Origin of the sequence: Chlorogloea sp. CCALA 695, from assembly GCF_003003885.1 — a bacterium.
In the GTDB taxonomy this organism is placed as follows: domain Bacteria; phylum Cyanobacteriota; class Cyanobacteriia; order Cyanobacteriales; family Chroococcidiopsidaceae; genus Aliterella.
Genome location: NZ_PVWN01000028.1, coordinates 1 through 51,274, shown reverse-complemented (window position 1 = coordinate 51,274; position 51,274 = coordinate 1). Strand labels below are relative to the sequence as shown.

The following is a 51,274-nucleotide window of genomic DNA, read 5'->3' as shown; positions in this document are numbered from 1 at the left end:
AGCTAGACTTGGGAGTCTTGGCTGGAATAGTTATGTACGGGCTTTCACCGTGATTCACTATTCAACGAATCGCACCTCTGCTAGCCATTGACTAAGTTGGGTAAGAATTTCTAGTTTGTTTTTGACCCAACTGTGGATCTTTGTTTTGATTGCACTTTGGCCTTTGCTGCCAACGGATGCCTGAAAGCGCAAATAATTCATAGTAACTCTGTCGGGATTTGAACTTGAGGCGGTAGGTGTCACTGATGTGCTGTGGCAATTGTGCCAGATTCCAATAGTTCTTTTGCTGTAACCAGTTAATTTCCGCTTGCCGTTGCCCTGCTCTTAAATAGCCCTTGCTGCCTTGAGCGCTGCGGTTTTAATCCCATGACCCCTTCGGACTCAAACCCTAGCCAGCATTTGCGCTATGAAGCTGTCCCAAACCTGAAGGATTTCCTCGATTTGACGCTCCAAATAGCCTTTCAATCCCCTTTGCACTGCTAAGGCTCCTTTGAGTTCCCTGGAGTCAGGATTACTCTCAATCATCTTGACCAGTTCATCCATCCTTCAATTAGTTCTAAAATGCTACATCCATCATTTACAATAGTTAAATACTTACTTTTCTTCAACTCATCTAGGATTGCTATAACCCTCTTCTGTCATTTTCCTGATGAAGTTTTGCTGTGAGAGAGTTGTAGCCATTTCTTCAGGGGGCTAATTGTTATTTATTAAAAAATCGAGCTATTGCTCTCTCTAGAAAGCTTCTAGGATTCAGAAATGACCAAAGTTTTCGGAGTCTGACAAAAGAGGGATAAGACCCAGGAGAAGTCAGCTTTCCTTTCGGTCAGAGGCAAATGCGCGAACCCCTATCCAACCCGTTACAGGCTGGTATTCGCTTTTTATCCCATCCTCTGCCCTCCAGAGAGTTCAGTCTCCGTTACCTCGGACATACTAGAAGTATTCGACCACTCCTTGACTCTGTAGGGTTTACCCTGTTGTGTCGTTTAGTTGTCTGTTCTCTTTTAGGTGCTGTCTTTTCTGCGGTGGATATTGTGTTCACACGATTAGTGGAAGCCCGAACCACTAATCCGTCAACCTCCCTTGTTGGGTAGAGCCTATCAGCCTGATTTAGCTCTTTGGTAAATCAGGCAGTTTTATCGACAGTTCACATTTGTTCACCATTGGAGAACTCCCCTTAGCCTCTGAACTACTTTAGGCTAGTAGCCCTGGGTACTTACGCGAGCCTGCACTCCGGTTGTTTCATTGCTTACTTGACCGTGACCGGACTCCTAGTAGAGTCTTTTACATAGGGGTAGAGGGTGTGAATCCTCTAGGGAAGTAGGCTTCCCTAACTAAACGACCATTTCAGGTCGCGCCGGACTGATTACCGCGATTCAGCATTCAACGAATCGCACTTTCTCTCTTAATACTTTCTGCACTCGTTCTATTTCTAAATCGTGCAGATAATCTACTGTCCAATTTGCTTGGCGCTGAAGCATATGGAAGGGATAGGTATTAGCTACGCCTACTACGGCAATTCCGGCACTTTTGGCGGCTTGAATGCCTACAGGGGTATCTTCAATTGCTAAACAGTTCCTTGGTTGTAAATTAGTATTGGGGTAGAGGGCGTTGAGACGTTCTACAGCCAAAAGATAGCCATCGGGGGCAGGTTTGCTTGTAGGTATATCGTCTCCAGCAACGATCGCATTAAAGTATTTAGCTAAATTTGTACTATTTAGGACGAGTTCTACTTCTGTACGAATAGCGCCTGTAACTACAGCTAACTTGATGTTGCGCGACGTTAGTTGATATATCAAAGCTTCCAAACCTGGATAGATTGGCAACTGATCGGATTTCTCGCACCACAGTTTTTGATAAGCTTGGGCTTTGCGCTCGATTAATTCAGTTAAATAGCTTTCGCTAACTACTCTACCGCGATTAGTGAGTAATTCTTTTAAACAAACGCGATCGCTTCTTCCCAAACAAATTTTTCTAAATTCCCCTGGTTGGGGGCGCAAATTTTCTCCTAGCAAAATTTGCTCTATTAGTTGCTCGTGTAGGGGTTCATCATTAATAATGACACCGTTAAAATCAAATAAAACTGCCTTCAAACTCATAGCTTTTTAGTAACCGGGTGCGGGTATCCAAGCCGCATCAACAGCATACTCTTTTGTCTGTGCTAATGGTTTGACGGCGCGCGTTACTTGGTGAATAAACCACCAGTCTTGAGTTTGCACGGCGGCAAATCCGGCTCTATTCATCCAATTATCTAAGCTGGCGGCGGCATAATCGCGAATATACGGTTCTTCAAAGATGTTACTTAACCACTCTAAATTGCGTATGGTTTGCTGGTTGCCATCTAGTATTGCTACTTCTCCTCCCGATGGTAATAAACGGAAGCATTCATGCAGAATTGTTTGAGATACCGCCGTTGGCGTTTCATGAAATAGCAAGGAAGCTGTAACTAAATCGAAACTGGCATCTTTAAACCCCGTTTTCTCAGCGTTGCCTTGTATCCACTCAATTTCTAAGCCAGCAAGTTTTGCTTTATGGTTTGCCCGAACTAGCATATAAGGAGATAAGTCTAAGCCTATGACTTCCGCTTGGGGAAAGGCTTGTTTGAGCATTAAAGTTGTTGAACCCGTACCGCAACCCAAGTCTAAAATTCGCCTCGGTTTGGATTGAAGGGAATCTATAAGAAATTGGCGTACTAGGGTTTCGCCGGGAGGTAAAACATATTGAGTAATAGGATCGTAGGAAACGGCGGCTCCAGCAGTTAGATAACCGCCCTCAATGCCGTGAAAGTTTTGGCTGCTGTAGTAATCGGGAATTGTGACATTGGCTGATTGAAAAGCTGCGCCTTCAGACTCCCAATCAATACTTTTGTAGTAGCGCTGCAATTCTTCTTCATTAATAAAGGAGCGAACTATAGGAGATAAAAAGCGTTCCCAAATGGTATCTTGACGTGCCATAGAGTTTAGTTGCGCGTACAGGTGTAGAGCCGGAGATTTCGCTCCTTTTACAAATTTTAATACATTGCTAGGGTTTAGGGAGCCTCGGGCGAAGTCTTCTGTAGTTGCACTCATCCCTTCGCCAATAAATGTATCACTTTAAAGGAGTTAAAACTTGAGGCGGCAAATAGTCCTGACAAAACAGGCAGCGAAAGAAAGATGCACAGCATTTAGTCAGCATTAGACTTTGGGAGAATGCGAGAAGGTTACTAGAAGTATTAGAAATCAATCTTTTGCAGAACCCGCAATCTTAGCAAAAATTATTAGGTAATTTAGCTAAGTATCACTCGCGACGAAGTAATATTTAACATCGATTGGTTTATAAAGACATCAAGATCATTAAAGTGCCACTAATGTGGATTCATTAAAAGCAGCTACGTTCAGTTTTCAAGAGCAGTGAAGTACAGATGGCTGTAGTAGCCTAGAATTGTTAAAATAAAAGTAATTAATCCATAGGCTCTTCATTGTTTTCAATGAAAGGTTGAATTTAGCAATTGTCTTTATTCTTAATGATAATTAATATCAAACTATCTTTATAGCTGTAGTTAACTGAAATTAAAATCACTTATACTCTATTTTTTATTAATAATTATTTTATATAAGTTTCCGAAAAACTCCCGTAATGTCTTTATGAAATTTAAACCGCTTAGTGTTTTACTAGCAATAATGACTTGTTCAATCTGTGTCTTTGTTTTGAATCTATTACCCTCCACGGGATTAACACAAACAGAAGTTCCCAGCTATGGCTACATAGACAAAACAGGAAAATCGGTCATCAAACCACAATTTAAGTTGGCATACAAGTTTTCTGAAGGACTAGCACGAGTCAAAATTGGCGATAAATGGGGTTATGTTAACAAAACTGGTAAACAAGTAATCCGACCGCAATTTGCTACCGATGCTGATGACGTTTATGGAAAGCCAGGTTCTTTTTTCAACGGTTTAGCCGCAGTCAAAGTTGGCAACAAGTGGGGATATATTAATAAACAGGGTCAGCTTGCTATCAAACCCAAATTTAGTACAGCAGAAAACTTTTCCGAAGGTTTAGCAGTAGTTACTTTTGGCAACAAGCTGGGCTACATTAATCAATGAGGTCAGTTTGTTATTAGACCCAAGTTTGGTACAGCAGAAAATTTTTCCGAAGGTATAGCAGCAGTTACTCTTGTCAACAAGTCCAGAGCTTTTAGCGTGGGATACATTGACAAAAGAGGTCAATTTGCGCTCAAACTAAAGTTTTCTGGAGCAGGCAAATTTTCCGAAGGTTTAGCCGTAGTCGAAAATGGGGGAGCCTGTGGTTGTCGTTTCGCTTACTGTTCTTACGGTTATATCGAACGAACAGGAAAAGTCGTTATCAAACCACAATTTTTTGTAGCTAATGACTTTTCTGAAGGACTGGCATCTGTAGCGACCTATGCTGTTTCAGATATAGGGGGAGATATTGTTGATAAGTGGGGCTATGTTGATAAACTGGGTCAGTTTGTTACTAAGCCAGAATTTAGTGAAGCAAGCAACTTTTCGGAAGGATTAGCAGCAGTCAAGATTGGTAACAAGTGGGGTTATATTGACAGGACTGGCAAACAAGTTATTGCTGCCCAGTTCGATCTAGCCGATCGCTTTTCCCAAGGGCTGGCAGCAGTTAAAGTTGGCGATAAGTGTGGTTATCTTGATCGCGTAGGAAAAGTAGTTGTAAAACCCCGGTTTTCCTTCTGTGATACCTTTTCCCAAGGGCTTGCAGTAGTTGCGATCGCACGAAGTTGATCGATAAGACTTATGGACAATGAATAGCCTAATCAATACGGTAACGGTTGGAATAACTACTTTCGCAGCTACTAATATTGATGACATTATTATCTTGATGCTCTTTTTTTCTCAAGTAAGCGATCGCTTTCGTCCTCGTCATATTGTGATTGGGCAATATCTGGGTTTTGCCGTGTTGATTGCCGCAAGTTTACCGGGATTTTTTGGCGGAATGCTGCTGCCGAAAGCTTGGATTGGTTTACTGGGACTAATACCGATTACTATTGGGCTTAGACAATTCTGGCAGGGAAAAGAGCAAGAGGATCAAGTGCAAACCGTGTCCTTATCTTTTAGCACAGGAAAGTCTCGTTCTGTTCTGTTTAGCTTGTGTAAGCCGCAAATTTATCATGTTGCTGCCGTTACAATTGCTAACGGCGGAGATAATATTAGTATTTACGTTCCACTGTTTGCTAACAGTAGTTTGTTTAGCTTGAGTGTGATTTTGATTGTTTTTTTGGGGTTAGTTAGCGTTTGGTGCTACGTTGCCTCCTGGTTAAGCAACCATCGGGCGATCGCTCCTAGGTTGACTCAGTATGGTCATCGGATAATTCCTTTTGTGTTAATTGGGTTAGGAATTTATATTTTGATTGAGAGTGAAGCTTATCGTCTACTGCCTTACTTTTAGCAAGGTCTCAAAGAGCTTTTACTTGAGGATAATCTAACTATTTGATATGTAAGGGCGATCGCACATTATTTGACTAACTAAAACAAAACCGGACTGATTCGGCGTAATACTTCTGCAAATAACTCCTGCGGACACTCGCTGATAAACTCCGCACCTCTAGCCCGATAATCTAGGGATCTGAGTTGATCTGCCATAATTATCCCGATTACGGTTTCTCCTTCAGGAATTTGAACATAAAACGGATTGCGCCGTTGGGTATTACTAATAGGACAGACAAAAACAAAGCCCATCTTACGGTTGAATTTAGTCTGACTCATTACTAACGCGGGTCGTTTTCCCTTTTGATTATGACCAGATTGGGGATCAAAATTGAGGTAAATGAAACATCCTCGCTCTGGAATATAATCTACCAAACTTCCTTACCCTTTGATTTGCCCCAGGAAATTTCTTCACTTTCATCAATCTCAAAGTCTAAAAGCTCGTCCAATGTGTACTCTTTGACTTTTGGAATTGGCTTTAAAACTAGCTTTCCGTCTTCAATGCTACATTGAACGGCATCGTTAGATTTTAAATTCAAGTGTTTAGCGAAGTTTTTGGGGATGCGAAAGGCTAAGGAGTTCCCCCACTGACCAATCTGCAATTTCATGGGTTTGTTTTTTCGTTGGATACACAAAGTATATCCTAAGTTTAAGCCTGTTAAACTTGATTATTCGTACTTGTCCCCTAGCTAATATCGGCGCGAACCTCAAAGACGTGCGATCGCATTTCTACCCAATCAGCAAAAGATAATTTGACGAGCGGTTAAATAGTCAGCTTGTTTCGTCTGATTCGATTATTGCGTTTAATTCGTTTATACAATAGAGTGGTATGACAAAAACTGGCATAGCTTGATTTTGCGAAAGTAAGATTAGGCCTTCCTCAGTCATGGGAAAAATTTTAATGACGAGTAATACACTTTACCGCAATCTATTCATTCCTACAGAGGGTGAAGCCCAACTTGCTCAAGAGAGCAGCCGCATTTTAGCTTCTCATAGTCCTCACCATCGTTCTACTATTGAGCTTAAAGTTGCCCGTGATGACAATAGCGAACAAAAAGTTGTCATTCCTGCGGCTGCTTTTCATCTACTTGTAGATATCTTGTCTCAAATGGCTCAGGGAAACGCTGTTACTCTCATTCCCATTCATGCAGAATTAACTACCCAAGAAGCCGCAGAGATCCTTAATGTTTCGCGCCCTTTCCTCATAAAACTAATAGAGACAGGTGAAATTATTTGTCGGAAAGTAGGACGACATCGCCGTATCCGCTTTGAAGACTTGATGAACTATAAACAACAGATTGATAGCGATCGCATCCAAGCTTTGGATGAGTTGGCATCTCAAGCTCAACAGCTAAATATGGGTTATGACGAGAGTTAAGGCAATTGAGTATTCAGGACAAAGCGATCGCGCATTATTTGACCGACTGCTGAAGTGCAAAGTCTTTACTAATTAAAAAAGCGCACATCCCTAAGAATGTGCGCTTTAACCTGGTATTGCTACCAAGGTTTAAAGTTTTATGAGATAGAAGCAAGTACCAATTCTGGTTTTTCAGATTTAGTTACTTTCACTTCACCGCCAATGACATCAACGATCGCATTGTCGCCAAGTTTGATTTGTCCAGTTAGCATTGCTTCCGCTAAGGAATCTTCCAACAAGCTCATAATTGCTCGGCGCAATGGTCTAGCACCGTAGCTAGGACTGTAGCCTTGCTCTACTACCAATTCCTTAAAACTGTCAGTTACTTCTAGAGTCATTCCTTGTTCAGCTAACCGATTAGCAACTTCAAGTAGCAAAATGTCAGCGATTTGCTTGATTTCTGTTTTCTTCAGTTGTGTAAAGACAATAGTTTCGTCTAAACGATTGAGAAACTCAGGACGGAAATAGTTTTTGAGTTCTTCATTGACTAACAACTTGATGCGGTTATACTGAGTCTCTGCGCCATTTTCGGCAAACTCAAAGCCAATTCCACCGCCACCTTTTTCGATGACTTTAGAGCCGATATTAGAAGTCATGATAATCAGTGTGTTTTTAAAGTCCACTGTCCGACCTTGGGCATCGGTAAGTCTACCATCATCTAATAGTTGCAACAGCAGATTGAATACATCAGAGTGAGCTTTTTCAATCTCGTCAAACAAGATGACGCTATAAGGCTTGCGTCTTACGGCTTCAGTCAACTGTCCGCCTTCGTCATAGCCGACGTAACCTGGAGGCGAACCAATCAGCTTAGAAACTGTATGGCGCTCCATGTATTCCGACATATCTAAGCGAATCATCGCTTCTTCCGAACCAAAGAAGTAAGCAGCTAAAGATTTTGCAAGCTCGGTTTTACCAACTCCTGTAGGTCCAGAAAAGATAAAACTAGCAATTGGTCTATCAGGACTTTTTAAGCCGACTCTAGCTCTACGAATTGCCCGTGAAACTGCTGTAACTGCTTCCTCTTGACCAATTAAACGTTGGTGCAGAGTGTCTTCTAAGTGTAGTAAAACTGTAGACTCAGACTCGGTTAGTTTGTTAACAGGTACGCCTGTCCAAGAAGCAACGATATGGGCGATCGCTTCTTCATCAACCGTAGTTAATACAGCTTGCTTATTTTCTGAAGCTGCTTTTATTTTCTCCGTTACCTCAATTTCGCGATCGCGCAGTTGTCCGGCGACTTCAAAATCTTGGTCTTTAACAGCTTTTTCTTTATCTTTGGTGATAGTGTCGAGTTCTTGCTTTAACTCTTTGACTTCTGGAGAAGTATTACTACTAGCCAAGTGAGCGCGAGAACCTGCTTCATCAATCAAGTCTATGGCTTTGTCGGGTAAAAAGCGATCGCTTATATAACGATCCGAAAGCTTGGCGGCGGCAAAAATTGCCTCGTCAGAAATCTTGACTTTGTGGTGCTGTTCGTAAACCGAGCGCAAACCATACAAAATCTCAATGGTTTCTTCTACCGAAGGTTCGCCTACCATAATTGGCTGAAAACGGCGCTCTAAAGCTGCATCACGTTCAATGTGCTGGCGGTATTCGTTAAGAGTAGTTGCACCCAAACACTGAAGTTCGCCTCGTGCTAAAGCTGGCTTGAGAATATTCGCCGCGTCCATTCCACCTTGAACCGATCCCGCACCTACTAAGTTATGTACTTCGTCGATCACTAAGATGATATTTCCCGCCGCGCGGATCTCCTCCATAATTGCTTTGATACGTTCTTCAAAGTCTCCGCGATGGCGAGTTCCAGCGACTAACGAACCAACGTCAAGGCTAAATACTTGCTTATCCTCTAAAATGTCAGGAATATTTTTGTCAACAATACGCTGCGCTAGTCCTTCGGCGATCGCAGTTTTACCAACTCCCGGTTCGCCAATTAGTACGGGGTTATTCTTCGTGCGCCGTCCTAATATCTGTACTGCACGTTCGATTTCTTTATCTCGTCCTACTACGGGGTCAAGTTTGCCCTCGGCGGCTAGTTTGGTTAAATTTGTCCCAAACTCCTCTAAAGTAGTAGTCTTGCCTGCACCACCTCGGTTTGTAGAGCCTTGAACGTTACCTCTATTAGCGCCAACGGGCTGCTTTTCTAATTCACTCAAAACGGCGCTACGAGCTTGTGCGGTGTCAACGCCCAAGTTTTCAATTACTTTTATGGCTACGCCTTCGCCATCTTCAATTAGTCCTAAAAATAGGTGTTCAGGAGCAATAAAGTCGTCTCCTAGTTGACGCGCTGCTTCAAAGGATTTATCAAATACGCGCTTCATTTTGGGAGTAAAAGGAATCTCTGCACTGACGAAGCGCGAACCTCGACCAATAATTTTTTCTACTTCTACTCTGGCATTTTTGATGTTGATGCCCAAATCGTTCAATACTTTGGCTGCAACGCTCGTATTTTCGCCAATCAATCCTAAAAGCACTTGCTCGCTCCCCACGAGATTATGTCCCAAGCGTCGTGCTTCTTCTTGGGCTAGCATTATTACCTTAATAGCTTCTTTACTGAAGTGTTCAAACATCGTGGGTTGCCCTCTTTTGGCTGAATAGAGCGGATGAGATACTCTCACCCATTAAATAAACTTTTGTGTACTTTCTTGCTTTAATGTATCTATCTCCAACTACTTTTGGCAGTAGTGAGAGCCGTATTTGCTTAGGTGTACTTGCCGTCAAAGCTAGGGGCGGTAAGCAGTAACGCCCCTATTCGTTTATCAAACTAAGTCAAACAGTAAGATTTCTGCATCGGTATTGGTACTGATATTGAGCGATTCAGAATCACTAACAGCGATCGCATCTCCAGCAATAAGGGCGCGATCATTTACCTGTATTTCTCCACTTGCTACTTGCAACCAGGCGTGACGATGGGGTTGGAGATTGTGAACAATGCGATCGCCATTCCTTAAAACTGAGGTATACAAATCTACATTTTGATTAATTTTTACCGCACCTTCACGTCCATCTTTTGCCGCAATTAACCGCAACTTGCCTAGCTTTTCGTCTATTGGAAAGTTGCGTTGCTCGTAACTTGGCTCAATTCCCGTTGTATCGGGCAAAATCCAAATTTGCAATAAATGAACAGCCTCGGTTGTAGAGTTATTAAACTCGCTATGAGTAATTCCTGTACCCGCACTCATTCTTTGAGCATCTCCGGGTTTAATTACTGCTCCCGTACCTAAACTATCTTTGTGTTCTAGCGCTCCTTCTAAAACATAGGTGATAATTTCCATATCACGGTGACTGTGAGCGCCAAACCCTCCGCTTGGAGCAATCCAATCTTCATTAATTACCCGCAAATCACGAAAGCCCATATTTTTGGGGTCGTAATAATTGGCAAAGGAAAATGTATGGTAACTGTCTAACCAGCCATGATTAGCATGACCTCTTTGATTGCCTGGTCGTAGAGTAATCATATTATGTCTGCTCTGTTCAACTATATTTAGTTTAACATTAAATTATTTAATGTTAGAGTGATAAAAGCCGTCAAAAAGCATCGGTAAATACTACATAATGCAGGCGATAAGTTGATACGAGATCAACAGGATTGAATTATATTCAGGAGTAAAAGTTTGATGAACGATAAGTTAGCCAACACTCAATACACAATCGAAGATTCTTTGCGTAAACGTTGGAGTCCTTTAGCTTTTAGCGATCGCCCAGTGGAAACAGAAAAGTTACTAAGTGTGCTGGAAGCAGCACAATGGGCGGCTTCTTCTTACAACGAACAACCTTGGAGCTTTATTATTGCGACGAAAGAAAACCCTGTTGAATTTGAGCGTTTACTTAGCGTGCTTGCGGAAGGAAACCAAGAATGGGCGCGGAATGCTCCAGTATTGATGCTTACCGTTGCCAAACTACATTTTGAACGCAATGGTAAAGAAAATCGTCATGCTTTTCATGATGTGGGCGCATCTTCTGCGAATTTGGCGATTCAAGCTGCGGCATTAGACTTATTTGTACATCAAATGGCAGGCTTTGACGTACTAAAAGCAAAAGAGATTTACAAGATTCCTACTGATTATGAACCTGCAAGTGCGATCGCTCTTGGCTATCTTGGCAATGCTCAAACTCTATCAGAATCATTGCAACAAAGAGAACAAAATCCGCGCACACGCAAGCCTTTAGACAAGTTTGTTTTCTCTAACAGTTGGAATCAACCAGCACCAGAAGTTACAAATTAATAGAGAGCTAAAAAAGTAATGAATGCAGCCAACTCGCCAAAAAATATTCTCGAAGCAAGAGCGCGGTTAGGAGAAATCCCCTTTTGGCATCCTGACGAGCAATTGTTGTATTGGGGTGATATTTACAACCATCGCGTCCACCAGTTTAATCCAACTACGGGGGCGACTCAATTTTTTGATGTAGGTGAAGTTGTCGGCAGCATAGCACCCGCCGGAATCAATCGCCTAATTATCGGTCAACGCCACCGGATTGCTTTTTTGGATACTATTAGCGGTAAAGTCACGCCGATTTTGGATATAGAAAATAATCCTGATATTCGTTTTAATGATGGTAAGTGCGATCGCGCTGGGCGTTTTTGGTTTGGTTCAATGAGTAGTAGTGGTAAGCCTCAAGGTAGTTTATATCGTTACGATCTTGACGGTTTACACATATTACAAACAGGACTAACAATATCTAACGGTTTGGGGTGGAGTCCAGACGACAAGACTTTTTATCTGACAGATTCGCCGCTTAAAACTATCTATGCTTACGATTTTGACTCGCAAAGCGGTAGTCTTAGCGATCGCCGGGTATTGATAAATTTACAAGCTGAATCATTTTTCCCCGATGGTTTGACGGTAGATAAAGATGGTTGTATTTGGTCAGCAATGTGGGACGGGTGGTGTATTATCCGGTTTGACCCCCAAGGTAAAGAGATGATGCGGGTAATGATGCCTGTACAGCGTCCGACTTCCTGCACTTTTGGTAATCAAGACTTGGGGACGCTTTATATTACAACTGCTTCAGTGGGTTTGAGTGAAATAGAAATTGACAAAAGTTTTTATTCTGGAGACTTATTTAGCCTGCAAACTAATACTTCGGGTTTGCCTGCAAGTCATTTTAAAGAGTGACAAAGTTTTATTCTTGTTTACCTAACTTCTTGCACAAGCGCCCTAGTTCGGCTTGCTCTTCTAAGCTCAAAATACTCATTTGCTGCAAAATTGCCTCTACATGAGCCGGGAATAAGTCGCTAATTAGCTGTTTGCCTGCGGGGGTAAGGGATACAGATATACATCGGCGATCGCCTACTTCGCGATCGCGCTTTACCAACTGCCGTTTTTCTAAGTTATCTATTACTAAAGTAATATTCCCGCCACTTTTAAGCAATTTTTCTGCTAAGTCGCGTTGGTGCATTGCCCCTAAGTGAAACAATGCTTCTAACACGCCAAATTGAGTAACCGTCAGCTTGGAACTTTCTAAATGACGATGGAGGCGATGGGACACGGATTCTGTTGCTCTAACGAGCTTGATGTAAGCATTTAAAGCTGTAACTTCCTCCGTTGTACCTAAATATCGAGTTCCCATTAAATATTTTTACATTGAATAATTCAATGTTAATTTAAAACTTTGCTTTCTGTTGATTCAATCGGGCTAGGGTATTTATTCCAGATAGTCACCACCGTACCTGTACCTTGTTTATTCGGTGCTAAAGCTAAATAGAGAATAGGAGAATTATCTTTAGGAATTAGTTTGTAAAGTCCACCACCTGCGGCATAAGTACCGGAAGGTTCAACATTAAAATTGGCGATCGCTAATTTCAACCGAAAAAACTCATCAAACACTGTATCGGGGCTTTTATTAGGAATTTGAGCAACTTTACCCACAATATCAGGGTGTAGCTTACCATTAGGCTGCGTAAACATTTCAGCCTCCGCTATGATTTCGCTGGGTTGTTCTACAACTTGCCAACTAGGATCGACGGGTATGCCATTAATTGACTTGGTTGCTATGGTTACGGGGCTAGGAGACACCAAAGGAATAGCTTGAGGTGGCGGGAGTAATTCTTGATTTTTTGTGTCTAGTTCAATATCCGTCGCTGGCGGTAAAGAATTGACGGAGACAGGTGTTACAGGCTTTTGAGGAGTGGGCGCAACAACGGGGCGAGGAGATTTTGTAACGATTCGCGGTGTTGGTTTTGTGGCTACTACTCTTTGCTGTGATACTAGGGGGCGACTAGCTACAGGTGTTGGTTTTGTTTTAGCGATTGTACTTACAGGTGTTGGTCTTGGTGTTACCGGAGTTAGCTTAACTAATTGGGGCTTTTTCGTTGGTTTAGGTGTATCTGTTGCAGGAATTGGCATCACCAGTAGCAAGCCATGCAAGCCTAACGAGGCTAACCACATTGGTTTCCACATCTTATTTAAGGGTGGCAGATTTTTAAGGTAAGTCATGTAATTAATTCTTCCCTACTTGTACTACACCAAGCTTTGAACTCGCTTGCAACCAAGTTTTCCTAACAGCAACAGGCTAATTGTAAAGCTTAGTCATAATTATTTGCAATAACATTCAGCTAAAGATTGTTTTTAATCACGGCAAATTAAGCACTTAACAATATTTTGCCTTACTTTATAATTAAAATGATTTGCAAAAACTTCTTAAATAAGTTGTCTAATTAATGGTATTTTTTTGAAAGCAAAGCTAACGTCTGTCGGGAAAAGCTGGTAGTAAGAATTGCTTAGCCAAATCCGCTCGAAAAGATGTTTAGTTACATATATGAGGATAAAGTTGGTGGTTAGTTCGTTAGGGAAAATTTCTGCCCTCATAGCTTTGGTAGTTGTAGGTGGGGGTATAGCTTTTAGTAGTCAAGCAGCACAACAAAAAACGCTGACTATTTACTCTGGTAGAGACGAAAAATTGATTGGGCCCTTAATTGCCAAAGCTGAGAAAGATTTAGGGATGGATATTGAGGTACGATACGGCGACACAGCAGAACTTGCGATCGCATTATTAGAAGAAGGCAAAAACAGTCGCGCGGATGTATTTTTTGGTCAAGATGCGGGGGCTTTAGGTGCTTTAGCCAAAGAAAAACGCACATTACCGATTTCTAATACCTTACTTGCAAAAGTAGAGCCACAGTTTCGCTCCTCGGCGGGACAATGGATCGGCATTTCAGGACGGGCGCGAGTAATTGATTACAATACAAAGCTAGTCAAACCCAGTGAGTTACCGACATCTGTAGCCCAATTAACTAATCCTAAATGGCGCGGTAAAATAGGTTGGGTCCCTTCAAATGGTTCTTTTCAATCCTTTGTTACTGCTATGCGCTTGCTAGAAGGCAACCAAAAGACTTTGGCATGGTTAAAGGCAATGAAAGCTAACGGGACAAAAGATTATGCCAAAAATGCCGCGATCGTCGAAGCAGTAGGGAAAGGCGAAATTTCTTTAGGATTAGTAAACAACTACTATCTCTATCGGTTTACCAAAGACAACCCCAAGTTTCCTGTAGCCCATCACTATACCCGCAGAGATGCTGGGGCAATGGTAAATGTAGCAGGTTTAGCAGTATTAAATACTACCGATCAAAAGAGCGACGCTGACAAGTTTGTAGCTTATATGCTTACTCCCAAAGCTCAAACTTATTTTGCCCAAGAAACTAACGAATATCCGTTGGTAAAAGGCATCCAAGCATCGCAAAAACAAATTCCTCTCAGTCAGCTTAAGCCACCCAAAGTTGATTTGAGCAACTTGTCTGACTTACAAGGGACTCTAGCATTACTTCAAGAAGCAGGGGTACTTTGAGGCGTAATGCTTCTAGTCCACCGTTATTTTTAGTTGCGATCGCTACAATTACAGCGATCGCAATTATTTCGCCTTTGACTTATTTAGTAATTAGGACGGCGGGTGTAGGTACAGAAAAGCTAATTAACTTAGTATCTCGCCCCCGTACCTTAACTGTATTGTTCAATAGTGCAGGGATGGCAGCAGCCGTAACCTTATTTAGCGCCTTAATTGCCGTACCTCTAGCTTTTTTGACTTTACAAACCGATCTACCTGGGCGAAAGTTTTGGTTAATTGCAACTACCTTACCTCTAGCTGTACCTAGCTATGTAGGTAGTTTTGCCTTAATTGCGGCTTTTGGGCCCAAAGGTAGCTTGTTGCAAGTATGGTTAGAACCTCTAGGAGTAACCGAATTACCGGAGATTTACGGCTGGTTTGGGACTATTTTGGCACTGACGCTGTTTACCTATCCTTATCTGCTTTTAAGTGTCCGGGCGGGGTTAATGTTAATCGATCCGGCGACAGTAGAAGCGGGGAGGAGTTTGGGTTTAAATCAATTCAATACCTTTTTCCGCGTTGTATTACCACAGTTACGCCCATCGATAATAGCTGGCGGTTTGCTGGTGGCTTTGTATGCTTTAAGAGATTTTGGTACGCCTTCATTGATGCGGTTTGATGCTTTTACGCGGGTAATTTTCCTACAATACAAGTCAAGTTTCAATCGAAACCAAGCGGCGGCGCTGGCTTTATTATTGGTTGCTTTGGTGTTGGGGATTTTGTGGCTAGAGTATAAAGTGCGATCGCGCGCTGCTTATTACAGTCGCAATTTATCAATAGTGCAGTCACCTGTAATTGTAAAACTGGGCGCAAGTAAAGTAGTTGCTTTATTATTTTGCGCGATCGTTGTTAGTCTCAGCTTAGTTTTACCAGTTGGGGTGACAGTGTTTTGGTTATGGCGAGGCTTGACAAGTAGCAATACAGCCTACGGTGCAGTTTCATGGAATGCGATCGCGCAGCCAGCCCTTAATTCAGTTGCGGCGGCGGGTTTTACAGCAGTAATTGCGACTATTTGCGCCATCCCTGTAGCAATATTAGCGGTAAGGTTTCCTAGTCGTGTAACTACAGCTATAGAACGGTGTAGTTATATTGGTTTTGGTTTACCAGGAATTGTAGTAGCCATATCTTTAGTATTTCTAGGCTCTCAATATTTGCCTTGGTTGTACCAAACTTTGCCGATGCTAGTATTTGCTTATTTAGTGCTATTTTTACCTCAATCTGTAGGCACAATTAGAAGTTCACTGTTACAGTTGCATCCACAGTTAGAAGAATCAGCAAGGCTTTTGGGGCGTACTCCTTGGCAGACATTGAAAGAAATTACTTTCCCTTTGGTGCGTCCTGGGGTGTTGAATGGGGCGGTTTTGGTATTTTTGACCGCAATTAAAGAATTACCCGCAACGTTGCTCTTAGCCCCGATTGGCTTTGATACTTTGGCAACAGAGATTTGGAAAGCTACAGAAAATGTATCTTTTAGCGATGCGGCGGTGGGATCATTGGCAATGCTTGTAGTTTCTATGGGTTCAACTTTGCCTGTGTTGTTGCACGAGCAGAAAACGAGCCAAAGATAGGAGACAAAATTATGGAGAAAATTTTACAGCTTGATGGGGTGAGTAAGTGGTTTGGCGAAAGTCAAGCAGTAGCAGACGTAAGTTTGAACTTACCTCAAGGAATACTGGCTTTACTTGGTTCTTCTGGTTGCGGAAAAACTACTTTACTAAGGTTAATTGCTGGATTTGAGCAGCCGCAAATGGGAAGTATTGAAATTGCTGGGCGCAAAGTTGCCAGTAATAATTGTTGGATTCCGCCAGAACAGCGCCGTTTAGGGATGGTATTTCAAGATTATGCTTTGTTTCCACATCTAACCGTCGCCGAGAATGTGGCTTTTGGGTTAAAAAGGCAGGATAAAGAAGCGGCTAAACGGTTAATTGAATTAGTAGGGCTAACTGGGCTAGAAAAACGATATCCTTATCAGTTATCGGGAGGACAGCAGCAAAGAGTAGCTCTTGCTCGTGCTTTAGCGCCTCAGCCGCCGTTAGTGCTGCTAGATGAACCTTTGAGCAATTTGGACGTGCAGGTAAGGCTGCGATTGCGAGAAGAAATTAGAGATATTTTGAAAGCGACGGGAACATCGGCGGTGTTTGTCACTCATGACCAAGAAGAAGCCTTAGCGATCGCTGACCTCGTAGCCGTCATGAGCAAAGGTAAACTAGAACAAATAGGTACGCCGCAAGAAGTCTATACGCAGCCCTCCTCCCGGTTTGTAGCAGAATTTGTCACCGGAGCTAACTTTATCCCCGCCGAGCGTCAGGGGCAGTTGTGGGCTACGGAAGTAGGCTGTTTTGCGGCGGCGGATGCTGGGCAAAAAAAAGTAGAATTAATGATTCGTGAAGAAGATTTGCTGATAGAACCGACAGAATCGGAGGCGGTGGCAGTGGTTCACAATCGGCGCTTTTTGGGGAGGGAGTATCGCTACTGTCTGCTTACGCCTTCAGGAAAAGAACTACACGCCCGAACAGCTATTAGCCAAGTGGTTCCGGTAGGTGCGAAAGTAAAGTTAAATGTAGCAAGTACAATAAAAATATTTCCTGCTTAATTGCTTAAATATGAGCAAATCTCTAGACATAAATCTCTCTACACAAATCGCCGAACAGATTGGTAGTAAGGCGCATAAATGCTTCGATAATGCTTATCAAGCAGCCTTACTAGATAATAATTATTTGTACGTTCAAGGCTTTTTAGTTGTAGGAATTGAGCCTTATTCGATTATGGAATATGGCTGGATTGAGCTTGACGACGAAATTATCGATCCTACTTTTGTTTCATTGAGTTTAGATGCTCAAAATCTCTACTATTTTCCGGCACAAAGCTTGAAAGTTAAACATCTTAAAGCCATCGTTGATGAATCGAAAGAAGATTATCCCGAAGATGACCCTTTGCCTATTTATGGCAATGCGCCTTACGAATACTACGGCGAAATTATGCTAGGTGGTAAAGAATACTTAGCCGCTTACCAAGCTGCCGAAGTAAAGTGTAGAGAATTATCGCAGCTTGACAGTAACTAGATAATGGAGGTTAGCGGACTCGAACCGCTGACATCCTGCTTGCAAAGCAGGCGCTCTACCAACTGAGCCAAACCCCCCTGTGGCAGATTGTATTATAGTTGATAGCGATCTTTTATTCAATGCTGCTAAAAATATCTCAATTTGCGCCTAGAAATGACTCATATTATTGCTTCCTTTTATAAATTCGTACCTTTGCCAGACTTTGCAGACAAGAAACAACCCCTCTTGTCTTACTGTCAAGTTCAAAATGTTAAAGGTTCAATTCTTCTAGCCGCCGAAGGAATTAACGGCACAATTGCTAGTGTCTCCAGAGCAAGCATTGATGGAGTTGTGTCTTTTTTACGTTCTGACTTGCGCCTAAAAGACTTAGAGTATAAATTATCTTCGGCTCAAACTCCGCCTTTCGAGCGAATGAAAGTGCGCTTAAAGCGGGAAATTGTCACCCTGGGATTACCAGTAAATCCAATTCAGCAAGTAGGTACTTATGTGACTCCTACTGAATGGAATGCGTTAATTAACGATCCTGAAGTCACAATCATTGATACCCGCAACGACTACGAAGTAGATATTGGTACGTTTAAAGGAGCGCAAAACCCTAATACTAGCTCCTTTAATCAATTTCCTGATTATATCGAGCAACATCTAGACCCCGCCAAACATAAAAAGGTTGCCTTATTTTGCACGGGTGGGATTCGCTGCGAAAAAGCTTCTTCATTATTGTTATCAAAGGGTTTCGAGGAAGTGTACCATCTAAAAGGCGGTATTCTCAAATATCTCGAAGAAGTCCCCACTGAGGAGAGTTTATGGCAAGGGGAATGTTTTGTGTTTGACGAGCGAGTAGCCTTGCAGCATGGTTTACAGCCGGGGAATTATCGATTGTGTCGCAGTTGTGGAAATCCCGTCGCGCGATCGCCTAATAATGAAACTATAGCCTGTCATCATTGCTCAACTAAGGAAGTTTCCTAGCCAAAGTCAAACCATCGGCGATCGGTACTAAGCTAAGATTGATGCGTTTGTCTTGATGCAGTTTTTGATTAAAGTCCCGAATTTTATTAGTCCGATTATCTTGGATATTTGGGTCTGCAACCCTTCCTGACCATAGTACATTATCAATTGCAATCAATCCCCCAGGGCAAACTAATTGCAAAGCTTGCTCGTAATAAGTATCGTAATTACTTTTATCTGCGTCAATAAAGGCAAAATCAAAGCTGTCAACTTCCCCATTAGCTATTAACAACGCCAGAGTATCTTGGGCGGGAGCGAGATGCAGGTCAATTTTATCTATTACCCCCGCTTTTTGCCACCAATGACGAGCAAATTCTGCATATTCTTGGTTTATTTCACACGCCACCACTTTACCGCCCTGGGGCAATGCCAAGGCGACCACCAGCGCACTATAACCCGTAAACACTCCTATATCTAAAGTTTTTTTAGCGCCAATTAACTGAATTAACAACGCCATAAACTGCCCTTGCTCCGGTGCAATCTGCATTTGAGCCATAGATTGACTGGTGGCGGTAGCTTGCCTAAGTTGAGCTAATACCTCGGTTTCTCGTAAAGAAACAGCAAGCAAGTAATTATAAAGCTGCGACTCTATCCCTAAAGTTTGATTAGCCATTAATCTTTGCGGACTTTAAAAGCACCCACCGAAGTTTGCAACTGCTGCGCCACCTCTACCGTGCGTTTAAGAGACTTCGATACTTTGTGCGAAGAGGCGGCCGTTTCCTCGGAATTAGTAGCCAACGCTTGCATTAACTGAGTTACAGCTTGAGCGGTTTTCGCTTGCGACACTGTAGAGTGAGAAATTACTTGGACTAATTCATCAATTTGGCGCGATACCTGTAAAATTTCCCCTAAACTTTGCTTAGTATTTTCTACAAGATGAGTCCCTTCATTTACTTGGGTACTACCTAGTTGCATGGCTCTAACTACTTCGCTAGTTTGCTGTTGGATATTTTCTAGCACTTGCTCAATTTCTTTAGTTGCGGCGGCGGCTTTAGTTGCAAGTTCCCCAACTTCCTCGGCTACAACTGCAAAACCTCTCCCTTCTTCCCCCGCACGAGAAGCTTCAATGCTGGCATTAATGGCGAGGACATTAGTTTGTAAAGCTATCTGGTTAATTAAAGTTGTAACTTTAGAAATTTGCTGAGATGCTTGACCTAGATTTTTAACTTTTTTAGCAGTTTGGGCGATCGTATCGCGCAAATTTATAATACTAAATACTGTGCGCTCCATTGCCATTTCTCCAGCTTGGGCGCTAGTTGACGCTTTATGGGCTACTTGTGCTGCAAGTTCGGCGCTATCTGCTACTGATTGGATAGATAATGTCATTTGCTGCACCGAATCAAGGGTACTAACAATTTCTGTATTTTGTTTCACCGCTTCGTCCGCAAGCTGACGAATTGCGCCTTCGTTTTCATTAATAGAAATATTAACTTTATCGGTTGCGTGTTTTACTGAAGTAACAATTTCTCGCAAGCTTTCAATGATCGCATTGAAAAAATCAGCCACAGTCCCAATTTCTCCTGTCGTAACTTCCGCCCTTACTGTCAAGTCGCCTCTAACGGCTCCTTCTACCTCACTAAGCAAATTTAATAATTGATTTTCTAGTAATTCTTTTTGTTCTCGCTGCTCCACAGACATTACTTCGGCAGAAGTTCGAGCTTTTTCTACTTGCTCTAATAAATTTGCTTGATCTAAAGCAAAGCCAATTTGCGCCGCCAATTGTGCAAATAAATTAATTTCTGACTCTTGCCAGTTGCGAGGTTCTGAGCAATGATGAGCAATTAATAAACCAAGCAATTGCTGATCTTTAAGTATTGGTGCAACTAAATTTGCTTTAACTTTAAATCTTTCTAAAGTATTAATATGGCACTCGGTAAGTCCAGCATGGTAAATATCATTAATTCCCCGCACCCGACCATTTTGATAATTTTTTATATGTTGTTCTTTAAAACAAGGATCGTCAATAGTTTCTTTTAAGGCTTCCGGCCAACCAGGTACAACCGATTCTGCTACTACTGTACCGCTCAAGTCAGAGTTAAAACGGTAAATAACCACGCGCTCAGTGTGCATAATTTTTCTCACCTCCCGCACTGCCGTTTTCAAAATATCGTCTAAGTTCAAAGAGCGGCGAATGCGTAAAGTAGTATCTGTAAAGGTTTCCGCCGCTTCTGTTGCTAGTTGTTGTCTGGTTAAAAGATTTTGCAGTTGTTCTGCCATGCCATTGATATTAGCGCCCAAAACTGCTAATTCATCCGAGCCTTTAACCGCCAAGCGCGTATCTAATTGTCCTTCCCCTAGCTGACGCACGGCTTTTGAGGCTGCCATTACTGGGCGCAATGTTCTACTTACTAGCTTTGTGGCGATCGCGGCTACAATAAGTGCGATCACACCTGTGGCTACGGCTAAGGTTATTATTGAAACATCACGAGTGCGGCTGGCAAATAAGGCATCTTCATCTTGAGTAACTAAGACACTCCAGTTTAGTTGGGATGCTCCGGCAAACTTGCCTACAGGAGTATAAGATATTAAATACCATTTCTGCTCTAATAAATTTTCCTCTACAACGCTACTAACACCTTTTACTTGTTGTAATTGAGCCGCTACCTGGGGGAAAATGCCTTTAACATCTTTACCTATATAGTCAGTACGATTTGTAGGTGCAACTACAATTTTACCATTGTCATTAACTGCAAAATATTCTTCTGATACATAGCCATTAATGCTTTGCGTTATTTCTTTGCTTTCAGCTTGAATAATATTATTAAAATATTTTAAAGGAGTACGCGATCGCACCACAGCAATTGTCTCTCCTGTGCGCGTATTGATGACGGGCGCGGCTACAAATATTGAATATTCCCCAGTTGCTAACGATCTTCTAGGGGGAGTAATTACCGGGCGGTTAGTTCTTTTAACTTCTTGAAAATAATTAATCTCTTGATAATTAACTATAACTGCCCCTGCCGACTGCAATATAACATTTCCGTCTAAATCGATAACTGCAACACTGTCATAGGCAGGATTATCTTTAATATAACGTTCTAATATTGCTTGCTTTGCTCTAGTGGAAGTTGTGGCTCTAGTTGTCGAATTATTAAGAATACTTAGTTGCGATAGAGTTTGAATATCTTGGTATTGTTGAACTATAAATCGATTTATTTGGTTAGATAAAGTAATCGCTCTAGCTTTTTGTTGCTGGTGTAAGTTTTCGCTAATTTTTTCTGTCGTCACATAGGTTGCTATCCCCCCGATTAAAATAACTGGCAATACACTTAAGGCAATTGCTAAGGCTGTTGCTTTTGTTTTTAAACTTAATTTTTGCCGGAATTTTGAGCGATTTGTTTGCGGTATTTTAGCTTTCCATAACGTCGAAGGATTATTTAAACTTGGGCTATTTTTCTCCGGAGATTGCTCAACTAATGATTTAGGCTCAAATTTTGTACTCATGATATCCTCAAATTAATATTTTTTGACCCCGCTACTAGGGTTCTAAATTAGGCGAATTAACGATTTTTTCTGCATCCAAAACTATTAAGGTTTCATTCTCTTGAGCAATACAGCCACTTATATAAGGAGCAAGGGTGGCAAATATTTCTGTTGATGCTTGGCTGTTTTGGTGGGGAAAATACTTTACACCTTCAACCGATTGTACAGCTAGCGCCAGCTTAACTTGTTTGACATGAATAATTATTATTTGGTACTGGCGATCGCTAGATTCACTTGCTGGTAATTCTAGTAGCTGAGCTAAATTTACTACCCACAGTACCCGACTGCGCCGATTCAACAATCCTAATACGCATTCTGGCATATTGGGCATTGGTGAAAGGCGACTCGTAGGAACAATTATTACTTCCTGTGCATACTCCATTAACAATAAGGCGGGGGTTTGTCGATTCAAGTAAAAACTTAAATAGCGATCGCCTATCGGCTTTGTTGACGGCGCAATTTGAGAACTATTCATTAATTAACCCACCACCGATTTAATTACCAGTAGCAATTGTTCTTTTGTAAATGGCTTTGTTACATAAGCATCTGCACCTTGCTTTTTTCCCCACAATTGGTCTATTTTGCCAGATTTTGAACTGCAAATAATAATTGGCACTTGCTCGGTAGCTGGATTACTTTTAAGTTGACGACATAATTCAAACCCACTCATTCCTGGCATGACTACGTCAGTTATAATTGCATCAGGCTGTTGTTTTATTGCCTCAAATAAAGCATCTTTAGCATTATCTGTCATGATTACTGTGTGACCGCCATCGCGCAAGTATCCAGCTATCAAATCTAATAGACTTCGCGTATCTTCCACTAATAAAACTGTACTCAAAATTCTTGTCGCCCTCTTAATCGTTTTATTAAGATAAATGCCTAAATACAATTTTTAATAAGTCGGCTTGAGCAAAGGGTTTAGTTAAATAGCCTGATGCTCCTACCATTTTAGCTTTAACTCTATCTATAATCCCGGTATTTCCCGTTACCATAATAATTGGTGTAGTTTTAAAAAATGAGTGATTTCTTAATAAGCGACATAGCTCATAGCCATCTATTCCTGCCATTTTTACATCTAACAATATCAAGTCTGGCTTAAGTCTAACTATCTGCATCAAAGCTTTAATTGGATCGCTAATTGTAGAGACAGCAAAACTTTCATCATCTAGAAAATAGCTAATTTCTCTTAACATTGCTGGGCTATCATCTACGCAAACAATTTTATAGGTTTTTTTATTTGTTTGTGTTTCTGGTAGATTGTTAATTGGTTCTACCACAATGTTTACCCTTGGAGGATTTGGCGGCGAAATTTCTGGTAACTCAGGAGATGATGGAGCTAAAATAGCAGTAACGCTTTTATTAGCAGTAATTTCTAATGGTAATAAATAATTTTTTGTTGGTTCCTTTGCAGACTTAACAAAACTTGGTAAACAATCAAAAGGTGCAGAGGGAGGTTGTAGTAGTATGTTTCCTGCCTTAATATAGGGATACAAGCTTTGGGCTAAACGAAGTTCGTCTTGATTGAGTAAAATCGCTAAATGACGAAAACTAAATCCTTTTAAAATTGCTGTTAGTTTTTGGCGTAATTCTGAAGTCAACTTTTGATTTAGAGAAGAAGAAGCTAAGTAAGGACATTGATATGGTGAGCTTAATTCCGGTGCTAGAGATTGCCAAGCTTGCAACTGCTTTTGAGCATATTTAACTAAGCTTGATAAGTCAAGCTTAGTTAAATAGGAAGTTGTTTCTGGAAAACTATGTAACTCATAGCTACCTTGTTCAACTAATAAAAATGATTCTATTACTTCTTTAACTAACCCTTCAATTAAAATTTTTGCTTGATCTTCTGTTAAATGCTGACGCTCAATTAACCAGCAAATAGCTTGATACTCAGAGTTTATATTTAATTGCTCTCCGCTTAAATCGTTTTCAAACATTAACCTCAGCTTGGCACGAGTTTCACTGCTTAAAGAGGGCATTCTAGAAGCTAGGCGACGCAAATGACAATCAAGACGATCAAAAGGTTCTACCGAATGAGAAGCATAAGTTATTTTACCGTTTTCTAGATAGATTGACCAAGCAACTGAATTGCTCACTACTTTTAGGTGCGCGCTATCGTAAGAATTAGATAAATGAGTTAACAAACTGAGCGGGCGTAGTTTTTGAAAGGTTCCACAGCTAGTCATTTAGCACTTGTTCCTTAAGCAAATTTTAATAAGATCAAATTTTATGAAATCCCAAAAGTTCATTAAATTAAACTATAAGTTTAACTATCTCAATAAGCTTAAACTTATTTCAACCCCATCGATCTTATTATTAACACTTTTAGTCAAAGCTACAAATAATTAAGAATAATCCATTATACAAATAATTTTAGAACGAGATTTGCTAAGTGCAACATCCAGCAGAAACTTCGATATTTTTGTTGTCACCTTTGACAGCTTATTTGTATAAAAATATACAAGCTACTGGTTAATATAGCGGAGATCGCCGCTAGGAACACGGCAATAGATAGTTAAAGCAGCAAAAAAACAGACTTATTTATCTTAAACTTAGCGTTTGAAGGAAAATTGTTTCTATTCGGCGATTAAATATATGGTGTAAAGTGAAAGTAGTCCGTTCACTCAATACAATTGTCTGTACAACTAGATAGCAGAGCAACTTGTAGACTCACTAACGCTAAATATAGTTAGAATCGGTAAAGAAGATAATCTCAACATTGTCAGCTAAAAACTATCGTGGCTACCCCCTGCTACTAAATGCAAGTGGATACTAAGCAAAAATGCAGACAGACGAACCGATATCTCAAAACGTAGATTGCTGGCGGGTAGTAGCAGCTTCAGTGCTGGGAAAAAGCCATGAAAAAGTAAAACAACATTGTCAAGATGCTCATCATTGGGAGCTATTGCCAGAAGGGGTATTAGTGGCGGCGGTAGCCGATGGTGCGGGTAGTGCAAGTTTGGGAAAAATAGGAGCGATTGTCGCTTCTCAAACCGCCGTCGAAACAATCCGCTTGCAGTATGGAGTTCAAGACGCTGAGGAGGAGGACGATCAAAAATGGCAATTACTGCTAACTAACGCCCTAGAAGCGGCAAAAAAAGCGGTAGAGGAAGAAGCGATCGCCTGTAAAGTCACCTCAAGAGAATTAGCTACTACTTTAATTATTGTTGTAGCTACGCCAAATCTAATCGCCGCCGTCCAAGTAGGTGATGGTGTAGCTGTAGGGTGCGATCGCACGGGAAACATAATCTCCCTCACCACACCGCAGCGAGGAGAATACGTTAACGAAACAATTTTTTTAGTTTCCCCCAACGCTTTGGAGAATATTCAAGTAAAAGTCTGGCGTGGAGTTGTAGCTAATATTGCCATGCTATCGGACGGACTGCAAATGTTAGCTTTAGAAATGAGTGGAGGTAAACCTCATGCACCCTTTTTTTTCCCGATGTTTAAATTTGTCGCTGATGTAACTAGCCCCACAGAAGCTCAAGAGCAATTAGTAGCATTTTTGCGATCGGAACGTATTAGCACGCGAACTGATGACGATCTAACACTTTTACTGGCGACTATAGTGAACTAATGCCATGAGGTTAAAACGTCAACTAGACACCCAAATTATTACTATAGACCCCACCTCAAGTCTAGGACATGGAGGCGAGGCAAAAGTTTATAGAGTGCCGCAAGATGAAACTCTAGTGGCAAAAGTTTATCACAAGCCCACCGAAGCCCGTGCCAATAAGCTAATGTTGATGCTGGCTAACCCGCCAGACAACCCCGCCGCCAGCAAAGATCATATCTCTATTGCTTGGCCTGTAGACGTACTGCGGACAACTGATGAAAAACAAAAAGTAGTGGGCTTTTTGATGACGCGAGTTAAAGAAATGCACTCGCTGTTAGACTTTTACAATCCAAAAACCCGTCGCCAAAAAAGTCCCTTTTTTAACTATCTTTATTTACATCGTACCGCTCGCAATCTTGCCGCCGCCTTTGGCGCACTTCACGCTCGCGGCTATTGTATTGGCGATGTAAACGAATCAAATATTTTAGTTAGTAACACAGCTTTAATTACCTTAGTAGATACTGATTCGTTTCAAGTCACAAATGAACGTAATGGCGAAATCTACCGTTGCGCTGTGGGTAAGCCAGAATTTACCCCTCCCGAACTCCAGGGGCAGAGTTTCGCCCAGCTAGATCGCCACCCAGAACATGATTTATTTGGGCTGGCAGTTTTAATATTTCAGCTACTAATGGAAGGTACACACCCCTTTGCAGGCGTGTATCAAGGTAGCGGTGACGCACCACCCTACGAAACTCGAATAGCTGAAGGACACTTTGTTTATAGTCGGCGGCGCGTACCTTACTTGCCTACTCCTATCGCTCCTAAGTTCGAGTTATTGCACCCAGCTTTGCAACTGCTATTTATCCGTTGTTTTGAAGAAGGTCATCACAATCCGCAACTGCGCCCGACGGCACAAACTTGGCAAAGTGCGCTGAGTGTTGCTGAACGCGATTTAATTACCTGTAAAGTCAATATTCATCATCTTCACGGCAAGCATTTGAGCTATTGTCCCTGGTGCGAAAGAACTCTTAGGCTCAATGGGCGAGACCCCTTTCCTTCCACTCAAACAGTGCAAAAAGGACAGCACTTACAACCCGTTAAAAGACCTAAGCCTACCCTTGTATTGCCAAAAAATCAGGTGGCAGCGAGTTTTTATCGTCAAGCTCCCACTGCCACAATTAGTCGCCAGTACCGCCACAAGCAAAGATTTAGTACAGCAATGTTAGGCGCTGTTGGTGTAGGAGCGAGTGGACTATTTGGGTTAATGCTGATAGTTAAAGACTTTAAACTTTCCAGCAAAATTAGCTCAACTCTTTTTCCGGCTCACGAAGAAGTTACGACTTATAACCCAACCATAGATTCTAATCAGGCTTCTAAGTATCTTTATCAAGGAAGGATATCTTCTAAATATGAAGACTATGACGGAGCAGTAGAAAACTTTGATCGCGCTGTAAATCTTAACCCAAATGATCCTCAAGCTTATGTCGAGCGTGGGAATGCGCTTTATGAAAATGCTCAAAATAGCGGCAATCCTGACGAAGAATACAAAATAGCGATTAAAGATTTTAATAGCGCTCTCAAGCTCAATCCTAACGAAGCAGAAGCCTATCTTAGTCGAGGAATTGTTCGTTATGAGATGGCAGAATATAGCCCCAATGCTAAAAACGAATATAAGGCGGCGATCGCCGATTTTAATCTAGCCATTAATAAAAATCCTAATAATGCAATTTCTTATGTCAAACGCGGCATTACCCAGCGTAAATTAGCCCAAAATAGTAGCGACTCTAATCAAGGTGATCAAAAAGCCCTTAAAGATTTTGAGTTTGCACTGCAATTAGATCCCCAGTTGGCAGAGGCGCATATAGAAAAAGGCAATGTGTTGTACGAATTAGCTAAAAGCACTGGGAAAGGCGAAGTTAATTATTGGCAAGCGATCGCAAGCATCCAAACGGCAGCCAACCTATTTCTTGCTCGTGGCGATTTCCCCCAGCGCCAAGCAGCTTTAGATCATCTTGGTAATATCTGTTTAGAAATAGAAAGTGGTTGCAAAGCGTTATTGAATAACTCCCAAGCACCCGGTTTTGCAAAGCCGCAACAGGCTAAGACAAAATAAAAGCTAAAAAATCTTGATTTTAGAATATATATAAAAATAATGCCATGTCTCAAGACAAAGAAGCAGAAATTAGACAGCAATTTTTAGAAGAAGCTGAAGAATATATTAGAAATATTGAATCGGCGCTGTCACAATTAGCAAGTAATAATAGCAGTCACCAAATCGATGCGATATTACGAGCCGCTCACTCTATTAAGGGCGGTGCTGCCATGATGGGATTCCAGATTTTAAGCAGTTTAGCTCATCGCCTTGAAGATTTTTTTAAAATTTTAAAATCAGGGCCAAGTTTGATAAATCAAGAAGTAGAAAAGCTCTTGCTAGTTGGGGTTGATTGTTTGAGTCAAGTAGTAAAATTAAACTTTCGTGGCGACTCCAACGACAAGCAATGTTTAGAAACAGCTAATCAGGCTTTTGCACAATTACAAACCTTACTTGGTGACGCTCAATCCTCTGACGATTCTATAGCCTTGATGCCTGAAGACGGGCAAGCTATGGCAGGGTTGATTTTTGAAACCGAAGTAGAAGAATATTTGCAGCGTTTAGAATCGCTGCTAGCCGCCAATCCTTCAGCTATTGAGTTACAAGCTGAAGTAACACTTATGGCTCAAGAATTGGGTGGATTGGGGGAAATGTTACAGCTACAAGCCTTTACTAGCTTATGCGAGTCGGTGGTGCAACAATTAGAAACAAACAGCGATCGCACTCTAGAAATTGCTAAATCAGCTTTGCAAGCTTGGCGGACAACCCAAGCAACTATATGCTGTGGCGAACTTAGTACCCTCTCAAACAGTCTAATTACCGCCCCTGACAGTCAAGAAGACTCTCCATTGCTCGATTTTCTCTTACCAACATTTGAGCTTCCTCAGTTAGAAGGCGAATTAGTCCCATTTCTGGAGGGAGAAAAAGTTGCTGTTACCGAACCGAAAAGTATTAGCCTATCAGGATTAGCTGCAACTAAGGATGATCAAGAATATTTAGACAGCACGGTGCGAGTACCAATCAAACTACTCGATCGCCTTAATGACTGGTTTGGAGAGCTAACTATTGCGCGTAATAGCGTCAATGTGTATACAGAAAGGCTCCGTAGTTTGAGTAGCTTGCTCAAATCGCGAGTACGGACAATGCAAAACTTAGATAGCAATTTATTGGTTAGCCAAGGAAATATTACTGACCAAAGTAATCGATATTTTTTGCCTCAAGCGATGGTTCAAGATCTTGTGCGATTGCAAGAAGTTACTAATGATATTGACCTGACTTTGGAAGAGGCTGATCGCAGTGTCAGCGAACTAAATCGGGTTGCCAAACAATTGCAAACTAGCTTAACGAAAGTCCGAATGCGTCCTTTTGCCGATCTAGTTTCTAGATTTCCTCGGTTTATTCGCGAACTTGCTTCAGAATACGGCAAAAATGTTGAGTTCAAAATTAGCGGCGACCAAACTCTTATTGATCGCAGTATTTTAGAAGTTTTAAATAATCCTTTGATGCACCTGCTACGCAATGCTTTCGATCATGGGATAGAAAAGCCAGAAATTCGCTCTAGTTTGGGTAAAAAAGCAGTGGGGGTAATTGAAATTAAAGCAGTTTCCCAAAGCAACCAAATTATAATTACTGTTAAAGATGATGGTGGGGGAATTAATTTAGAGCAAATCCGCTCTAAAGCTCAACAATTAGGGCTAAATCCCCAAAGTAGCGAGGAGCTTTTAAGTCTAATTTTTGACCCAGGATTTAGCACAGCAAGTCAAGTAACAACTTTGTCTGGCAGAGGTGTAGGAATGGATATTGTTCGCACCAATTTAAGACAAATTGGCGGTGATATTAAAGTTGATACTCAGTTAGGAGTCGGTACAACTTTTACCCTCAGCGTTCCCTTAACTTTATCCGTTGCCAAAGTAGTTTTAGTTGAAAGTAATGGGATGTTATTAGCGTTTCTTTGCGACTCTGTTAGAGAAATGCTGCTGCCCAATCCTGACCAATTTTGCCAAATTGCTGGTAAGGAAGCTATTAGCTGGTCAGGATATATTGCCCCTCTAATCCGACTAGATAAATGGTTAAAATCGCGTCAAAAGTTCGAGCAAACACCACTGCATAAACCAACAGTATTAACAATTGAGCATAACAACGCTTGGTTAGGACTATTGGTAAATCGTTCAATTGGCGAACAAGAAGTTGTAATTCGTCAAGTAGAACCGGGAATAGCTATGCCGCCAGGTTTTAGTAGCTGCGCGGTTCTAGGTGATGGGAGAGTTGCACCGCTAGTAGATGTTCCCGCATTGCTCGACTGGATTGATAGCAGCGATTTAGCGCTTGAAGATTCCCCCCAAAAAGTTGTTAACTTGGAAGTAGAAGGTCAAAAAGATACAATTTTGGTAGTAGATGATTCTATTAATGTCCGGCGTTTTTTGTCTTTAACTTTAGAAAAAGCTGGTTATCGAGTAGAGCAGGCTATTGATGGAGAAGAAGCTTTAGAAAAGCTTTTAACGGCTTTACCAATTAAAGCTGTAATTTGTGATGTTGATATGCCCCGTTTAGATGGATACGGCTTTTTAGGACGGGTGAAATCTAACTCTAAGTTTAATCAATTACCTATAGCTATGCTTACTTCCCGCAGTGGGTCAAAAGATCGGCAATTAGCTATGCAACTAGGAGCTACAGCTTATTTTTCTAAGCCGTATAACGAACATGAATTACTTCAAACTATTAAACAAATGTTAGCTAAAAGTTCTCCACAAAAAATTTAAGGTTTTACTTGTTAATTTCCGTAATTGGCAAAAGTAAAGTATCTTCTATTTTTTGACGCACTGGTCGACTCATATAGCTATTGGCATGAAGACAACTGACTAATAATTGGTTTGCTTCATAGTATTGTTTTAGGTCGTCCCATTCTTGATGACTAAAGTCCCATTCGTAACCAAAATCCCGATAGGAAATGATTAACGCTCTTAATTTTTCCGTCCAGTCATAATTGTTTACTTCCCACCATTGTTTAAACTTTTCGTCGTTATCCAAACAAGGAATTTCATTCTCTAGCTGATTTATAGCCTGTTTTAGCTTACTATCAACGTTCTGCGATCGCTCTTTAGTCCTTGCTAATACATTTTTAAATACCTGTAAAGGCTGGCTGGCAAATTCAAGAATGTATTTAAGTGTTAAAGTTCGATCTAAAGCAAGATCCAGGGCTAAATCAGCGCAAAGTTTTTGTGTAAAACTAGCATCTAACATTCTTGCTAAATCGAGCGTACTACCAACGGAGTTTTGTTTTCTAGCAACATCCAAATCTAAGTAAAAAGCTCTAATATTGTTCAATTTATGCTTGGAAGCTACCTCACGAGATTTTTTATCTAGCCAAATAAGAAAACTTTGCAGTTTTTTATTATTTGCAATCAAAAAATCAACTTTCTCTTTCATCATTAAAAGCAAATAATCGGCATTTCTTAACATTCCTACCGTTAACAAAAACACTTCTCGCCAACGTTTTTCAGTAAGGTTGCTGACTAATTCCCGTAAGGTTGTTTCTAACACTTGCGGATCGGAACTTGAAACAATTTCTTTGGCAGTAAAATACTCTTGGAAACTCAAGTGAGAAAAGGAATAAATTCCCCGCGCTCTTTCCACCAATAGTCCGTGTTGAGCTTCAATTGATTTGACCACTGCCTCACTATCTAATTGCAATACCTCAATTTTGGTACTAGCATTAGGTAAATTGCAAATATAATTAGCTATGTGTTGTTCTAATTCATTTTGCTTGAAAAAATAATCGCCCCGCTTAAAGGTTAATAAAGCAATTTGACTAAGTAAATCTACTTTATGCTGTAAAGATAATTTTTTGTATATTTGCGCTCGCTCAATATTTCTTTTCGCATCCCATTTCCGTAATAGTAAGTGCAAACCTTCTTGATAAAGCTCGGAACTATTAGCAGGAAAGTCAGCTATTTCTTCAAACATCAAACATAGCATAGTTAATAATAAAGGATTAGTTGCTATTTCCAGAATAGGGGGTTTGTTTTTGAGTTTTTCTATAAAACTGGAGCTTTTAACAGGGTCTTTCTCTGTAAACCATTTTCGGGCAAAGCTCGTTATTTGCTGTTCGTCAAAGTCAGCAATTTCTACTTCAGTAAATTGCTCTAAAGTGTATTCATGAGTAGCAATTCGACAAGTAATAACAAAGTAATTCTTGTGAAATCTTTCACTAAAAGTGTGGACTTCTTGTAAGACTCGGTGGCAATCTGTTTCCCGAACCTCATCAAGCCCATCTAACAATATTAAGCCCCTGCCTTGGCTTAATATTTGTTCTGTAGCTTCAGTATTATTGATACCATAACTAATGATTTGCTCTGACACATATTCTAATAAGTGCAGGCAACTTTCACTCTCAGCAAAGTCTTTGAGAGTAATAAAAATTGGCACTTTATTAATTTCTAGCTTGCCGGAATTGCATTGACTCGCCAAATGTTTTAAAAAAGTGGTTTTGCCCGCTCCTGGCTTACCCAAAACAATAAGTTTCGGATAATTTGTTAGTGCTTGTAATCCTGGTACTCGGTTTTGAATAATTTGCCCTAAGCCGGGACGATTGAAATCATCAGCAACGCATACTTTAAGTAAGTCTGCAACCCCTAAACGCCGTCTCCCAATAATTTTTTCTAAAACATTGACGTTGGTATAGATATCATCTAAATCTATTGGGTGCGACATATCTAGCACGCGCATTATGCCGCATTTTTGCTGCATACTCGCATAGCCTTTGCTTCTTACTTCTTCTACTAAAGTATCAATGTTGTCTTGGCTTGCTGCTGATGGTTTGTCGATGTTGTCTTCGTCTAACTGAGCGACATCAAGCCAAGGCAATTGTAGTTTTTGACAGATATGATGAAAGTTCTCTCTACCTACAGGTTTGCCAGCAAAAAACTTTTGCAATGTAGCACGAGAGATTTCTAAATCTGCTGCTAAGTCGACTTTGGTGGGAAAAGCTAAAACAGCATTTTTAGCAAGGTTAATACCTTGGGGTGATGCTTTTAGCGATCGCTTTGCTCTTACTGTCATAAACATTTGCATAATTTATAAATCTAGCTTGGTTACTAACAACTCTAAAAATTTTTAATAAAATAAATAATTGCATCTCTAAAAACCCAATCTTCACAAAGTAATAGGTTTTAGTTTATTTTTCTAAGCTAACGATTAAGCTCAACAACTTGCTTTTACCGTTTGTTAAATACTTTTTTGTGTAAAATCTTAATTATATTACTAAAGCATAAAATCCGCCGACAGAATACTCTTCCGATGGAATACACAAGAAAATTTTTTTTATGTATTCCACCATTATTTTTAGTACGCTGTATACGAATTAACTTATAAATCTAAGGATTTTTAGAATGTATTTTTGACTAAGACTTTTTTGAAACATAGTAATTACTGTTAATTTTTAAAGCAAAAATAATAGTATAACATTATCTATCTAGAGATAGATGCAAAGCTCACTGATAAAAAAACATTGAGTAGATATAATTGGTTGACATAGCAGAAATCTGGTGCGGTATTCTGCGATGGTACAGAAAATTGATAAGTATCAGCAACTAGCAGCCCAAACAGGAGAGTAATAAACATCCGTAAAAGCCGGATTATCCTAAGTATAAGCAATTGGTATCAAGTAAGTTTTGTTCCCTTATTTAGGGTTAATAAAGAAACGATTAGCTTGTTAGCTTTCGATAGCGATCGCACGCACGTTTTAACGCATAATCTTGATGATGTAGCTAAGGGCATGAACTAGCACATCCAAATTAATCAAATGGAAAGTAACTTTCATCAATGTTGCAAGGAATTTTTCAAATTGCTTTGACGCTATTACTCATCATAGCGATCGCCTATCCTCTTGGCAGATACATAGCTCGTTTGTTTTTAGGTCAAAGAACCATTCTTGACCCGTTAATGAATCCTGTAGAAAGTATCCTTTACAAATTAGGAGGCGTACAGGCAAAAGATGATATGACAGGCTGGCAGTACGCCAGAGCGATACTATATAGCAACCTAGTCATGGGCATAATAGTATTTTTGCTCCTTAGCACTCAAGCGTTCTTGCCCTTAAATCCTACAGACTTAACTGCCCCAGTTTGGCATTTATCGTTACATACAACTATTTCTTTTTTAACCAATACCGACCAGCAACATTACTCCGGCGAAACAACCTTAAGTTATCTCAGTCAAATGTTAGGGCTGGGATTTTTAATGTTTACCTCGGCGGCGACAGGTTTAGCAGTGGGGATTGCTTTTATCAAAGGCTTGACTGGTAGACCATTAGGTAACTTCTACGTTGACTTAACTATATCTATTACGCGCATATTACTACCACTATCTTTTGTGGGGGCAATATTGCTAGTAATTTTAGGCGTACCAGAAACCCTAGCCGCCCCAGCAACCGTTACGACTTTAGAAGGTGCAACTCAAACTATTGCTAGAGGGCCCGTAGCTCATTTTGAAGCAATTAAACAATTAGGGGAAAATGGCGGCGGTTTTTTTGCCATCAACTCCGCCCATCCGTTTGAAAATCCCAATCCAGCGACTAATTTATTAGAAACTCTGGGGATGATATGTATTCCCGCCGCCTTGATTTTTACCTATGGCATAATTGCTGGCAATCTCAAACAAGCTTGGTTGTTATTTGGGATGGTATTTATAATTTTTACCTTTTTAACTTTCCTCACCGCCGTAGGAGAATTTCAAGGAAACCCCTTAATAAATGCCCTTTTAGATTCACCGCAGCCAAACTTAGAAGGTAAAGAAGTTAGGTTTGGCTGGGCGCAAACTGCTTTATGGGCTGTTGCTACCACAGGAACTATGTGCGGTGCAGTCAATGGAATGCACGATTCTTTAATGCCCAACGGAGGCTTTTCTACCTTGCTCAATATGTTCCTACAAATTGTGTGGGGCGGACAGGGAACCGGAACAGCGTACTTGTTTATTTACCTAATTTTATCGGTATTTGTCACCGGATTAATGGTAGGGCGTACCCCAGAATTTTTGGGGCGCAAAGTAGAACAGCGAGAAATTGTCCTTGCTAGTGTAGTGTTACTGGTTCACCCGATTGTAGTTTTAATTCCTAGCGCTATTACCCTTGGCTTTGCCGATGCTTTGTCAGGAATTAGCAACCCTGGATTTCACGGGTTGGCGCAAGTAGTGTACGAATACACCTCCGCCGCCGCTAATAATGGTTCGGGTTTTGAAGGGTTGGGAGACGCGACTATATGGTGGAATCTCAGCACGCTTGTAAGCTTACTAGCAGGGCGTTATGTGCCGATTATTGCTATTTTGCTGTTAGCTGACAGTATGAGGCAAAAACAACCTGTACCCGAAACTTCTGGAACATTAAGAACCGATACGTTTTTATTTACAACCGTTACAGCCGGAATAATTTTAGTTTTGGGTGTATTAACATTTTTTCCAGTCTTAGCTTTAGGGCCAATTGCTGAAGCTTTTAGTATTGCAAGTCAGCAGTAGAAATATCTACTAGACTTCAAGAATTACCTATTACCTATTACCCATTACCCATAATGGATGCAAATCCTCAACCTAGTGCCTCTGGTTCGTCGCGCCGAAACAAGCCTAAAGCCAACACCAAGGGAATTTATACAAGAGCCATAAAAGAGGCTTTTGTCAAGTTAAATCCTAAGCAATCAATCAAAAACCCTGTAATGTTTTTGGTTTGGATAGGCACGATTATTGTTGCTTTACTGACTATCGACCCGTATTTGTTTGGGCCCGTTAGAGGCGACAATTTACGGCTGTTTAACGGTTTAATTGCGCTGATTTTGTTCTTTACTGTAGTATTTGCCAACTTTGCGGAAGCGGTAGCCGAAGGGCGCGGAAAAGCTCAAGCTGATGCGTTGCGATCAACCAAATCAGACACGATCGCCCGTAAGCTATTACCAGATGGTTCGTTGCAAGAAGTATCTTCTACTACCCTGCATCGAGAGGATATGGTAAAAGTTATTGCTGGCGATATTATTCCCGCCGATGGCGAAGTTATCGCCGGAGTAGCATCGGTAGATGAATCAGCAATTACTGGCGAATCTGCCCCCGTACTCAAAGAACCAGGATCGGACGTAGCTAGTTCGGTGACTGGGGGAACGCGGATATTGTCGGATGAATTAACTATTCGCATTACGTCCGATCCGGGGAAAGGCTTTATTGATCGCATGATTGCTTTAGTCGAAGGCGCGGAACGTTCAAAAACCCCTAATGAAATCGCTTTAACGGTATTACTAGCCGTGCTGACGCTGGTATTTTTGTTTGTAGTTGCAACTTTAAGCGCGATCGCAAATTATGTAGGTAGCCCAGTTAGCATTACTGTTTTGATTGCTTTACTTGTGGCATTAATTCCCACTACTATCGGCGGCTTGCTAAGTGCGATCGGCATTGCTGGGATGGATAGAGTCGCTCAATTTAACGTCATTGCTACCTCTGGTAGGGCGGTAGAAGCTTGCGGCGACGTGAATACCTTGGTTTTAGACAAAACTGGCACAATTACCCTAGGAAACCGCCTAGCTGAAGAATTTATCCCTGTCAACGGGCACTCAATGGATGATATTGCTAAAGTGGCGCTGGCAGCTAGTATTTTTGATGAAACCCCAGAAGGTAAATCGATTGTGCGTTTAGCCGAGAAATTAGGGGCAACTGTCGATTTTGATCGTAATGCCGCCGAAGGGTTAGAGTTTTCCGCTAAAACCCGGATGAGCGGTACAAATTTGCCCGATGGGAGAGAGACGAGAAAAGGCGCAGTAGATGCGGTTAAAGGCTTTGTGCGTTCGCGTAGCGGTACTTTGACACCCGATCTCGATACTGCTTACGAAAAAGTTTCTAATTTAGGTGGTACGCCTTTAGCTGTAGCTCTAAATAACGATGTTTACGGGGTAATTTATTTGAAGGATATTATTAAGCCTGGTATCCGCGAACGTTTCGATCAATTGCGGCGCATGGGTGTCCGCAGCGTCATGTTGACAGGAGATAACCGAATTACAGCTTCAGTAATTGCGGCGGAGGCGGGAGTTGATGACTTTATCGCGGAAGCTACCCCCGAAGACAAAATCGAAGTTATCAAACAAGAACAGGCACAAGGTAAGTTAGTAGCAATGACTGGAGATGGCACTAATGACGCTCCAGCTTTAGCGCAGGCAAATGTCGGCGTAGCCATGAATACGGGAACCCAAGCCGCCAAAGAAGCGGCAAATATGGTCGATTTAGACTCCGATCCCACAAAATTAATTGATATTGTGGCAATTGGTAAGCAATTACTAATTACTCGTGGTGCTTTGACGACTTTTTCGATTGCTAACGATATTGCCAAATACTTTGCCATTATTCCGGTCATCTTTACCTCGGCGCGGCTAGATAGTCTTAATATCATGCGCTTGACTAGCACAAATTCCGCCGTATTGTCAGCCTTGATCTACAACGCTTTGATTATTCCGGCGCTAATTCCTTTAGCGTTAACTGGGGTAAAATTTCGACCCTTGACCGCTAATCAGTTGTTGCAAAGAAATATCTTAATTTATGGCTTAGGTGGCGTGATTGCGCCATTTATAGCAGTTAAGGTAATTGATTGGGTAATTACTGGAATTGGTTTAGCTTAAACTACAAAAACATGGAAAACATTAATCTATTGAGTGGAATTGAGTGGCGCAGGCAGAAATTGCCCCTATACGCCTTTTTACTATTGTGTTTAAATTTGGTTGTTGCTCCTGCCGTTTACGCCGCCGCCAATGGCTCGTTAGAGCGCCGCCATGCTTACGCTTTGGGTTTACTAGGTTTGCTAACGTTTGGACTTGTGGTGTATTTATTTGTTGTCGTCTTTCAACCGGAGCGTTTCTAGCTTATGTCAGTAATTGGCGAAACTACTAAAGCAATTCGGATGACTTTAGTATTATGGGTACTAACAGCAATTATTTATCCAATCCTAGTTTTGGCGATCGCACAAGTAGTGTTTCCTTACCAAGCTAATGGTAGTTTAGTGCCAAACTTAGAAGGAAAATTAATCGGTTCGGCTTTAATTGGTCAAGCTTTTACTACAGAGCCATATTTTTCAAGTCGTCCCAGTACCAGCAATTACAGCCAAGGAAAAGAAGCCACGCCTACAGGCTTATCGAGTGCGAGTAACCTTGCGCCTAGCAACCCTGACTTACTTAAACGCATTCAAGCAGAAGTTGACAGGTTGCAAGAAATCAATGTGCAACCACCTACTGCCGACTTAGTTTATACTTCTGGTTCTAGCTTAGATCCGCATATTAGTGTAGCAAGTGCGATCGCGCAGTTAGAAAAAGTCGCCACCGCTCGAAACTTATCTACTGAAGATATCGCTCCTTTGATTGTTAAACATACTCAAGGCAGATTTTTAGGCATTTTTGGCGAACCAGGTGTTAATGTTTTGAGCTTAAACCGCGAACTTGATATTCTTGCCTTTTCTCGTCAACAGAAATAATCAAGAAAAACTTTAACTAAAATAGCTTGAAACGCGCGTTAGTTAGTGTTAAATATTGGGAACCTAGATAGTGTCAGGAGTAAACATCATCTATCGTTTAATTAAAATCTCCGCAGGCATTTGTGGCGATCGCACTGCTGTTAATCACTTTAGTTATCTTACTACTTGCTTGGATAAGTGTATTGCAGACTATGAGGCGCTATGACCAAGCACTCAATAGTACAGGGCGAATAATTTCTCCAAGTTCTCATGAAATTGCTACCACTGTACAACAAGAACGGGCGATCGCCAGACAAGCAATTTCTGTAAATCCAACTACAACTACAATCGAAGAATTAGGTGCGTCTTCTCACCAATCTGTTGAACAAGCCACTGCTTCGGCGGCTAACGCGCGTCAAGTATTAGTATTAGCCGAAAAAGGCACTAAAGCTGTCAATCAAACCATCCGGGGAATGTCTACACTTAAAGATAAGGTGGAAGCGATCGCCCAAGCAATTATCTGTTTAAGCGAACAGACAAATCAAATTAGTGGCATTTCAAGTTTAGTTGGCGACTTAGCTAATCAAACTAATATGCTGACTCTATTAATAATGTGTTTCTCAATAGTCAACAAATTGCCCTCAGCGCTCAACAACAAGCTTTAGCTGTGCAGCAAGTAGTTACCGCCATGAACTCGCTTAATTTAAGCGCCAGAGAGAGTGGCATTACTCAAGTTAAAGCCAGCACTGAACAACTAAACGAAGCGGCTCAAAAACTGAAAGCTGTAATATAAAAAAAGGGTTAACCTAACAAAAATAGGTTAACCCTCTAAGTTTTGAAACGCGCTGAAAGTCAAATTACTTGTTTACAACTAGCTGGACGTTAGCATTTTGTAAACCGCGTTGCTTGACTTCTGATAAGGTCTTGTTAACAGCGTACTTTTGGTTGATAGAGTTGATTAACTCAGTTTGGTTGTGCTTTTTAGCAACGCCCCATAGGTCAGCAATTAGGTCAAAAGAACCATCGCTGTTGCGTGACCAGCCTAAATCGTATTCGCCTTCTAATACTGCAACTAGGTCAGCACGAACTCTTTGACCGTTGTAGCCGCGAACGTCAGCTTCGGTCTTGGTGTTGATGCCTAAGTCGCGTAAGGAAGCCTTGAGGATTTCGGCATCAGCGATTTTGGTGCGTAGAGTGCTAAAATGGGACATTTGGGTTTCCTCCTAGGAAATCTGAATTAAAACGACAACAGTTTTGGTCAGGTTTCGTCGCGCTGTTTGAAACGGGATAACCAAGGCGACTTTTTTGTCAACTGCTGGCAATTGCCAGCCTTTCCCCCTGTGGTAGCAGGAGAAAGCTTTTAAAACTCCATACGCTGATACTCAGCTACGGAGGTTGCAGCAGGTCTAGCACGCTGTCTTGCCCAATCTCTTAAGGCGGTGACTTGTTCTGTCATGGTTTTGGACAGAGGCAGCGTGGACTTAATAGCCGCAATAATATCTAATTGAGTAAATTCCCGATCTTGAGCAAAGGCTTCGTACATAGCCGCAACTAATGCTTGCTCAATTTCTGCACCGGAAAACCCATCAGCAACTTTTGCCAATTGCTCTAAATCAAAGCGAGTAATATCTCGCTTGCGTTTGAGCAAGTGAATGTTGAATATTTCTTTACGCTCGTCGGCGGTGGGCAAATCTACAAAGAATAGCTCGTCAAAGCGTCCTTTGCGTAAAAATTCCCCAGGCAAGCGTTCGACGCGGTTGGCGGTTGCCATGACAAAGACGGGAGACGTTTTCTCCTGCATCCAGGTAAGGAAAGAACCAAATATTCTACTTGATGTACCGCCGTCCGAATCACCCGAACCCGTATTTCCAGCAAACGCTTTGTCTAATTCATCGATGAATAAAATTGCTGGAGAAATCGATTCAGCAGTTTTTAAGGCGTTTCGCAAATTTGCTTCACTTCTTCCCACCATCGAGCCATCGTAGACTCTACCCATGTCTAGTCTTAGTAAAGGCAAGCCCCACAGACGAGAGGTAGTTTTGGCAATTAACGATTTACCGCAGCCTGGTACGCCTAAAATTAACATTCCTTTAGGCTGAGGCAAGCCATACTCTCTAGCTCTTTCCGTAAAGGCATTAGAGCGTTGTTTTAGCCAGTGCTTAAGTTCGTCTAATCCACCAACAGCTTCTAGGGTTTCGTCTTCTTCAATGTATTCTAAAATCCCGTTGCGGCGAATTAACTGTTTTTTCTCTGACAGTACAATGTCTACTTCGTTTTCGGTCAAGCTGCCTTTAGTAACTTGAGCTTTACGATAAACTTTCTCAGCCTCATCCTTGGTTAATCCCAGTGCAGCTTTTAGTAACTTTTCTCTAGCTTCGGTCGTAATTTTTCGTGACTTAGTTTGCTCTAGTTGCTTAGACAAAACTTGGTTTAATTCTGTCATGTCTGGCAAGGGGAAGTCGATAACTACAACTTCTTTTTCTAGCTCAATAGGTACTTGCTGTACTGGAGACATCAAGATAATTGTTTTTTGCGTTCCTTTGAAGCTGGCGATCGCATCTCTTAACCACCGCGTTGTTGCCGGGGAATCTATAAAAGGGTGTAAATCCTTAAATATAAATATTCCTGGCTCCTTTTGTCTGATCGCCCACTCAATAGCAGCCTCTGGCGATACGGTGTTATGTTGGGTAACATTCCGGGGTTGACCGTATTCGACAATGCCGTGAGTTACTGTCCAAAGGTATATACGACGTGGTGGTCTTGTTTGGGCGATGGTAGAAATCGCGCTCTCTGCCCGTTCTTCCTCGGATGTCACAAGGTAGATTAAGGGGTATTGAGCTTGGATGAGAATGTTTAGCTCTTCTTGCATGACCGTCAACCTACTTGGAACCGAATAAAAACAATTTGGATAGTTAGAGAAAATTATTGCAGCACTGTTGCTTTAATTCACTTCAAACAAGGTACTAATTCTTCTTGACCTGCCGCCGCGCCGGGTGTTACTTGAGCTACGGTCAATTGTTCTTCTAATACTCCGCTCTGGCTACCTATGGCTACCATTTCACCATCTTTGACTACTACAGTAGTGGCACACTCTGGGCAAGCGTATAGCTGATGAGTACGACCGTGAATTGTTTCTACTTCCTCTACCATTTCTGGATGAGTTAGATAAAAACCAATTGCTTTTTCGGCTAGTTCGGACATTGGCTCAGAGTCAATAGCCGATCTGATTTTGAGCCTTCTATGTATTTCTGGAGTTAGGTAAAATGTTACCTTTTGCTTGGCTTGCATATGTCGTTTTTCAGTCTTGTTACCCGGGTATGTTTATCACCTTACTTACCTCTAATTAAATTGTCAAGACGGTATGCTGTTATGACAGTAATATTGTTACAAATCGCAATAATTGATTGAGAACCTGATAAATACGCTCAAATAGGTTATGGGTGTCCTAAACCTGATAAATTTAGCGAGTATTAAGCGAGTAAGCATTGGTTAAGATGAAAGTCCTAATTATTGGTGGTGATGGCTATTGCGGCTGGGCAACCGCCCTATATCTATCGAGTCGGGGTTATGAAGTTGGCATATTAGATAGTTTGGTGCGGCGGCATTGGGATTTACAGTTAGGGGCAGATACTTTAACGCCCATAGCATCAATTGGACAAAGAATTGAGCGTTGGCGGGACTTGACAGGTAAATCTATTGATTTATTTATTGGCGATATAAATAATTACGAGTTTTTAGATAAGTCGCTGCATCAATTTGAGCCAGAAGCGATCGTTCATTTTGGCGAACAACGTTCTGCGCCTTTTTCGATGATTGACCGCGAACACGCAGTTTTGACGCAAGTAAATAACGTTGTCGGGACTCTGAACTTGTTATATGCCATGCGCGAAAGCTTCCCCGATTGCCACTTAGTTAAGCTGGGGACAATGGGCGAGTATGGTACGCCAAATATAGATATTGAAGAAGGCTATATTACCATCGAACACAATGGGCGCAAGGATACGCTACCGTATCCAAAACAACCAGGCTCGATGTATCACTTAAGCAAAGTCCACGATAGCCACAATATCCACTTCGCTTGTCGAATTTGGGGCTTACGGGCTACTGATTTGAACCAAGGCATAGTTTATGGGGTGTTGACGGAAGAAACCGGGATGGATGAGATATTAATTAACCGTTTAGATTACGATGGCGTATTTGGGACGGCGTTAAATAGATTTTGTATTCAAGCGGCGACTTCGCACCCATTGACGGTATATGGCAAAGGCGGACAGACGCGGGGATTTTTAGATATCCGCGATACAGTTAGGTGCGTAGAACTTGCGATCGCATCTCCAGCCGAGCGCGGTGAGTTTAGAGTATTTAACCAATTTACCGAGCTATTTAGCATAGGCGATTTAGCGAATATGGTAGCCAAAGCCGGATCGGCAATGGGATTAAAAGTACAAATTGACAATATAGATAATCCCAGAGTTGAGAAAGAAGAGCATTACTTCAATGCCAAAAACACTAATTTGCTCAATCTAGGCTTGCAACCGCACTTATTATCAGATTCGTTGCTCGATTCTCTGCTCAATTTTGCTGTTAAATACCAACATCGAGTAGACAAAAACCAAATACTTCCCAAGGTATCTTGGCGTTGACATGAGGCTGATTACAGAACCTTACTTGAGGCAAGTTGATAAATTGCCAAAAGTAGGCAATCATATTTTGGCGCAGTTTGACGAGTCCTCTATTGTCGTTTATCAAGCGTATCGTTCAGCAATTGGTAAGTTTGCCGCCATCCAAAGTTATTTTGGCGGCGAATTTAGCCTTAAGCGCATGAGATTGAAGATAGCTCTGATTTTGTCTAGCAGCAACACCAAAATATTCGTGACTATACCCAATTGATCGCACCACTAGAAACGGTTTACCCTGTTCTCAATCTTGATACTACTATCAAGCTGGAACTAGCCTCAAATCCTGCCTGTAATTAACAGTTTTTTGTATGCGAATTGCTTTATTTACTGAAACGTTTTTGCCTAAAGTTGATGGGATTGTAACGCGGCTGCGCCATACTGTAGAGCATTTGCAGCGCAGTGGTAATGAAGTAATTGTTTTTGCTCCCGATGGCGGCATAACAGAGTATAAAGGGGCTAGAGTGTATGGTGTGACGGGTTTTCCTTTGCCTATGTACCCAGAACTAAAAATGGCGTTGCCTAGACCTGCGATTGGTCATGCTCTAGAGGAGTTTAAACCTGATATTATTCATGTGGTAAACCCCGCCGTTTTAGGCTTGGCTGGGTTGTATTATGGCAAGTCGTTAAAAATTCCGTTGGTGGCTTCTTACCATACTCATTTACCGCAATACCTGCATCATTACAACTTAGGAATGCTGGAGGGCTTGTTGTGGGAGTTGCTCAAATCTGCTCACAATCAGGCACAGCTAAACTTGTGTACTTCGACAGCAATGGTGTCAGAATTAACCGCTCATGGCATTGAAAGAGTAGATTTGTGGCAAAAGGGTGTAGATACAGAGTTATTTCATCCTGAACTTGCCACCGATGAAATGCGATCGCACCTTAGCCAAGGTTTTCCCCAACATCCCTTACTATTGTACGTTGGGCGGCTGTCGGCAGAAAAGGAAATTGAGCGGATTAAACCCGTCCTTGAAGCTATCCCTAATGCGCGTTTAGCGTTAGTAGGCGATGGGCCCAATCGTGCCGCGTTAGAACAGCATTTTGCGGGTACTCCTACACACTTTGTAGGTTATCTCACCGGGAGAGACTTAGGTTCGGCTTTTGCTTCGGCGGATGCTTTTATCTTTCCTTCCCGCACTGAAACCCTAGGATTGGTATTACTTGAAGCTATGGCGGCGGGATGTCCTGTAGTAGCAGCTAGTTCGGGGGGAATCCCGGATATTGTCACATCGGGGGTAAATGGGTTTTTATTCGACCCGCAAACAGGAGATGAGGGAGCTATTGTCGCTACCGAGCGATTACTAGGTCAAGCCCAAGAACGGGAGACTATCCGCCGAAACGCGCGCCTAGAAGCCGAGCGCTGGGGATGGGCTGCCGCTACGAGTCAGTTAGTTGCTTACTATGAAAAAGTTAGAAGTCGATGTATGGCTTATTCTTAGGACTGATGCTATTGCAAGTCGTAACTGATAGACTCTTTAGACTTTGACGTTATTTCTCCGCCTTGCGATCGCACGAAGTCCATCTACGATTATTTTTCAATCACCATTATTATTGTCACCTTCAAAAGGTTTATTACCAATTCCTAGCTGTTGTTTGGAGCGTTTAAGTTGCTTCCACAGTACGCGAATTTTCTCATAAGATTCTTCAGGAGAAAGTTTACCTGCCGTCTCCAAGTTGCATATGTAGCTTACTCTTTGGGCAAATTCTTGTAAATTTGCATTAAAAACTAAGTTTTCAGGCTTAACTTGACCGTAGTAACGACCGCGCGGATAGAGAAAATTTGTTTTATTATCCACTGTTGCTCCTGATTTTTTAAATCATATATTTTTTAAATGAGAATGCAATGATTACAAAGAGATAAATCGGGCTTGAGAAGACCAAATTACCTGAGCGCCTTTCAATGTAACAGTGATATCAACTTTATACTAATTTTTTAACCTGTTCTTAACCTTTCTTATGTATTAAGGTATACTAATCAAATTTCCGTTTGCTCCAAATGTTGTTCACGCTGAAACAGTGTATAGCTCATCGTTAATTCCTCTATCTAAAGAAGTAAATTAGAGGTTATAGGTTAAAGATTGCCTGAAATCAAGCTATATTCCCAATTATTTACGCGGTACAAGCTTGATAATTGTTGCTTTATCCGTAACGTTGAGGCTAATTTTATTGTTTTTAATCGAGGCAGCTTTATTTGACAAATTGCCTGCATTATCTAACGTGTAAATGGTAGCACTACGAATTGGGCTAGATAAGTTTACTTTGGTAGGCATAGGTGGCGGATTAATTTCTCTTACTGGGGTGGTACTGACATCGCCATTAGAAATTTCGTGCCATAACACTAAGTAAAAATTGCCATCACGCTTTTGTAATAAAAGATCGTGTACGTACTCGGTTCTATCGTAGCCGGGTGGTGCTTTAATTGAAAGATTGTAGTTTAACACTTTGGGAATAATTTTACCTCCTGCGGGATCTTTTAGGACGCTAATTAGATTTTTTAAAGCAGTATAGGCGGGTTTTGGACTTAAGTTGTTGCGTAATAGTCCGTAGTTAGCTTCAGAATTTTTAGGCTGATTCCACTCATCTAGGAATTCATAAGAGCAAGTGCGGGGAATACCTTGACGGAAGTATTCTAGAAACAAACGTGGCATATATTTACCGTGTACCTTTTCAGAAATACCTCTTTTACCTTTGGTAGTAAAATAGCCTGTTTCGGTTGCAACCATTGGTCTACCTTTAAAAGGGGGAGCGTAAACATCAAAAGCATATGGATTTTTGTTGATATTTACCGAAGGAAAGTTGCCTTGCCAGTAGTATTTTTCAATTGTGTTGTACTTAAATGGATTGTTAAAGGGATTGCCACCAGAGGAGTAGGGATGAAAATTTCCCCAATCGACAACAGCACTTAAATCTTTTAAAGGCGACTTATTGCCATAATCGTAGGTACGCCCTAAAGATGGCCCAATGACTTTAACTTGAGCAATAGAGCGATCGCTCTTCAAAGCTTTGTAGGTATCTGTAGTTAAGCTTTGAATGTAGGAAACCCAGTATAAGGGGGATTTAGAATCGTCGCTGAGTTTTTCCGTGTCACCTTTGCGCCAAGACAACTTTTGGTAGTTAAGATCGATTTCATTAGTAATTTCTACCGCATCAATGGCATTAGTCCCGACTTTATTTTTGACAAAATCGGCGATGTTATATGCAGGAGCTTTAGCCCAGTACGAGGAATTAGCCGTAATTCCACTATCGGGATTCATGATGTAAGTAGTCTTAATGCCTAAACGTCCTAATTCTTTCATTTTGGCAATTACATCTTTACTTGTACCCCCGTCGCGGACATGACGAACACCAAGAGCAATTAATTTTTGCTTAACGGCATTGTATTTTTGACCGTAAGGAGTGTCGTCATAACTCCAGTGAGTGTTAACACAAATACTATCTACAAAAGCAGAGGCAGATTTGGCAGATTTGACAGCTTTGACGGGTGCAGCTATTGCTATTTGTGGTGTTGTAGAGGGCAAATTAGGATTAGTTGTTACTTCTTGAGCAAAACAACCAACTGTAGTGACAAGTAGCGTTAGCGGAAGTAGTAATTTTAGTTGGGGAGAGCGCATCATAGTATCAATTAACAAGTGACCGTTGATAATTGTTTAAGTTTCGTCTTCTTCGTCAGGTAAATCAAATTCTGCTAGGTGTTGCGGTGGAATAGCGGCAATAATGGCATCAATGACTTTGGCTACGGGGATAATTTCTAAACTGCTAATATCGGGGTAGTTTTGACCGTTGGGAACGATCGCCCGTTTAAAACCAAGTTTTGCTGCCTCTTTTAATCGTAGTTCCATTTGCGAAACTGGGCGAATTTGTCCGCCTAAACCAACTTCACCCATTAATACTGTATGCGGATCGACAACGCGATCGCGGAAACTTGCGACAACGGCGATCGCTATCCCCAAGTCTACCGCAGGTTCTTCAACATTTAAGCCCCCGGCTGAGGCTACATAAGTATCTAATTTTGAGAGGGGAATACCTACCCGTTTTTCTAAAACTGCCAAAATCTGCAATAGTCGATTGTAGTCAACTCCTGTAGTAGAGCGGCGGGGAGAACTGTAGCTAGTAGGACTTACCAAAGCTTGCAACTCTACGACAATGGGGCGAGTGCCTTCACAGGCGACGACAAGGGCAGTTCCGGGGGTACTTTGATCGCGGGTTCCTAAAAACAACTCTGAAGGGTTAGCTACTTCTCTTAGTCCTTGTTCGACCATTTCAAATACGCCAATTTCGTGAGTTGCGCCAAAGCGATTTTTGACCGATCGCAGCAAGCGGTGAGAAGCAAAGCGATCGCCTTCAAAATATAGTACCGTATCGACTAAATGCTCTAATACTTTAGGCCCGGCGATCGCGCCTTCTTTGGTTACGTGACCGACAATTAGTAGCGTTATATCTTCGCGCTTGGCTACTTTCATTAAAGCCGCCGTACATTCGCGTACTTGCGCCACCGAACCCGGCGCAGAAGTCATAGAAGGTAAGTAAATTGTTTGAATACTATCAATTACCGCTACATTTGGCTTTAGCGATTCTAATTCTCGTAAAATTTCCTCTAAATCTGTTTCTGGCAACACATAAAGATCCGCACCCTCTCGTTTATTGGTAGTTGTTTCAGCAACTTGCTCTAGAGATTGCAATTTGTTAAAAACCCCTAATCTAGAAGCTCGTAGCTTGACTTGTTGCCCAGATTCTTCGCCACAAACGTAGAGAACGCGGTAGTTTTCAGCTAAAAGATTAGATACTTGCAATAGTAAAGTAGATTTACCAATCCCTGGATCGCCGCCAATTAGCACCAAAGATCCCGGTACAATTCCCCCGCCTAAAACTCGATCTAACTCACTGTAGCCGGAAAGCCAACGCTCCTCGTCACGGGGAGTAATTTGAGCAAAAGTTAAAGCGGCGCGCGCTTTAGCGGGTTTATTTGATTTACCATTACTGCGCCCAGATTGGACTGCGCCTCGACTAGGAAGCAGAGAACTACTTGATTCTATTTGCTCCTCTAAAGAATTGTAAGTTCCACAGTGGGGACACTTGCCAAACCATTGGGGTGAATCGCCTCCGCAATCATTGCAAACGTAGTAAGTTCGGGGTTTTGCCATCGGTGTTTTTTAATTTTACGAAATATTTATATGAAGGAAATCTTAAGAAAGCTGCAAATCCAGTATTAGTAATACTCCCGGCTTCTTAAAAGGATTAGATCAAGTGATAATCTTAATGGAACAGAACTAAAAATTAACGAAGCCCTGCGTGCGCGCTTGCGCTATCGCTAGATTTCACTTACAGGAGAGTTAAAAAAATTGGAAAATCATAAAGAAAAAATCCTTGTAGTAGACGACGAAGCAAGTATTCGCCGCATTTTGGAAACTCGGCTGTCGATGATTGGGTATGATGTCGTTACCGCCGCCGACGGTGAGGAAGCTTTAGAGATTTTTCGTAAAGCAGAACCAAATTTAGTAGTTTTAGATGTAATGATGCCTAAGCTTGATGGCTATGGTGTTTGTCAAGAGTTGCGTAAAGAATCAGACGTACCCATTATTATGCTAACAGCCCTAGGAGATGTAGCCGATCGCATTACGGGGTTAGAATTAGGCGCAGATGACTATGTAGTTAAGCCGTTTTCACCTAAAGAATTAGAAGCAAGGATTCGCTCGGTACTGCGGAGAGTAGATAAAACGGGAATGTCGGGAATTCCTAGTTCTGGAGTCATCCAGGTTACTAATTTACGCATTGATACCAATAAGCGGCAAGTCTACAAAGGCGATGAACGGATTCGGTTGACAGGAATGGAGTTTAGCTTATTAGAGCTACTGGTTAGCCGCTCTGGGGAAGCTTTTTCGCGCTCGGAAATTTTACAAGAAGTATGGGGTTACACCCCCGAAAGACACGTTGATACTCGCGTTGTCGATGTGCATATTTCTCGGTTACGCGCCAAGTTAGAAGACGATCCTAGCAATCCGGAACTAATATTGACGGCTAGGGGTACGGGGTACTTGTTTCAACGCATTATTGAGCCTGGAGAAGAATAATTAGGTAGAAGCAATTTATGGCTAAACCAGATCAAAACCAAGTTTTGCGGCGGTTACCGATTGTAGTAGGGGCGATCGCGGGGGTTTTACTGCTGATCAATCGTTTATTGACTCCAGAGCTTACAACTTCCCAATCACGGGCGGATGCGTTGGGTGTAATTTTGAGTGCGGTGTTAGTTTTGACGGGTTTATTGTGGCAGCAAGTTACAGCGCGGTCGCCTGACGCGGTAAATTTAATCGGTGAAGAAGGTTTTGAGCTTGCGCCCGATTTGCCCCAGGAAGTAAAAACCGAATTAGCTTGGGCATCGCACTTGTTGCTTACTAACACTGTTACGAAAGTAATCGTAGTTTTTTATCAAGGTAAAGTGCTGTTGCGGCGCGGGATTTTAGGAAAGCAAAAAGAAGTTAAACCTGGGGCAATTTTGCAAAGAGTGCTAGATAAACAAAAAGCCGTTTATTTAGTGAATCTGACCATTTATCCGGGAAAAATTGAGTTTGATTATTTGCCCGAAAATACTCAAGGGGCGATCGCGCAACCCATTGGCGATCGCGGAGTATTAATTCTAGGGGCAGATGCTCCGCGCAGCTATACCAAGCAAGATGAGAACTGGATTAGTGGTATTGCCGATAAAATCGCTGTCACTCTCAGTAATCATTTACCTGATACAGGTTGAAATTTTATGTTAGCTCTCTACTGGTCGCTTGTGGCGGTAATGGTTGTAGGAATTATTGGGGCTGTAGTCCCGGCAATTCCTGGTACTAGCTTGATATTGGTAGCTATTTTAATTTGGGGAGCGGTACAAGGATCGTTTAGTAGTATTGGGTTGCCTTTGATAGTTGCGATCACCGTTTTAATTATGGGAATTGGGATTGATTTATTAGCTACCTACTGGGGAGCAAAACGCGCTGGCGCTAGTAAATGGGGGCAAATTGGCGCAATTGTTGGTTTAGTTGTCGGTATCCTTGGTTTGTTGCCTGCTTTACCTGTTGGCGGCCCATTATTAGGTATTTTAATCGGGCCCTTATTAGGGGCAATTATCGGCGAATACCTGTTTCAGCGCGATTTTAAATTAGCCTTAAAGGCGGGTATTGGGATTGTAGTAGGTTCGGTAATTGGGAATTTGATTCAGGGAGTGCTGGCGATCGCAGTTGTCGGTGTATTTTTATATTCAACCTGGGGACAAGTATTTCCGGCTTAATCTGTGTTGAATAGAAAGTATAGTTTCAGTAAATGTATTAAACGCTTTATTAGCACGGTCTCAACTCAAACCACCAAAATTTAAGCGTGATTTACATCAAACCCGATCTAGAGGTTGGTGCGGCTGTGGAGGTAGTTCAACAAAGATTGAGTTACCGGGGTTTACTTTACCACCCAATACAACAATGCCCATAACTCCAGCTTTGCGAATAAGATTGCCTTGGTCGTCACGCCCTAACACCGCCGCCATTAATCCTGACTGAAATCGATCTAACTGGGCGCAAGGATTTCTTAAACCTGTCAATTTTACTATTGCGGTGTCGCCTAAATGTAGTTTTGTGCCAGTTGGTAAACTCAGCAGATTGATACCGCGCGTTGTAATATTCTCACCCATCTGTCCGGCGGATACCTCAAAACCAGCCACTTGCAACTCATCATGTAGTTCCGAATGAATCAAATGGACTTGACGCAAATTGGGCTGGGTGGGGTCAACGGCTACACGCGATCGATGTTTAACTGTCTTACCCAGATGTGAATCGCCTTCAACACCAAGATTTGTCAAAAGCTGGATGCTTTCTTGATTTAGCTTAGTGAAAGTGTGTGATTTACTCCGGCTAACAGCTAATACTACACCGTCCATTTACATCACCTCTCACTTTCAAGCTTTATATCACAATTCCCCAACATTCTCTCACCACAATAAAGTTGAAATACCTGCAAGTATAGGACGACGACCTACACAGCGATGACCTGATAGTACGTTTTTAACTAATTTGTCCGCCGTTGGACGAGTTGATAACTTTGGGGGTTTGCTGAGTTTTTCTGCTAGTTTTCCTTGCAAAAATGGCTCTCGTTCTAGCTGAAAATCTAAACTGATGTTTGTATCAATTAAAACCCTCATTGCAAATAGTTAGAGTCGATGGGGGCTATTACAACCCCGCACCTCTCCTACAGATCCGGGCATGAAACTTTTGCCTCACCCGG

The 51,274-nt window shown here is 41.6% G+C and carries 50 protein-coding genes, 1 tRNA gene and 1 pseudogene; 28 read left to right on the top strand and 24 right to left on the bottom strand.

Annotation, left to right across the window (positions count from 1 at the left end):
- Positions 1-381: 381 nt before the first annotated feature.
- From C7B70_RS26380 to C7B70_RS14980, 3 genes are all read right to left on the bottom strand, one after another.
- On the bottom strand, positions 382-543 hold the full coding sequence (locus C7B70_RS26380; protein WP_158260503.1) for a hypothetical protein: 162 nt from the start codon (positions 541-543) through the stop codon (positions 382-384).
- Positions 544-1,373: 830 nt separating this feature from the next.
- Positions 1,374-2,096: an HAD family phosphatase gene (locus C7B70_RS14985; RefSeq protein ID WP_106369827.1), complete on the bottom strand. Its 723-nt coding sequence runs from the start codon at positions 2,094-2,096 to the stop codon at positions 1,374-1,376.
- A gap of 6 nt (positions 2,097-2,102) precedes the next feature.
- The gene (locus C7B70_RS14980; protein ID WP_233220948.1) at positions 2,103-3,065 is read right to left on the bottom strand and encodes a class I SAM-dependent methyltransferase; all 963 of its coding nucleotides are present in this window, start codon (positions 3,063-3,065) and stop codon (positions 2,103-2,105) included.
- 591 nt (positions 3,066-3,656) lie between these two features.
- Between C7B70_RS14980 and C7B70_RS14975 the strand changes: the two genes are divergently transcribed.
- From C7B70_RS14975 to C7B70_RS14965, 4 genes and pseudogenes are all read left to right on the top strand, one after another.
- Entirely contained in the window at positions 3,657-4,082 is a 426-nt protein-coding gene (locus C7B70_RS14975; RefSeq protein WP_158260502.1) for a WG repeat-containing protein, read from the top strand.
- Between the two features lie 6 nt (positions 4,083-4,088).
- Positions 4,089-4,145 (top strand): annotated as a pseudogene (locus C7B70_RS28775) (hypothetical protein); the annotation flags it as partial.
- A 33-nt stretch (positions 4,146-4,178) separates the two neighbouring features.
- Entirely contained in the window at positions 4,179-4,748 is a 570-nt protein-coding gene (locus C7B70_RS14970) for a WG repeat-containing protein (RefSeq protein WP_106369825.1), read from the top strand.
- Positions 4,749-4,767: 19 nt separating this feature from the next.
- On the top strand, positions 4,768-5,412 hold the full coding sequence (locus C7B70_RS14965; protein WP_106369824.1) for a cadmium resistance transporter: 645 nt from the start codon (positions 4,768-4,770) through the stop codon (positions 5,410-5,412).
- A gap of 77 nt (positions 5,413-5,489) precedes the next feature.
- Here the strand turns inward: C7B70_RS14965 and C7B70_RS14960 are convergent, their stop codons facing one another.
- Complete coding sequence (locus C7B70_RS14960; RefSeq protein ID WP_106369823.1) at positions 5,490-5,825, bottom strand: type II toxin-antitoxin system PemK/MazF family toxin; 336 nt, start codon at positions 5,823-5,825, stop codon at positions 5,490-5,492.
- Positions 5,819-6,058 (bottom strand): AbrB/MazE/SpoVT family DNA-binding domain-containing protein, encoded by a 240-nt coding sequence (locus tag C7B70_RS14955; protein ID WP_106369822.1) that lies wholly within the window; start codon positions 6,056-6,058, stop codon positions 5,819-5,821. The genes C7B70_RS14960 and C7B70_RS14955 overlap by 7 nt, the downstream gene beginning before the upstream one ends.
- Positions 6,059-6,336: 278 nt before the next feature.
- Between C7B70_RS14955 and C7B70_RS14950 the strand changes: the two genes are divergently transcribed.
- Positions 6,337-6,828, top strand: a complete 492-nt coding sequence (locus C7B70_RS14950; protein WP_233220947.1) for a helix-turn-helix domain-containing protein — start codon at positions 6,337-6,339, stop codon at positions 6,826-6,828.
- A 137-nt stretch (positions 6,829-6,965) separates the two neighbouring features.
- Here the strand turns inward: C7B70_RS14950 and C7B70_RS14945 are convergent, their stop codons facing one another.
- Both C7B70_RS14945 and C7B70_RS14940 read right to left on the bottom strand, forming a co-directional pair.
- Positions 6,966-9,434 carry an ATP-dependent Clp protease ATP-binding subunit gene (locus C7B70_RS14945; RefSeq protein ID WP_106369821.1) on the bottom strand — a complete coding sequence of 823 codons (2,469 nt, stop codon included), beginning with the start codon at positions 9,432-9,434 and terminating at the stop codon, positions 6,966-6,968.
- Positions 9,435-9,623: 189 nt separating this feature from the next.
- Positions 9,624-10,322, bottom strand: a complete 699-nt coding sequence (locus C7B70_RS14940) for a pirin family protein (RefSeq protein WP_106369820.1) — start codon at positions 10,320-10,322, stop codon at positions 9,624-9,626.
- 159 nt (positions 10,323-10,481) lie between these two features.
- On the opposite strand from C7B70_RS14940, the gene C7B70_RS14935 reads away from it, so the two are divergent.
- Both C7B70_RS14935 and C7B70_RS14930 read left to right on the top strand, forming a co-directional pair.
- On the top strand, positions 10,482-11,090 hold the full coding sequence (locus C7B70_RS14935; RefSeq protein ID WP_106369819.1) for a nitroreductase family protein: 609 nt from the start codon (positions 10,482-10,484) through the stop codon (positions 11,088-11,090).
- 18 nt (positions 11,091-11,108) lie between these two features.
- Positions 11,109-11,981, top strand: coding sequence for an SMP-30/gluconolactonase/LRE family protein (locus C7B70_RS14930; RefSeq protein WP_106369818.1), 873 nt, complete (start codon positions 11,109-11,111; stop codon positions 11,979-11,981).
- 7 nt (positions 11,982-11,988) lie between these two features.
- Here the strand turns inward: C7B70_RS14930 and C7B70_RS14925 are convergent, their stop codons facing one another.
- Both C7B70_RS14925 and C7B70_RS14920 read right to left on the bottom strand, forming a co-directional pair.
- On the bottom strand, positions 11,989-12,435 hold the full coding sequence (locus C7B70_RS14925) for a MarR family winged helix-turn-helix transcriptional regulator (RefSeq protein ID WP_106369817.1): 447 nt from the start codon (positions 12,433-12,435) through the stop codon (positions 11,989-11,991).
- A gap of 29 nt (positions 12,436-12,464) precedes the next feature.
- On the bottom strand, positions 12,465-13,301 hold the full coding sequence (locus C7B70_RS14920) for a hypothetical protein (RefSeq protein ID WP_146134060.1): 837 nt from the start codon (positions 13,299-13,301) through the stop codon (positions 12,465-12,467).
- 337 nt (positions 13,302-13,638) lie between these two features.
- On the opposite strand from C7B70_RS14920, the gene C7B70_RS14915 reads away from it, so the two are divergent.
- The 4 genes from C7B70_RS14915 to C7B70_RS14900 are packed head-to-tail and all read left to right on the top strand — an operon-like array spanning position 13,639 to position 17,747.
- A complete protein-coding gene (locus C7B70_RS14915; RefSeq protein WP_199192282.1) occupies positions 13,639-14,649 on the top strand; it encodes an iron ABC transporter substrate-binding protein in 1,011 nt (336 codons plus the stop codon).
- Positions 14,646-16,253, top strand: coding sequence for an iron ABC transporter permease (locus C7B70_RS14910; protein WP_106369814.1), 1,608 nt, complete (start codon positions 14,646-14,648; stop codon positions 16,251-16,253). Before C7B70_RS14915 ends, C7B70_RS14910 begins: the two co-directional genes overlap by 4 nt.
- An 11-nt stretch (positions 16,254-16,264) precedes the next feature.
- Positions 16,265-17,278 (top strand): ABC transporter ATP-binding protein, encoded by a 1,014-nt coding sequence (locus C7B70_RS14905; protein WP_106369813.1) that lies wholly within the window; start codon positions 16,265-16,267, stop codon positions 17,276-17,278.
- Positions 17,279-17,288: 10 nt separating this feature from the next.
- On the top strand, positions 17,289-17,747 hold the full coding sequence (locus C7B70_RS14900; protein ID WP_106369812.1) for a hypothetical protein: 459 nt from the start codon (positions 17,289-17,291) through the stop codon (positions 17,745-17,747).
- Positions 17,748-17,751: 4 nt separating this feature from the next.
- On the opposite strand, the gene C7B70_RS14895 is transcribed toward C7B70_RS14900, so the two are convergent.
- A tRNA-Ala gene (locus C7B70_RS14895) sits at positions 17,752-17,824 on the bottom strand.
- 76 nt (positions 17,825-17,900) lie between these two features.
- Here C7B70_RS14895 and C7B70_RS14890 point away from each other — a divergent pair.
- The gene (locus C7B70_RS14890; RefSeq protein ID WP_106369811.1) at positions 17,901-18,713 is read left to right on the top strand and encodes a rhodanese-related sulfurtransferase; all 813 of its coding nucleotides are present in this window, start codon (positions 17,901-17,903) and stop codon (positions 18,711-18,713) included.
- Here the strand turns inward: C7B70_RS14890 and C7B70_RS14885 are convergent.
- Genes C7B70_RS14885 through C7B70_RS14865 form a run of 5 tightly spaced genes read right to left on the bottom strand, consistent with a single transcriptional unit; the run spans position 18,697 to position 24,421 of the window.
- The gene (locus tag C7B70_RS14885) at positions 18,697-19,365 is read right to left on the bottom strand and encodes a class I SAM-dependent methyltransferase (RefSeq protein WP_106369810.1); all 669 of its coding nucleotides are present in this window, start codon (positions 19,363-19,365) and stop codon (positions 18,697-18,699) included. The two genes, C7B70_RS14890 and C7B70_RS14885, sit on opposite strands and share 17 nt — an antisense overlap.
- Complete coding sequence (locus C7B70_RS14880; protein ID WP_106369809.1) at positions 19,365-22,196, bottom strand: methyl-accepting chemotaxis protein; 2,832 nt, start codon at positions 22,194-22,196, stop codon at positions 19,365-19,367. Before C7B70_RS14880 ends, C7B70_RS14885 begins: the two co-directional genes overlap by 1 nt.
- 34 nt (positions 22,197-22,230) lie before the next feature.
- Positions 22,231-22,710, bottom strand: coding sequence for a chemotaxis protein CheW (locus C7B70_RS14875; protein ID WP_106369808.1), 480 nt, complete (start codon positions 22,708-22,710; stop codon positions 22,231-22,233).
- A gap of 3 nt (positions 22,711-22,713) precedes the next feature.
- The gene (locus C7B70_RS14870) at positions 22,714-23,076 is read right to left on the bottom strand and encodes a response regulator transcription factor (protein WP_106369830.1); all 363 of its coding nucleotides are present in this window, start codon (positions 23,074-23,076) and stop codon (positions 22,714-22,716) included.
- 28 nt (positions 23,077-23,104) lie between these two features.
- Positions 23,105-24,421, bottom strand: a complete 1,317-nt coding sequence (locus C7B70_RS14865; RefSeq protein WP_106369807.1) for a response regulator — start codon at positions 24,419-24,421, stop codon at positions 23,105-23,107.
- 596 nt (positions 24,422-25,017) lie between these two features.
- Here C7B70_RS14865 and C7B70_RS14860 point away from each other — a divergent pair.
- From C7B70_RS14860 to C7B70_RS14850, 3 genes are read left to right on the top strand one after another with little or no spacing between them, the layout of a single operon-like run.
- Positions 25,018-25,812, top strand: coding sequence for a PP2C family serine/threonine-protein phosphatase (locus C7B70_RS14860; protein ID WP_106369806.1), 795 nt, complete (start codon positions 25,018-25,020; stop codon positions 25,810-25,812).
- 4 nt (positions 25,813-25,816) lie between these two features.
- Positions 25,817-27,904 carry a tetratricopeptide repeat protein gene (locus tag C7B70_RS14855; protein WP_106369805.1) on the top strand — a complete coding sequence of 696 codons (2,088 nt, stop codon included), beginning with the start codon at positions 25,817-25,819 and terminating at the stop codon, positions 27,902-27,904.
- 44 nt (positions 27,905-27,948) lie between these two features.
- Positions 27,949-30,642 (top strand): hybrid sensor histidine kinase/response regulator, encoded by a 2,694-nt coding sequence (locus C7B70_RS14850; protein WP_106369804.1) that lies wholly within the window; start codon positions 27,949-27,951, stop codon positions 30,640-30,642.
- Between the two features lie 4 nt (positions 30,643-30,646).
- On the opposite strand, the gene C7B70_RS14845 is transcribed toward C7B70_RS14850, so the two are convergent.
- Positions 30,647-32,941, bottom strand: a complete 2,295-nt coding sequence (locus tag C7B70_RS14845) for an NACHT domain-containing NTPase (protein ID WP_106369803.1) — start codon at positions 32,939-32,941, stop codon at positions 30,647-30,649.
- A 762-nt stretch (positions 32,942-33,703) separates the two neighbouring features.
- Between C7B70_RS14845 and kdpA the strand changes: the two genes are divergently transcribed.
- From kdpA to C7B70_RS27810, 7 genes are all read left to right on the top strand, one after another.
- Positions 33,704-35,389, top strand: a complete 1,686-nt coding sequence (gene kdpA / locus C7B70_RS14840) for a potassium-transporting ATPase subunit KdpA (protein ID WP_106369802.1) — start codon at positions 33,704-33,706, stop codon at positions 35,387-35,389.
- Between the two features lie 53 nt (positions 35,390-35,442).
- On the top strand, positions 35,443-37,521 hold the full coding sequence (gene kdpB / locus C7B70_RS14835; RefSeq protein ID WP_106369801.1) for a potassium-transporting ATPase subunit KdpB: 2,079 nt from the start codon (positions 35,443-35,445) through the stop codon (positions 37,519-37,521).
- Between the two features lie 11 nt (positions 37,522-37,532).
- The gene (kdpF, locus tag C7B70_RS14830; protein WP_106369829.1) at positions 37,533-37,760 is read left to right on the top strand and encodes a K(+)-transporting ATPase subunit F; all 228 of its coding nucleotides are present in this window, start codon (positions 37,533-37,535) and stop codon (positions 37,758-37,760) included.
- Between the two features lie 3 nt (positions 37,761-37,763).
- Entirely contained in the window at positions 37,764-38,366 is a 603-nt protein-coding gene (kdpC, locus tag C7B70_RS14825; protein WP_106369800.1) for a K(+)-transporting ATPase subunit C, read from the top strand.
- Between the two features lie 70 nt (positions 38,367-38,436).
- On the top strand, positions 38,437-38,571 hold the full coding sequence (locus C7B70_RS28380; protein WP_255409341.1) for a hypothetical protein: 135 nt from the start codon (positions 38,437-38,439) through the stop codon (positions 38,569-38,571).
- On the top strand, positions 38,558-39,010 hold the full coding sequence (locus tag C7B70_RS14820; protein ID WP_199192281.1) for a hypothetical protein: 453 nt from the start codon (positions 38,558-38,560) through the stop codon (positions 39,008-39,010). Before C7B70_RS28380 ends, C7B70_RS14820 begins: the two co-directional genes overlap by 14 nt.
- Positions 38,959-39,138, top strand: coding sequence for a hypothetical protein (locus tag C7B70_RS27810; RefSeq protein WP_233220946.1), 180 nt, complete (start codon positions 38,959-38,961; stop codon positions 39,136-39,138). The genes C7B70_RS14820 and C7B70_RS27810 overlap by 52 nt, the downstream gene beginning before the upstream one ends.
- Before the next feature lie 64 nt (positions 39,139-39,202).
- Here the strand turns inward: C7B70_RS27810 and C7B70_RS14815 are convergent, their stop codons facing one another.
- The 3 genes from C7B70_RS14815 to C7B70_RS14805 form a co-directional block, all read right to left on the bottom strand.
- Positions 39,203-39,556 (bottom strand): DUF1257 domain-containing protein, encoded by a 354-nt coding sequence (locus C7B70_RS14815; RefSeq protein WP_106369799.1) that lies wholly within the window; start codon positions 39,554-39,556, stop codon positions 39,203-39,205.
- A 149-nt stretch (positions 39,557-39,705) separates the two neighbouring features.
- Positions 39,706-41,214, bottom strand: coding sequence for an AAA family ATPase (locus C7B70_RS14810; protein ID WP_106369798.1), 1,509 nt, complete (start codon positions 41,212-41,214; stop codon positions 39,706-39,708).
- Positions 41,215-41,291: 77 nt separating this feature from the next.
- Entirely contained in the window at positions 41,292-41,633 is a 342-nt protein-coding gene (locus C7B70_RS14805; protein ID WP_106369797.1) for a hypothetical protein, read from the bottom strand.
- Between the two features lie 206 nt (positions 41,634-41,839).
- Here C7B70_RS14805 and C7B70_RS14800 point away from each other — a divergent pair, with 206 nt between their 5' ends.
- The 3 genes from C7B70_RS14800 (at position 41,840) to C7B70_RS14790 (ending at position 44,463) form a co-directional block, all read left to right on the top strand.
- Positions 41,840-42,988 carry an NAD-dependent epimerase/dehydratase family protein gene (locus C7B70_RS14800; protein ID WP_106369796.1) on the top strand — a complete coding sequence of 383 codons (1,149 nt, stop codon included), beginning with the start codon at positions 41,840-41,842 and terminating at the stop codon, positions 42,986-42,988.
- Position 42,989: 1 nt separating this feature from the next.
- Positions 42,990-43,235, top strand: coding sequence for a DUF4291 family protein (locus C7B70_RS14795; RefSeq protein WP_106369795.1), 246 nt, complete (start codon positions 42,990-42,992; stop codon positions 43,233-43,235).
- Positions 43,236-43,332: 97 nt separating this feature from the next.
- Positions 43,333-44,463, top strand: a complete 1,131-nt coding sequence (locus C7B70_RS14790) for a glycosyltransferase family 1 protein (RefSeq protein WP_106369794.1) — start codon at positions 43,333-43,335, stop codon at positions 44,461-44,463.
- 96 nt (positions 44,464-44,559) lie between these two features.
- Here the strand turns inward: C7B70_RS14790 and C7B70_RS14785 are convergent, their stop codons facing one another.
- From C7B70_RS14785 to radA, 3 genes are all read right to left on the bottom strand, one after another.
- The gene (locus tag C7B70_RS14785; protein WP_106369793.1) at positions 44,560-44,820 is read right to left on the bottom strand and encodes a hypothetical protein; all 261 of its coding nucleotides are present in this window, start codon (positions 44,818-44,820) and stop codon (positions 44,560-44,562) included.
- Between the two features lie 309 nt (positions 44,821-45,129).
- On the bottom strand, positions 45,130-46,638 hold the full coding sequence (locus C7B70_RS14780; RefSeq protein WP_199192280.1) for a hypothetical protein: 1,509 nt from the start codon (positions 46,636-46,638) through the stop codon (positions 45,130-45,132).
- A gap of 33 nt (positions 46,639-46,671) precedes the next feature.
- Positions 46,672-48,165, bottom strand: coding sequence for a DNA repair protein RadA (gene radA / locus C7B70_RS14775; RefSeq protein ID WP_106369792.1), 1,494 nt, complete (start codon positions 48,163-48,165; stop codon positions 46,672-46,674).
- 198 nt (positions 48,166-48,363) lie between these two features.
- Between radA and rpaB the strand changes: the two genes are divergently transcribed.
- The 3 genes from rpaB to C7B70_RS14760 are packed head-to-tail and all read left to right on the top strand — an operon-like array spanning position 48,364 to position 50,291.
- Positions 48,364-49,092, top strand: a complete 729-nt coding sequence (rpaB, locus tag C7B70_RS14770) for a response regulator transcription factor RpaB (protein WP_106369791.1) — start codon at positions 48,364-48,366, stop codon at positions 49,090-49,092.
- 17 nt (positions 49,093-49,109) lie between these two features.
- Positions 49,110-49,766, top strand: a complete 657-nt coding sequence (locus C7B70_RS14765; RefSeq protein ID WP_106369790.1) for a cofactor assembly of complex C subunit B — start codon at positions 49,110-49,112, stop codon at positions 49,764-49,766.
- Between the two features lie 6 nt (positions 49,767-49,772).
- Positions 49,773-50,291: a DUF456 domain-containing protein gene (locus tag C7B70_RS14760; RefSeq protein ID WP_106369789.1), complete on the top strand. Its 519-nt coding sequence runs from the start codon at positions 49,773-49,775 to the stop codon at positions 50,289-50,291.
- A gap of 96 nt (positions 50,292-50,387) precedes the next feature.
- Here C7B70_RS14760 and C7B70_RS14755 read toward each other — a convergent pair whose 3' ends face one another.
- Complete coding sequence (locus C7B70_RS14755) at positions 50,388-50,930, bottom strand: MOSC domain-containing protein (protein ID WP_106369788.1); 543 nt, start codon at positions 50,928-50,930, stop codon at positions 50,388-50,390.
- A gap of 51 nt (positions 50,931-50,981) precedes the next feature.
- Positions 50,982-51,191, bottom strand: a complete 210-nt coding sequence (locus C7B70_RS14750; RefSeq protein ID WP_106369787.1) for a hypothetical protein — start codon at positions 51,189-51,191, stop codon at positions 50,982-50,984.
- Between the last annotated feature and the right edge of the window lie 83 nt (positions 51,192-51,274).

Bases quoted from the DNA above. Each gene is read 5' to 3' on its own strand.
- kdpA (WP_106369802.1), top strand. From the start codon at position 33,704: ATGTTGCAAGGAATTTTTCAAATTGCTTTGACGCTATTACTCATCATA.
- C7B70_RS14750 (WP_106369787.1), bottom strand. From the start codon at position 51,191: ATGAGGGTTTTAATTGATACAAACATCAGTTTAGATTTTCAGCTAGAA.
- C7B70_RS14760 (WP_106369789.1), top strand. From the start codon at position 49,773: ATGTTAGCTCTCTACTGGTCGCTTGTGGCGGTAATGGTTGTAGGAATT.
- C7B70_RS14780 (WP_199192280.1), bottom strand. From the start codon at position 46,638: ATGATGCGCTCTCCCCAACTAAAATTACTACTTCCGCTAACGCTACTT.
- C7B70_RS14890 (WP_106369811.1), top strand. From the start codon at position 17,901: ATGACTCATATTATTGCTTCCTTTTATAAATTCGTACCTTTGCCAGAC.
- C7B70_RS14905 (WP_106369813.1), top strand. From the start codon at position 16,265: ATGGAGAAAATTTTACAGCTTGATGGGGTGAGTAAGTGGTTTGGCGAA.
- C7B70_RS14925 (WP_106369817.1), bottom strand. From the start codon at position 12,435: ATGGGAACTCGATATTTAGGTACAACGGAGGAAGTTACAGCTTTAAAT.
- C7B70_RS14810 (WP_106369798.1), bottom strand. From the start codon at position 41,214: ATGCAAGAAGAGCTAAACATTCTCATCCAAGCTCAATACCCCTTAATC.
- C7B70_RS14930 (WP_106369818.1), top strand. From the start codon at position 11,109: ATGAATGCAGCCAACTCGCCAAAAAATATTCTCGAAGCAAGAGCGCGG.
- C7B70_RS14800 (WP_106369796.1), top strand. From the start codon at position 41,840: ATGAAAGTCCTAATTATTGGTGGTGATGGCTATTGCGGCTGGGCAACC.
- radA (WP_106369792.1), bottom strand. From the start codon at position 48,165: ATGGCAAAACCCCGAACTTACTACGTTTGCAATGATTGCGGAGGCGAT.
- C7B70_RS14850 (WP_106369804.1), top strand. From the start codon at position 27,949: ATGTCTCAAGACAAAGAAGCAGAAATTAGACAGCAATTTTTAGAAGAA.
- C7B70_RS14950 (WP_233220947.1), top strand. From the start codon at position 6,337: ATGGGAAAAATTTTAATGACGAGTAATACACTTTACCGCAATCTATTC.
- C7B70_RS14795 (WP_106369795.1), top strand. From the start codon at position 42,990: ATGAGGCTGATTACAGAACCTTACTTGAGGCAAGTTGATAAATTGCCA.
- C7B70_RS26380 (WP_158260503.1), bottom strand. From the start codon at position 543: ATGGATGAACTGGTCAAGATGATTGAGAGTAATCCTGACTCCAGGGAA.
- C7B70_RS14755 (WP_106369788.1), bottom strand. From the start codon at position 50,930: ATGGACGGTGTAGTATTAGCTGTTAGCCGGAGTAAATCACACACTTTC.
- C7B70_RS14900 (WP_106369812.1), top strand. From the start codon at position 17,289: ATGAGCAAATCTCTAGACATAAATCTCTCTACACAAATCGCCGAACAG.
- C7B70_RS14845 (WP_106369803.1), bottom strand. From the start codon at position 32,941: ATGACAGTAAGAGCAAAGCGATCGCTAAAAGCATCACCCCAAGGTATT.
- C7B70_RS14980 (WP_233220948.1), bottom strand. From the start codon at position 3,065: ATGAGTGCAACTACAGAAGACTTCGCCCGAGGCTCCCTAAACCCTAGC.
- C7B70_RS14855 (WP_106369805.1), top strand. From the start codon at position 25,817: ATGAGGTTAAAACGTCAACTAGACACCCAAATTATTACTATAGACCCC.
- C7B70_RS14880 (WP_106369809.1), bottom strand. From the start codon at position 22,196: ATGAGTACAAAATTTGAGCCTAAATCATTAGTTGAGCAATCTCCGGAG.
- C7B70_RS14965 (WP_106369824.1), top strand. From the start codon at position 4,768: ATGAATAGCCTAATCAATACGGTAACGGTTGGAATAACTACTTTCGCA.
- C7B70_RS14940 (WP_106369820.1), bottom strand. From the start codon at position 10,322: ATGATTACTCTACGACCAGGCAATCAAAGAGGTCATGCTAATCATGGC.
- C7B70_RS14805 (WP_106369797.1), bottom strand. From the start codon at position 41,633: ATGCAAGCCAAGCAAAAGGTAACATTTTACCTAACTCCAGAAATACAT.
- C7B70_RS14935 (WP_106369819.1), top strand. From the start codon at position 10,482: ATGAACGATAAGTTAGCCAACACTCAATACACAATCGAAGATTCTTTG.
- C7B70_RS14820 (WP_199192281.1), top strand. From the start codon at position 38,558: ATGAGGCGCTATGACCAAGCACTCAATAGTACAGGGCGAATAATTTCT.
- C7B70_RS14765 (WP_106369790.1), top strand. From the start codon at position 49,110: ATGGCTAAACCAGATCAAAACCAAGTTTTGCGGCGGTTACCGATTGTA.
- C7B70_RS14955 (WP_106369822.1), bottom strand. From the start codon at position 6,058: ATGAAATTGCAGATTGGTCAGTGGGGGAACTCCTTAGCCTTTCGCATC.
- C7B70_RS14860 (WP_106369806.1), top strand. From the start codon at position 25,018: ATGCAGACAGACGAACCGATATCTCAAAACGTAGATTGCTGGCGGGTA.
- C7B70_RS14865 (WP_106369807.1), bottom strand. From the start codon at position 24,421: ATGACTAGCTGTGGAACCTTTCAAAAACTACGCCCGCTCAGTTTGTTA.
- C7B70_RS14790 (WP_106369794.1), top strand. From the start codon at position 43,333: ATGCGAATTGCTTTATTTACTGAAACGTTTTTGCCTAAAGTTGATGGG.
- C7B70_RS14875 (WP_106369808.1), bottom strand. From the start codon at position 22,710: ATGAATAGTTCTCAAATTGCGCCGTCAACAAAGCCGATAGGCGATCGC.
- C7B70_RS14885 (WP_106369810.1), bottom strand. From the start codon at position 19,365: ATGGCTAATCAAACTTTAGGGATAGAGTCGCAGCTTTATAATTACTTG.
- C7B70_RS14920 (WP_146134060.1), bottom strand. From the start codon at position 13,301: ATGACTTACCTTAAAAATCTGCCACCCTTAAATAAGATGTGGAAACCA.
- C7B70_RS14945 (WP_106369821.1), bottom strand. From the start codon at position 9,434: ATGTTTGAACACTTCAGTAAAGAAGCTATTAAGGTAATAATGCTAGCC.
- kdpC (WP_106369800.1), top strand. From the start codon at position 37,764: ATGTCAGTAATTGGCGAAACTACTAAAGCAATTCGGATGACTTTAGTA.
- kdpB (WP_106369801.1), top strand. From the start codon at position 35,443: ATGGATGCAAATCCTCAACCTAGTGCCTCTGGTTCGTCGCGCCGAAAC.
- C7B70_RS14975 (WP_158260502.1), top strand. From the start codon at position 3,657: ATGACTTGTTCAATCTGTGTCTTTGTTTTGAATCTATTACCCTCCACG.
- kdpF (WP_106369829.1), top strand. From the start codon at position 37,533: ATGGAAAACATTAATCTATTGAGTGGAATTGAGTGGCGCAGGCAGAAA.
- C7B70_RS14985 (WP_106369827.1), bottom strand. From the start codon at position 2,096: ATGAGTTTGAAGGCAGTTTTATTTGATTTTAACGGTGTCATTATTAAT.
- C7B70_RS14815 (WP_106369799.1), bottom strand. From the start codon at position 39,556: ATGTCCCATTTTAGCACTCTACGCACCAAAATCGCTGATGCCGAAATC.